The organism is Lichenifustis flavocetrariae, assembly GCF_026130545.1.
Taxonomy (GTDB): Bacteria; Pseudomonadota; Alphaproteobacteria; order Rhizobiales; family Beijerinckiaceae; genus Lichenihabitans; species Lichenihabitans flavocetrariae.
Genome location: NZ_JAMOIM010000002.1, coordinates 1 through 54801, shown reverse-complemented (window position 1 = coordinate 54801; position 54801 = coordinate 1). Strand labels below are relative to the sequence as shown.

Annotated in this window: 59 protein-coding genes, 2 tRNA genes and 1 pseudogene (1 of these 62 only partly in view); 36 read left to right on the top strand and 26 right to left on the bottom strand. The window is 64.0% G+C overall.

Annotation, left to right across the window (positions count from 1 at the left end; genetic code table 11):
* From M8523_RS03695 to M8523_RS03680, 4 genes are all read left to right on the top strand, one after another.
* On the top strand, positions 1 to 640 hold the 3' portion of the coding sequence (locus M8523_RS03695) for an ABC transporter permease (RefSeq protein ID WP_510182671.1). It extends 542 nt beyond the left edge of the window; only the last 640 of its 1182 coding nucleotides appear in the window; its start codon lies beyond the left edge, outside the window; it ends in the stop codon at positions 638 to 640.
* The gene (locus tag M8523_RS03690) at positions 637 to 1593 is read left to right on the top strand and encodes an ABC transporter ATP-binding protein (RefSeq protein ID WP_282583488.1); all 957 of its coding nucleotides are present in this window, start codon (positions 637 to 639) and stop codon (positions 1591 to 1593) included. Before M8523_RS03695 ends, M8523_RS03690 begins: the two co-directional genes overlap by 4 nt.
* A gap of 14 nt (positions 1594 to 1607) precedes the next feature.
* A complete protein-coding gene (locus tag M8523_RS03685) occupies positions 1608 to 2336 on the top strand; it encodes an ABC transporter permease (protein WP_282583487.1) in 729 nt (242 codons plus the stop codon).
* 250 nt (positions 2337 to 2586) lie between these two features.
* Positions 2587 to 3111, top strand: coding sequence for a flavin reductase family protein (locus tag M8523_RS03680; protein ID WP_282583486.1), 525 nt, complete (start codon positions 2587 to 2589; stop codon positions 3109 to 3111).
* Positions 3112 to 3189: 78 nt separating this feature from the next.
* On the opposite strand, the gene M8523_RS03675 is transcribed toward M8523_RS03680, so the two are convergent.
* The 3 genes from M8523_RS03675 to M8523_RS03665 are packed head-to-tail and all read right to left on the bottom strand — an operon-like array spanning position 3190 to position 6149.
* Positions 3190 to 4281 carry a lactonase family protein gene (locus M8523_RS03675; protein ID WP_282583485.1) on the bottom strand — a complete coding sequence of 364 codons (1092 nt, stop codon included), beginning with the start codon at positions 4279 to 4281 and terminating at the stop codon, positions 3190 to 3192.
* Positions 4281 to 5147 carry an amidohydrolase family protein gene (locus M8523_RS03670; RefSeq protein ID WP_282583809.1) on the bottom strand — a complete coding sequence of 289 codons (867 nt, stop codon included), beginning with the start codon at positions 5145 to 5147 and terminating at the stop codon, positions 4281 to 4283. The genes M8523_RS03675 and M8523_RS03670 overlap by 1 nt, the downstream gene beginning before the upstream one ends.
* A gap of 15 nt (positions 5148 to 5162) precedes the next feature.
* Positions 5163 to 6149: an aldo/keto reductase gene (locus tag M8523_RS03665; RefSeq protein WP_282583484.1), complete on the bottom strand. Its 987-nt coding sequence runs from the start codon at positions 6147 to 6149 to the stop codon at positions 5163 to 5165.
* A gap of 317 nt (positions 6150 to 6466) precedes the next feature.
* On the opposite strand from M8523_RS03665, the gene M8523_RS03660 reads away from it, so the two are divergent.
* The 3 genes from M8523_RS03660 to M8523_RS03650 all read left to right on the top strand — a co-directional run bounded on the left by M8523_RS03660 (position 6467) and on the right by M8523_RS03650 (position 9322).
* The gene (locus M8523_RS03660) at positions 6467 to 7786 is read left to right on the top strand and encodes a nickel-dependent lactate racemase family protein (protein WP_282583483.1); all 1320 of its coding nucleotides are present in this window, start codon (positions 6467 to 6469) and stop codon (positions 7784 to 7786) included.
* Between the two features lie 26 nt (positions 7787 to 7812).
* Positions 7813 to 8715 (top strand): NAD(P)-dependent oxidoreductase, encoded by a 903-nt coding sequence (locus tag M8523_RS03655; RefSeq protein WP_282583482.1) that lies wholly within the window; start codon positions 7813 to 7815, stop codon positions 8713 to 8715.
* A 76-nt stretch (positions 8716 to 8791) separates the two neighbouring features.
* Positions 8792 to 9322 carry a hypothetical protein gene (locus M8523_RS03650; protein ID WP_282583481.1) on the top strand — a complete coding sequence of 177 codons (531 nt, stop codon included), beginning with the start codon at positions 8792 to 8794 and terminating at the stop codon, positions 9320 to 9322.
* Positions 9323 to 9326: 4 nt separating this feature from the next.
* Here M8523_RS03650 and M8523_RS03645 read toward each other — a convergent pair whose 3' ends face one another.
* From M8523_RS03645 to M8523_RS03635, 3 genes are read right to left on the bottom strand one after another with little or no spacing between them, the layout of a single operon-like run.
* Positions 9327 to 10070 carry an SDR family oxidoreductase gene (locus M8523_RS03645; RefSeq protein WP_282583480.1) on the bottom strand — a complete coding sequence of 248 codons (744 nt, stop codon included), beginning with the start codon at positions 10068 to 10070 and terminating at the stop codon, positions 9327 to 9329.
* Positions 10067 to 10873, bottom strand: coding sequence for a FadR/GntR family transcriptional regulator (locus M8523_RS03640; protein WP_282583479.1), 807 nt, complete (start codon positions 10871 to 10873; stop codon positions 10067 to 10069). Before M8523_RS03640 ends, M8523_RS03645 begins: the two co-directional genes overlap by 4 nt.
* Complete coding sequence (locus tag M8523_RS03635) at positions 10864 to 12333, bottom strand: FAD-binding oxidoreductase (protein WP_282583478.1); 1470 nt, start codon at positions 12331 to 12333, stop codon at positions 10864 to 10866. Before M8523_RS03635 ends, M8523_RS03640 begins: the two co-directional genes overlap by 10 nt.
* A 124-nt stretch (positions 12334 to 12457) precedes the next feature.
* Between M8523_RS03635 and gloA the strand changes: the two genes are divergently transcribed.
* Positions 12458 to 12874 carry a lactoylglutathione lyase gene (gloA, locus tag M8523_RS03630; RefSeq protein WP_282583477.1) on the top strand — a complete coding sequence of 139 codons (417 nt, stop codon included), beginning with the start codon at positions 12458 to 12460 and terminating at the stop codon, positions 12872 to 12874.
* Positions 12875 to 12927: 53 nt separating this feature from the next.
* Here the strand turns inward: gloA and M8523_RS03625 are convergent, their stop codons facing one another.
* The 4 genes from M8523_RS03625 to M8523_RS03610 all read right to left on the bottom strand — a co-directional run bounded on the left by M8523_RS03625 (position 12928) and on the right by M8523_RS03610 (position 17646).
* Positions 12928 to 13893, bottom strand: a complete 966-nt coding sequence (locus M8523_RS03625) for an ABC transporter permease (RefSeq protein ID WP_428349873.1) — start codon at positions 13891 to 13893, stop codon at positions 12928 to 12930.
* Positions 13894 to 13954: 61 nt separating this feature from the next.
* Positions 13955 to 15457 (bottom strand): sugar ABC transporter ATP-binding protein, encoded by a 1503-nt coding sequence (locus M8523_RS03620; protein WP_282583475.1) that lies wholly within the window; start codon positions 15455 to 15457, stop codon positions 13955 to 13957.
* Between the two features lie 5 nt (positions 15458 to 15462).
* Positions 15463 to 16491, bottom strand: coding sequence for an ABC transporter permease (locus tag M8523_RS03615; protein ID WP_282583474.1), 1029 nt, complete (start codon positions 16489 to 16491; stop codon positions 15463 to 15465).
* Positions 16492 to 16560: 69 nt separating this feature from the next.
* Positions 16561 to 17646: a sugar ABC transporter substrate-binding protein gene (locus tag M8523_RS03610; RefSeq protein WP_282583473.1), complete on the bottom strand. Its 1086-nt coding sequence runs from the start codon at positions 17644 to 17646 to the stop codon at positions 16561 to 16563.
* Between the two features lie 280 nt (positions 17647 to 17926).
* Between M8523_RS03610 and M8523_RS03605 the strand changes: the two genes are divergently transcribed.
* A complete protein-coding gene (locus tag M8523_RS03605) occupies positions 17927 to 19543 on the top strand; it encodes a GMC family oxidoreductase (RefSeq protein ID WP_282583472.1) in 1617 nt (538 codons plus the stop codon).
* A gap of 72 nt (positions 19544 to 19615) precedes the next feature.
* Here M8523_RS03605 and M8523_RS03600 read toward each other — a convergent pair whose 3' ends face one another.
* Positions 19616 to 20380: a triose-phosphate isomerase gene (locus tag M8523_RS03600; RefSeq protein WP_282583471.1), complete on the bottom strand. Its 765-nt coding sequence runs from the start codon at positions 20378 to 20380 to the stop codon at positions 19616 to 19618.
* A 243-nt stretch (positions 20381 to 20623) separates the two neighbouring features.
* On the opposite strand from M8523_RS03600, the gene derI reads away from it, so the two are divergent.
* Together derI and M8523_RS03590 are read left to right on the top strand one after the other, a co-directional pair.
* The gene (gene derI, locus M8523_RS03595) at positions 20624 to 21094 is read left to right on the top strand and encodes a D-erythrulose-4-phosphate isomerase (protein ID WP_282583470.1); all 471 of its coding nucleotides are present in this window, start codon (positions 20624 to 20626) and stop codon (positions 21092 to 21094) included.
* A gap of 152 nt (positions 21095 to 21246) precedes the next feature.
* The gene (locus M8523_RS03590) at positions 21247 to 22629 is read left to right on the top strand and encodes a M20/M25/M40 family metallo-hydrolase (protein WP_282583469.1); all 1383 of its coding nucleotides are present in this window, start codon (positions 21247 to 21249) and stop codon (positions 22627 to 22629) included.
* A 9-nt stretch (positions 22630 to 22638) separates the two neighbouring features.
* Here M8523_RS03590 and M8523_RS03585 read toward each other — a convergent pair whose 3' ends face one another.
* From M8523_RS03585 to M8523_RS03575, 3 genes are all read right to left on the bottom strand, one after another.
* Positions 22639 to 22974 (bottom strand): DUF1491 family protein, encoded by a 336-nt coding sequence (locus M8523_RS03585; RefSeq protein WP_282583468.1) that lies wholly within the window; start codon positions 22972 to 22974, stop codon positions 22639 to 22641.
* A gap of 283 nt (positions 22975 to 23257) precedes the next feature.
* A complete protein-coding gene (glnA, locus tag M8523_RS03580) occupies positions 23258 to 24667 on the bottom strand; it encodes a type I glutamate--ammonia ligase (protein ID WP_282583467.1) in 1410 nt (469 codons plus the stop codon).
* 60 nt (positions 24668 to 24727) lie between these two features.
* Entirely contained in the window at positions 24728 to 25066 is a 339-nt protein-coding gene (locus M8523_RS03575; protein WP_282583466.1) for a P-II family nitrogen regulator, read from the bottom strand.
* 248 nt (positions 25067 to 25314) lie between these two features.
* Here M8523_RS03575 and M8523_RS03570 point away from each other — a divergent pair, with 248 nt between their 5' ends.
* Positions 25315 to 26880 (top strand): NAD(P)H-hydrate dehydratase, encoded by a 1566-nt coding sequence (locus tag M8523_RS03570; protein WP_282583465.1) that lies wholly within the window; start codon positions 25315 to 25317, stop codon positions 26878 to 26880.
* On the opposite strand, the gene M8523_RS03565 is transcribed toward M8523_RS03570, so the two are convergent.
* Positions 26867 to 28234, bottom strand: coding sequence for a multicopper oxidase family protein (locus tag M8523_RS03565; RefSeq protein ID WP_282583464.1), 1368 nt, complete (start codon positions 28232 to 28234; stop codon positions 26867 to 26869). The two genes, M8523_RS03570 and M8523_RS03565, sit on opposite strands and share 14 nt — an antisense overlap.
* A 169-nt stretch (positions 28235 to 28403) precedes the next feature.
* Between M8523_RS03565 and M8523_RS03560 the strand changes: the two genes are divergently transcribed.
* From M8523_RS03560 to M8523_RS03530, 7 genes are all read left to right on the top strand, one after another.
* Positions 28404 to 28488, top strand: a tRNA-Leu gene (locus M8523_RS03560).
* 104 nt (positions 28489 to 28592) lie between these two features.
* Complete coding sequence (gene tig / locus M8523_RS03555) at positions 28593 to 30005, top strand: trigger factor (RefSeq protein ID WP_282583463.1); 1413 nt, start codon at positions 28593 to 28595, stop codon at positions 30003 to 30005.
* Positions 30006 to 30128: 123 nt separating this feature from the next.
* Entirely contained in the window at positions 30129 to 30761 is a 633-nt protein-coding gene (locus M8523_RS03550) for an ATP-dependent Clp protease proteolytic subunit (RefSeq protein ID WP_282583462.1), read from the top strand.
* Positions 30762 to 31040: 279 nt separating this feature from the next.
* Positions 31041 to 32309: an ATP-dependent Clp protease ATP-binding subunit ClpX gene (clpX, locus tag M8523_RS03545; RefSeq protein WP_282583461.1), complete on the top strand. Its 1269-nt coding sequence runs from the start codon at positions 31041 to 31043 to the stop codon at positions 32307 to 32309.
* Positions 32310 to 32583: 274 nt separating this feature from the next.
* Complete coding sequence (gene lon, locus M8523_RS03540) at positions 32584 to 34998, top strand: endopeptidase La (RefSeq protein ID WP_282583460.1); 2415 nt, start codon at positions 32584 to 32586, stop codon at positions 34996 to 34998.
* 156 nt (positions 34999 to 35154) lie between these two features.
* Positions 35155 to 35230, top strand: a tRNA-Val gene (locus M8523_RS03535).
* Positions 35231 to 35351: 121 nt separating this feature from the next.
* Positions 35352 to 35885 carry a metallophosphoesterase gene (locus M8523_RS03530; protein ID WP_282583459.1) on the top strand — a complete coding sequence of 178 codons (534 nt, stop codon included), beginning with the start codon at positions 35352 to 35354 and terminating at the stop codon, positions 35883 to 35885.
* Here the strand turns inward: M8523_RS03530 and M8523_RS03525 are convergent.
* From M8523_RS03525 to M8523_RS03505, 5 genes are read right to left on the bottom strand one after another with little or no spacing between them, the layout of a single operon-like run.
* Positions 35873 to 36364, bottom strand: coding sequence for a hypothetical protein (locus tag M8523_RS03525; protein ID WP_282583458.1), 492 nt, complete (start codon positions 36362 to 36364; stop codon positions 35873 to 35875). The two genes, M8523_RS03530 and M8523_RS03525, sit on opposite strands and share 13 nt — an antisense overlap.
* Positions 36357 to 36572: a hypothetical protein gene (locus M8523_RS03520; protein ID WP_282583457.1), complete on the bottom strand. Its 216-nt coding sequence runs from the start codon at positions 36570 to 36572 to the stop codon at positions 36357 to 36359. Before M8523_RS03520 ends, M8523_RS03525 begins: the two co-directional genes overlap by 8 nt.
* Positions 36572 to 36796: a hypothetical protein gene (locus M8523_RS03515; protein ID WP_282583456.1), complete on the bottom strand. Its 225-nt coding sequence runs from the start codon at positions 36794 to 36796 to the stop codon at positions 36572 to 36574. Before M8523_RS03515 ends, M8523_RS03520 begins: the two co-directional genes overlap by 1 nt.
* On the bottom strand, positions 36793 to 37137 hold the full coding sequence (locus M8523_RS03510; RefSeq protein WP_282583455.1) for a hypothetical protein: 345 nt from the start codon (positions 37135 to 37137) through the stop codon (positions 36793 to 36795). Before M8523_RS03510 ends, M8523_RS03515 begins: the two co-directional genes overlap by 4 nt.
* The gene (locus M8523_RS03505; protein ID WP_282583454.1) at positions 37130 to 37546 is read right to left on the bottom strand and encodes a hypothetical protein; all 417 of its coding nucleotides are present in this window, start codon (positions 37544 to 37546) and stop codon (positions 37130 to 37132) included. The genes M8523_RS03510 and M8523_RS03505 overlap by 8 nt, the downstream gene beginning before the upstream one ends.
* 92 nt (positions 37547 to 37638) lie before the next feature.
* Here M8523_RS03505 and M8523_RS03500 point away from each other — a divergent pair, with 92 nt between their 5' ends.
* The 7 genes from M8523_RS03500 to M8523_RS03470 all read left to right on the top strand — a co-directional run bounded on the left by M8523_RS03500 (position 37639) and on the right by M8523_RS03470 (position 42383).
* Positions 37639 to 38406, top strand: coding sequence for a hypothetical protein (locus tag M8523_RS03500; RefSeq protein WP_282583453.1), 768 nt, complete (start codon positions 37639 to 37641; stop codon positions 38404 to 38406).
* Entirely contained in the window at positions 38403 to 38834 is a 432-nt protein-coding gene (locus M8523_RS03495) for a hypothetical protein (protein ID WP_282583452.1), read from the top strand. The genes M8523_RS03500 and M8523_RS03495 overlap by 4 nt, the downstream gene beginning before the upstream one ends.
* Before the next feature lie 62 nt (positions 38835 to 38896).
* The gene (locus M8523_RS03490) at positions 38897 to 39277 is read left to right on the top strand and encodes a hypothetical protein (RefSeq protein WP_282583451.1); all 381 of its coding nucleotides are present in this window, start codon (positions 38897 to 38899) and stop codon (positions 39275 to 39277) included.
* Entirely contained in the window at positions 39274 to 39558 is a 285-nt protein-coding gene (locus M8523_RS03485; RefSeq protein ID WP_282583450.1) for a hypothetical protein, read from the top strand. Before M8523_RS03490 ends, M8523_RS03485 begins: the two co-directional genes overlap by 4 nt.
* Complete coding sequence (locus M8523_RS03480; RefSeq protein ID WP_282583449.1) at positions 39555 to 41123, top strand: hypothetical protein; 1569 nt, start codon at positions 39555 to 39557, stop codon at positions 41121 to 41123. Before M8523_RS03485 ends, M8523_RS03480 begins: the two co-directional genes overlap by 4 nt.
* 291 nt (positions 41124 to 41414) lie before the next feature.
* The gene (locus tag M8523_RS03475) at positions 41415 to 41993 is read left to right on the top strand and encodes a hypothetical protein (RefSeq protein WP_282583448.1); all 579 of its coding nucleotides are present in this window, start codon (positions 41415 to 41417) and stop codon (positions 41991 to 41993) included.
* A 213-nt stretch (positions 41994 to 42206) separates the two neighbouring features.
* Complete coding sequence (locus M8523_RS03470) at positions 42207 to 42383, top strand: hypothetical protein (RefSeq protein ID WP_282583447.1); 177 nt, start codon at positions 42207 to 42209, stop codon at positions 42381 to 42383.
* Positions 42384 to 42423: 40 nt separating this feature from the next.
* Here M8523_RS03470 and M8523_RS03465 read toward each other — a convergent pair whose 3' ends face one another.
* Both M8523_RS03465 and M8523_RS03460 read right to left on the bottom strand, forming a co-directional pair.
* The gene (locus M8523_RS03465) at positions 42424 to 42654 is read right to left on the bottom strand and encodes a hypothetical protein (RefSeq protein WP_282583446.1); all 231 of its coding nucleotides are present in this window, start codon (positions 42652 to 42654) and stop codon (positions 42424 to 42426) included.
* 65 nt (positions 42655 to 42719) lie between these two features.
* On the bottom strand, positions 42720 to 42992 hold the full coding sequence (locus tag M8523_RS03460; protein ID WP_282583445.1) for a hypothetical protein: 273 nt from the start codon (positions 42990 to 42992) through the stop codon (positions 42720 to 42722).
* Positions 42993 to 43242: 250 nt separating this feature from the next.
* Here M8523_RS03460 and M8523_RS03455 point away from each other — a divergent pair, with 250 nt between their 5' ends.
* Genes M8523_RS03455 through M8523_RS03430 form a run of 6 tightly spaced genes read left to right on the top strand, consistent with a single transcriptional unit; the run spans position 43243 to position 45206 of the window.
* Entirely contained in the window at positions 43243 to 43614 is a 372-nt protein-coding gene (locus M8523_RS03455; protein ID WP_282583444.1) for a hypothetical protein, read from the top strand.
* A complete protein-coding gene (locus M8523_RS03450) occupies positions 43614 to 43850 on the top strand; it encodes a hypothetical protein (protein ID WP_282583443.1) in 237 nt (78 codons plus the stop codon). The genes M8523_RS03455 and M8523_RS03450 overlap by 1 nt, the downstream gene beginning before the upstream one ends.
* Positions 43847 to 44116, top strand: a complete 270-nt coding sequence (locus M8523_RS03445) for a hypothetical protein (RefSeq protein ID WP_282583442.1) — start codon at positions 43847 to 43849, stop codon at positions 44114 to 44116. The genes M8523_RS03450 and M8523_RS03445 overlap by 4 nt, the downstream gene beginning before the upstream one ends.
* Positions 44113 to 44571, top strand: coding sequence for a hypothetical protein (locus M8523_RS03440; RefSeq protein WP_282583441.1), 459 nt, complete (start codon positions 44113 to 44115; stop codon positions 44569 to 44571). Before M8523_RS03445 ends, M8523_RS03440 begins: the two co-directional genes overlap by 4 nt.
* Positions 44571 to 44768 carry a hypothetical protein gene (locus M8523_RS03435; RefSeq protein WP_282583440.1) on the top strand — a complete coding sequence of 66 codons (198 nt, stop codon included), beginning with the start codon at positions 44571 to 44573 and terminating at the stop codon, positions 44766 to 44768. The genes M8523_RS03440 and M8523_RS03435 overlap by 1 nt, the downstream gene beginning before the upstream one ends.
* Positions 44769 to 44828: 60 nt before the next feature.
* On the top strand, positions 44829 to 45206 hold the full coding sequence (locus M8523_RS03430) for a hypothetical protein (protein WP_282583439.1): 378 nt from the start codon (positions 44829 to 44831) through the stop codon (positions 45204 to 45206).
* Positions 45207 to 45661: 455 nt separating this feature from the next.
* Here the strand turns inward: M8523_RS03430 and M8523_RS03425 are convergent, their stop codons facing one another.
* Both M8523_RS03425 and M8523_RS03420 read right to left on the bottom strand, forming a co-directional pair.
* The gene (locus M8523_RS03425) at positions 45662 to 45946 is read right to left on the bottom strand and encodes a hypothetical protein (protein WP_282583438.1); all 285 of its coding nucleotides are present in this window, start codon (positions 45944 to 45946) and stop codon (positions 45662 to 45664) included.
* The gene (locus M8523_RS03420) at positions 45946 to 46740 is read right to left on the bottom strand and encodes a metallophosphoesterase family protein (RefSeq protein ID WP_282583437.1); all 795 of its coding nucleotides are present in this window, start codon (positions 46738 to 46740) and stop codon (positions 45946 to 45948) included. The genes M8523_RS03425 and M8523_RS03420 overlap by 1 nt, the downstream gene beginning before the upstream one ends.
* A gap of 149 nt (positions 46741 to 46889) precedes the next feature.
* Between M8523_RS03420 and M8523_RS03415 the strand changes: the two genes are divergently transcribed.
* Positions 46890 to 48971, top strand: coding sequence for an AAA family ATPase (locus tag M8523_RS03415; protein ID WP_282583436.1), 2082 nt, complete (start codon positions 46890 to 46892; stop codon positions 48969 to 48971).
* Positions 48972 to 49141: 170 nt separating this feature from the next.
* On the opposite strand, the gene M8523_RS03410 is transcribed toward M8523_RS03415, so the two are convergent.
* Both M8523_RS03410 and M8523_RS03405 read right to left on the bottom strand, forming a co-directional pair.
* The gene (locus M8523_RS03410) at positions 49142 to 49738 is read right to left on the bottom strand and encodes a hypothetical protein (protein WP_282583435.1); all 597 of its coding nucleotides are present in this window, start codon (positions 49736 to 49738) and stop codon (positions 49142 to 49144) included.
* Between the two features lie 117 nt (positions 49739 to 49855).
* Positions 49856 to 50038 (bottom strand): annotated as a pseudogene (locus M8523_RS03405) (response regulator); the annotation flags it as partial.
* 260 nt (positions 50039 to 50298) lie between these two features.
* On the opposite strand from M8523_RS03405, the gene M8523_RS03400 reads away from it, so the two are divergent.
* The 3 genes from M8523_RS03400 to M8523_RS03390 all read left to right on the top strand — a co-directional run.
* Positions 50299 to 51600, top strand: coding sequence for an HlyD family secretion protein (locus tag M8523_RS03400; protein ID WP_282583434.1), 1302 nt, complete (start codon positions 50299 to 50301; stop codon positions 51598 to 51600).
* A gap of 71 nt (positions 51601 to 51671) precedes the next feature.
* Positions 51672 to 53306 carry a DHA2 family efflux MFS transporter permease subunit gene (locus tag M8523_RS03395; RefSeq protein WP_282583433.1) on the top strand — a complete coding sequence of 545 codons (1635 nt, stop codon included), beginning with the start codon at positions 51672 to 51674 and terminating at the stop codon, positions 53304 to 53306.
* Positions 53307 to 53500: 194 nt separating this feature from the next.
* Positions 53501 to 54801: amylo-alpha-1,6-glucosidase (locus M8523_RS03390; RefSeq protein WP_282583432.1), on the top strand; the 1301-nt coding region annotated here is incomplete at its 3' end.

The window sequence follows — 54801 nt, the reverse complement described above, 5'->3', positions numbered from 1 at the left end:
GTTTTGGACGGAGGCGACGAAACATGTCGAATTGGCCGTTGGTTCGCTCGCGGGCGCCGTCATTGTCGGTGTGCCGCTCGGGATTGCCTGTGCGCGGTTGCCCCACCTGCGCGCCATCACCCTACCGGTGCTCAACGTCATTCAGACCATTCCGAGCATTGCGATGTACGGCCTGATGATGGTGCCGCTCGGGTTACTTGCGGCCCGATTGCCTTTGTTGTCCGAGCTCGGCATTCGCGGCATTGGCACAGCGCCGGCCGCGATCGCATTGTTCCTCTATTCCCTGCTGCCCGTCGTGGCCAATACGGTGATCGGGCTTGACCAGGTTTCGCCGCAGACCTCCGAGGCTGCTCGGGGCATGGGCATGAGTGGAGGTCAGCGTCTTCTCAAGGTCGAACTGCCACTCGCCACCCCCATCATTCTGACAGGCATCCGGATCGTGCTGGTGCAGAATATCGGACTGGTCACGGTTGCGGCACTGATCGGAGGCGGAGGACTGGGAAGCTTCGTGTTCCAGGGCATCGGACAATCCGCGACCGACCTCGTGCTGCTCGGGACGGTTCCGATCATCGCACTCGCGTTTGTGGCGGCTGTGCTGCTCGACGCCGCCGTCGACCTGACTCGGGGAGCCGCTCCGTGATCGAGATCGAGCATGTCTCGCGCCGATTCGGGACCACCCTCGCGGTCGACGATGTCAGTCTCACGCTTGAGCGAGGCACGATCACGGCCGTCGTCGGCACTTCGGGCAGTGGGAAATCAACCCTGCTGCGCATGATCAATCGCCTGATCGAGCCGAGCTCCGGTGCGATCCGCATTGCCGGGCAGGACACCGCATCGCTCAGCGGCGAGGAGCTGCGCCGGGGCATCGGCTATGTGATCCAGGGCCATGGACTCTTCCCGCACTGGACCGTGGCCCGCAATATCGCGACGGTCCCGGTGCTGCTGAAATGGGAGAAGGCCCGCATCGACCGCCGCGTCTCGGAGCTGCTTGAGCTGCTTCAGTTGGACGCGACCGTCTACGCGAACAAATATCCGCATCAGCTCTCGGGGGGGCAGCAGCAACGCGTGGGCGTCGCGAGGGCCCTGGCGGCGGAGCCTGCCGTCCTGCTCATGGACGAGCCTTTCGGGGCGCTCGACCCGATCATCCGTAGTCAGGCGCAGGCCGATCTCCTCGCGTTGCAAAGGCGCCTGGGTGTCACGGTCGTTCTCGTGACCCACGATATGGAGGAAGCGCTCCATCTGGCTGGGCACATTGCCGTGATGGACGGCGGCAAGCTCCTGCAATTCGCGAGCCCCGCCGAGCTTCTGGCGCGGCCGAAACACGGCTTCGTCGAGCGATTGATCGGTACGAGTGACAGGCCCTTTCGCCTGCTGTCTCTCCGCTCGGTGGCCGATGCGGTCGAGCCCGGGGATGCCGAGGGTCGGCCGGTGCCGGACACCACCACGCTGCACGACGCGCTCGCCGATCTTCTCTGGCGGCAGGCAACAAGCTTGCCGGTGATGTCGGCAGATGGCGCCATCAGGGGGAGGATCACGATGGCCGCGATCCTCGCCCGAGCGGGAGCGCCCGCGGTCTCCAGCCCACCCGAATGAGGATTCTGGGTTACATGGCGCGGGCTGGGGGATTGCTGCTGCTGGCTGCCCTGGTCTTCATGCCCCGATGGTTCGAGCCGCTGCTCCGGCCACTGACCGAGAATGGGGCTCCTGCGATCTACAACCAGGGCAGCCTGCTCGACCTGACGCTCGCGCATCTCGGCCTCGTCGCGGTCGCGAGCATCGCCAGCGCCATCCTGGCCCTGACGCTGGGCATCTTCGTCACGCGGCCATCCGGCGCCGAGTTCCTGCCGCTTTCTCGCACGATCGTGAACATCGGGCAGGTTTTTCCGCCGGTTGCCGTCCTGGCCATTGCAGTGCCGCTCGTCGGTTTCGGGACCACGCCGACCCTGATCGCCCTGATCCTCTACGGCCTCCTGCCGATTTTCGAGAACACCATCACAGGGCTGCGCGAGGTGAACCCGACCGTCATCGAGGCGGCGCGCGGCATGGGCCTCAGCGCTCGTCAACGTTTCATGGATGTCGAATTGCCGCTCGCCCTGCCGGTGATCCTGGCCGGACTTCGCCTGTCGATCGTCATCAACATGGGGACCGCCACGATCGGCTCCACGGTGGCGGCCAAAGGATTGGGCGAGGTCATCATCGCGGGCCTGCAGTCCTCCAACACTGCCTTCATCCTCCAGGGGGGGCTGATCGTCGCGTTACTGGCAGTGCTGATCTACGACGCCTTTGGCCTGTTGGAGCGCGCTGTCGCGCGGCGTGCCGGAACGGTCGATGCTTGAGCACGTTTTGAAGACTGTCTCTTGAAGAGCGGTGAAAAGGGTTTCAGGCTCCAACCATCCGCAGGACAAGCGGCTCGGTGACCGCCTGATTAGTTGACAAATTTTATAGACGTATGAGATGGTCGTTCGGAGATGCTCCTGCGACCGAGAGCGCTTGGAGTTAAGACGCCTTGGCTTGGACCATTGAAGCCTCTTCGGGCGTTGCCGCGGCAAGGATACAGACCGCCCCATTCGAATGACCGGACCCGAAATGAACTTTCCTCTCCAAACCTTCGAACGCCCTCATGTGGACGCGCTCTCGCTAAAGGAAGCCATGCGGCGTCTTGTTGGTGGCGTTGCGGTGATTACGGCCGGCATCGGTGAAGAGCGCACTGGCTTGACCGCGACCTCCGCGGTGTCACTTTCGATGGATCCGCCGACGATGTTGATCTGCATCAACCGGACATCGTCGAGCTATCCGATCATCCTCAAGCGGCGGCACTTCTGCGTCAACATCGTGCATGCCGATCAGGCGGAGCTGGCGGGCCGCTTCGCCGGCATCAACGGAATCAAGGGCGCGGCGCGGTATGACGGAGCGGATTGGATTACCATGGGCACTGGGGCGTCCGGTCTCGTCGGCGCCCTGGCGGTGATCGACTGTGAGGTCGAGGAGATCATCGAGCGGCACAGTCACGGGATCGTTCTCGGTGCGGTGCGCGACGTGCGTGGTGAACTCGGCGACGGCAATGCGCTCGTCTACGGTCATGGCCGCTTCGGTAACCTCAATCTCCTTTGACCAGATGTCGGCTGCGCGTCTTCGCGAGCGAAGCCTGGAGGCTCATTTCCCCGTACCTGGGGTCCTCCATGGTCCCCGTCAGGCGAACCGAACGCACATCGGGGAACCGCACGGGACGAGCCGAGTGAACGTCAGGCGCGACGTCTGGTCGTCGAGCGCATAGACCGCGAGGACGTCGCTGGCCTGATAGGCTGCGATGAGCCAGCGGCCGGACGGGTCGATTTGCAGGTGACGCGGCGTTTGGCCCTGACCTGAGATGTGGTGCGACGTGACGAGAGGACCGCCCGCTTCGCACCGGAAAACCGTGAGACCGTCATGGCCTCGATTGGCCACGATCAGGGTCTGACCGCTCGGTGTGATTTGGAGGTCGGACACGTCGCTTGGCGATGACCAGCCCTCCGGCAAGGTCGAGACGGTCTCGACAAGTGTAAAGCGCCCTCTGCCCGTATCGAAAGCGAGCCGGCTGACGCTATTCGCCATCTCGTGGCTGACGAAGGCCGTTGCTCCATCCGGATGCCAGACGAGGTGTCGTGGCCCGCTTCCTGCCGGCAGCACACAGACGCGAACGTCTGCCTCATCGACGGTGCCTGCCACCGCACCGAAGGGATAAGTTAAGATCCGATCGGTGCCGAGATCGACCCCGATCAAAAAGCGATTGTCCGGGCTGAAACCGATCCAGTGGCCGTGCGGCTGCTCCTGGCGTTCGGTATCCGGGCCGGTGCCGTGCAGTTGGATGGTGCAGGAAGCTGGGTGCAGCCCGCCATCTTCGCGGAGGGGAAAGACCGCGAAAGCGCGGCGCGGCTCCTCGGTTGGGTCGCCGAGCGAGTAATTCGCCACCACAGCAAAACGGCCCGATCTGTCGAGTCCGCAGAAGCAGGCGAGATTGCCGTGCGTCGGCTGTTTGTTAAGATAGATCAGGCGTCCAGTCGCCCGGTCGAGCCGGTAGGCCGTGAGAGTGCCCTCGTTCCAGCCGAAGACTTCCGAGACGGCATAGACAAGCGGGCGCTCGGGATGCGGCGCCACGAAGCAAGGGTTGTCGATGCCGTCGCGCACATGCATGCGGTCGAACGTTCCGGTTTCCGCGTCGAAGGCATAGACGCTGATGCCTTCGCCGCGTGCGGGCGCCATATGCGGCACACCCCGGGTCAACGATCCGACGAGCGCCAGCATCAGAGCGGTCCTTCGTAGAGGCTTGGCAACCGGTAGGCCTCGACGGCAGAACGGCCAAAGATCTGTTCTTTTGACGTAGTGTCGTGATGCTCCAGGCATTTGCGCAGGGCATCAATCACCTGGGCATAGCGGCCGGCGACGAGGCAGACCGGCCAGTCGGACCCGTACATGCAGCGGTCGGGGCCGAAGATCTGCAGGACCTCGTCCACATATGGTTTGAGGATCTGGGGGGTCCAGTTCTGCCAATCGGCTTCGGTGATCATCCCCGACAGCTTGCACCAGACGTGGTCGCGATGCGGCTCGAACTGTCGGACGAGTTCCGCCCAAGGCGCGAAAGCGCCGGCCTTGATGTCGGGCTTGGCGATATGATCGAGCACGAAGCGGAGATGCGGGAAATCCGCCACCGTCCGCAATGCGGCCGGGAGTTGCGGCGGTTTGATCACGAGATCGTAGACGAGACCGGCCTCGGCGACGGTCGCGAGACCACGGCGCACGTCCTCGCGGAGGAGCCAGTTCGGGTCGGCTTCGTCCTGTACGAGGTGGCGGATGCCGACCAGCCAGCGTCCGTTCGGGCTGGCTTTCAATGCCGTGAGCGTGGGCTTGATCGAAGGATCGGTGAGGTCGACCCAGCCGACAACGCCCGCAACGAACGGGGTTGCGGCCGCAACGCCGATATAGTCCCAGGTCTCGCCGAGGTTGTTCCAGGTCTGGACCAGGACAGTGCCGTCGATCCCCTCTCGGACCAATTCGGGCGCGAGGTCTGCGGGGCCGAACGGGCGGGCAATCGGGTCGAAGGAGCCTTTGAGCCACGGATAGTGGCCCGTGGCCGGATCCCAGAAATGCTGATGGGCGTCGATCACGGGCATAGCCACGGGTCCGCCTCACCAGCGGCCGTGGACGGCGGGACGAATGTCCGCGTCGTAGATCTTCTTCAGCTCCGCCATGGTCTCGGCGCTCAACGCCGGCAGGTCGGCCGCGGCCGCGTTGGCGCGGGCCTGATCAGGGTTCTTGGCACCCGGGATGGCCACCGTCACGGCATCGAACATCAGGATCCAACGCAGCGCGAACTGCGCCATGCTGGCGTTGCCGCCGACGAGAGGGCGGATCTTCTCGACCGCCGCGAGGCCCTTCGCATAGTCAACGCCAGAAAAGGTTTCTCCGACATCGAAGGCTTCGCCGTTGCGGTTGTATTGCCGGTGATCGGACGTGTCGAACTTGGTGTCGGTCTTGAACTTGCCCGACAGGAGCCCGGAAGCCAGCGGCACACGGGCGATGATCGCCACCTTCTTTTCAAGCGCCTGCTTGAAGAACACCTCGATCGGGCGCTGCCGGAAGATGTTGAAAATGATCTGGACGCTGGTGACGCCCGGATAGTCCATCGCCTTGAGAGCCTCCTCAATACGCTCGACGCTGACGCCGTAATTACGGATCTTGCCTGCTTCGACCAGCCGGTCGAGACGCTCGAAGACCTCGGGGTGATAATAGAGTTCGGTCGGCGGGCAATGCAATTGCACGAGGTCCAGCGTGTCGACCTGCAGGTTTTTCAGACTGCGATCCGTCCAGGCCGACAGGTTTTCAGCCGAAAAGCCTTCCACGGTCTGCTTGGGCAAACGTCGGCCAGCCTTGGTGGCCACGTAAGGTCGGGCGCCGCCACGGCTTTTCAGGACGTTGCCGATCAACTGCTCGGACCTGCCGTCGCCGTAGACGTCCGCGGTGTCGATAAAGGTCATGCCGGCGTCGAGGGCGGTGTTCAAGGCGGCTTCGGCATCGCTCGAATCGACATGGCCCCAGTCGGCCCCGATAGCCCAAGCCCCGAAGCCGATCTCGCTGACCTGTCGCCCGGTGCGGCCAAATTCTCTCGTTTGCATGGCGTCTCTCCCGCGTGCAGCCTTTAAGCCAGGCTCGAATTCATTGGGTTATCATACAAGCGCTCGCGCATTGGCAAGCCTGAACTCCACGCTCCGGTACGCTTTGTCTGTGACAGACATTGACCCGTGCTGCCGATATGCGAAACTTGTCCAACAACCCGATGATCGGCCGGTTTTGTGCTGTATGATGATCTGGACAGCAGAGATGGGGAACGCTCCTGTGGCGCGGCTGGTGTGCGGCATAGGGTGCATAGGTCTGCCGATCTCAGCGACCCTTCACGGTCGCCCGGCCGGCGAAGTGCTATTAGGAGCGTGACGTGAGCGGAACGATCGATCGAGAACAGGCGGTGGCGATCGCCTATGGCCGTGGCCACCTCCCGCTTCGCTTGCCTGCGGGGGCCCGCATCACGACGATCCGCAAGCGTGCGCTCCCGAAACTGCCCGACGCCGCTGCGGCGCTCGATGCGGCACTTAGGACTAAGCCGTTCGGTTCGCCGCCACTCAGCCAGCTCGCGGCGGGCAAGCGCAGCGCATGCATTCTTATCTGCGACATCACCCGGCCGGTGCCGAACCGGCTGTTCCTCCGGCCGATGATCGAGACCATGGTCACGGCCGGCATCCCGATCGACCGCATCACGGTTCTGGTGGCGACCGGTCTGCATCGTCCGAACCTCGGCGAGGAATTGGCTGAATTGGTGGGCGACCCTTGGGTGCTGGCCGAAGTGCGGGTCGAGAACCATGATGCTCGCAACGAGGACGATCATGTCGACTTGGGGAGAACCCCGACCCGCGGTACGCCGGTGAAACTCGACCGCCGTTTCGTCGAGGCGGATCTTCGGATCGCCACTGGTCTCGTCGAGCCGCATTTCATGGCCGGCTGGTCGGGTGGTCGCAAGGTGATCGCGCCGGGCGTCGCGGGACACGAGACGATCCGCACCTTCCATTCGGCGCGTTTCATGGAAGACCCGCTCGCGGTTCAGTGCAATCTCATCGGCAATCCCCTGCACGAGGAGCAACTGGAAATCGTTCGGATGCTCGGGTATTGCTATGCCCTCAACACGGTGATCGACGAGGATCGCGATCTCGTTTTCGTCAGCTTCGGCGAGATCATCGCCAGTCATCAGGCCGCCGTCGACTTCGTGAGCGGCGCCACCCATGTGCCGGTCGGACGCAAGTTCAGCACGGTGGTGACGTCCTCGGCCGGCTACCCGCTCGACAAGACCTATTATCAGACCATCAAGGGCATGGTGACGCCGCTCGATATTCTGGCGCCGGGCGGCACGTTGATCATGGCGTCGGAATGCTCGGAAGGGTTCGGTTCGGCCGAGTTCCGCGAAGCGCAACAGCGATTGGTGGACCTCGGCCCGGAGCGCTTCCTGGCGACCCTGACGGCCAAGTCGCTGGCCGAGGTCGACGAGTGGCAGACCGAGATGCAGGTGAAGTCGCTTCGGGTTGGCCGGGTTGAGCTTTATACCACCGGGCTCGCACAAGCCGACCGCGATGTGACGGGCGTGCATCTCGTCACCAACATCGACGAGGCCGTCGCGGCCGCGATCACCCGTTCCGGGGACTCCGCAGTCGCGGTGATCCCGGAGGGGCCCTATGTGATCCCTTACCACCAGCCAGCAGCGGCCTGACTAACAAAAACGATTGGGAGAAGACCATGAAGGAACGCATCGGATTCATTGGGCTGGGCCTCATGGGCTTCGGCATGGCCACCAATATCGTGCGGAAAGGCTGGCCGCTCACCGTGATGGCTCACCGCAAGCGTGAGGCCATCGAAACCCTTCTGAAGGCCGGCGCCCAGGAAGCCAGGACTCCCAAGGCGATTGCGGAGGCCAGCGATATCGTGATCCTGTGCGTCACCGGCTCGCCGCAAGTCGAAGAGGTGATCAACGGGCCCGACGGGCTGGTTGCCGCCGGCAAGCCACTCATGATCATCGACTGCTCGACCTCGAACCCGTCCGTGACGGTGAAGTTGGCCGAGGAGCTTGCGGCCAAGAACATCATTCTCGTCGACGCTCCCATGTCGCGCACGCCGAAGGACGCGATGGAGGGGACGCTCGACATCATGGCGGGCGGCAGCGACGCCGATTTCGCGCGCGCCAAGACCGTGATCGACGCCTTCGCGGGACGCGTGATCCACACCGGGCCGGTGGGCAGCGGCCATACGATGAAGCTCCTCAACAACTTCATCTCGATGGGCTATGCCGCGCTTTATTCCGAGGCCTTGATGCTTGGCGTCAAAGCCGGCCTGACGCCGAAAGTCTTCGACAGCGTGATCCGCAACGGTCGCATGGATTGCGGCTTCTACCAGACCTTCTTCAAATATGTGATCGAGCGGGACAAGAACGCCCACCAGTTCACGTTGAGCAATGCGCACAAGGATATGAGCTACCTAGCCTCGGCCGCCGTCGCCATGGGGGCCGCGAACCCGATGGGGTCGGCCGTGCGCAACGCCTTCGCGACCGCCGTCGGCACGGGGCAGGGCGAGAAATACGTTCCCATGCTGTCCGACATCGTGGCGGAACTGAATGGGGTTTCGTTGGTCGAGCCGGCCAGATAACTTGAGAACCTCGACGAGGCAGCGCGAAATTCAAGTGTCAAAGCGAACCTTATGGGGACCGACCGGTTTCCCGTGGATGCAGCTTCGATGTTCCGCACTCGCGTTTCTTGTCATTCTTCTGCCCTGGGCCGCGCAGGCCCAGGGCACTTCATCAACCGAAATCATACGAGGTCTCTGTCAGAAGGACGGTTGTGCCGAGTTCGCGATCCTGGAGAAGACTCCTGTCGCCCCGGGGCCGGACGGCCAGCTCTTTAAGACGAAAGTCGAGACGTTCCACGCCAGTTCCCAAGGGCGCGCCAGCCAGGGTGAGGAAAGCGGGTTCGTTTATTGCTCGGCGACGAGGCCGGCGGTGATCAGCGTGCAGCCGGATCGACCCGCGACCGCCTTCATGCTCGCGCCCGACGAGCAAAGCCCAGCCTGGGCGCAACGATCTTCAGTGAACTTCTTTGCGATCTATTTCGCAGTTTGCCACGGGCCGGAAGCGGGTCGCGCCGCAGCAAAAGGCAGGGCAGGCGTGGCCCACTCCTTCGCTTACCACGTGCCACTCACGGCGTCCCGGCAGATCTCTCTCGAACATGCCGAAGATATTTTGAAACCCCCGCCGTAGGCGGTCAGGTATTCGTCCACCCACCGTCGATTGCGATCGCCGTCCCGGTGATCAGCGAGGATTCGTCGCTCACCAGGAATACGACGAGGTTTGCGACCTCGTCTGGTGTGCCGAGCCGGCCCATGGGCTGCCTGGCCAGGAAGCTCGCCCGGGCCGTGTCGTAATCGCCCAGTGCCCGCATGCGGTCCTGCAGGGACGGGCTTTCGATCGTACCGGGGCAGATCGCATTCGCCCGGATGCCCTTCGTCACGAAATCGGCCGCGACGGATTTCGTCATGCCGGTGACCGCCGCCTTTGTGGCGCCGTAGACGAAACGGTTCGGCGCCGCGATGATGGTCGAGGCGACGCTTGCCATGTTGACGATCGAGCCGCCACCCTTGGCGATCATGCCGGGCAAAAAGGCCCGCATCATGCGGTACATGGCCCTCACGTTGAGATCGACCGAAAACGAGAAGGCGTCTTCGTCGCACTCAAGGATCGAACCGTTGTGCACGAAGCCGGCGCAGTTGAACAAGGCGTCCGGGGAGGGGTATCGCTCCGCGAAGGCCTTGATGGCGGCGGGATCGAGAACGTCCAGACGCTCGGTAATGATGCCCTCGGCGGTTGCGTTGGACGCGAGTTTCCCAGCGTCTATGTCGGTGGCGATGACCTGGGCGCCCTCGCGGGCGCAGGCGAGGGCCGAGGCGAGGCCGATGCCTTGCGCCGCCGCCGTGATGATCACCGTCTTGCCTTTGAGCCGACCCGTCATTTCAAAACACCTGCATCTGCCGTTTGTCGTGGTTGCCGTTTGGACGGCACCCGGTCGATCCTGTTCTTTTCATCATCCATAGCCGTCTTCGACGGCTTTCCGGTCACCCCGACACGCTGGGCCGCACCGACGAGATGGGCCCGCATCGCGGCTTGGGCTTCCTCGGCATTCCCGTCGCCAATGGCGGCCAGAATGCGTTCGTGTTCGCCGAGCGTGATCTGCGCCACGTCCTCGGAACTGTGCTTGTTGCCCGAGGCCAGGATACTATCGCGAACGCGCTCGGACACAAAACTCAGGAATTGCAGCATATAGCCGTTGCCGGTCGCCGCCGCGATGGTGCGATGCACGTCGAGATCGGCGTTCAACCAGGCGATGCTGCCGTAGATGGCGGCAGCCATCGCTTCGTGCGCCGCGCGCATTTTGTCGAGATCGTCCGTGGAGCGTCGTTCGGCCGCGAGCGCGGCGGCCTGCACCTCGAGAATGCCGCGCAATTCGAACAGGCTGCGGAAATTGTCGGCGTCGTGCAGGCCCTCATGATCAATGGTCAGCACGGCGGGGGGCGGTGCATCCGACACGAAGGCGCCACGCCCCTGTTGCGACCAGACCCGGCCTTCCGACCGGAGCCGCGCGATCGCCTCCCGGATGACGTTGCGGCTGACCCCGAAGGTCTGGGCCAGCGCCTGCTCGGTCGGCAATTGCGCGCCGGGCGCGAGCCGGCCTTGCGCGATTTCGCGCGAGAGGGAACTGGCCACCAAGGTCGGCAAGTGAGGGCCTCGGCTGACTTTGTCGAGCTTCAGTGCCATGGATCGCTGACCGTCCCTCCGGAGCCGTCGTCGTCTGTCGTTGTCGGATTGAGAATGCGGCCGCGACTCAGGATCCGCAGGGGATCGAGCGCTTGTTTCACGCTTTCCGCGATGGCCAGCGACACAGGATCAATGCGGTCCAGGAACGCATGTCGTTTCAACCGGCCGATCCCGTGTTCCGCGCTGATGCTGCCATCCATCCGGTCGAGAATGGTAAAGATCACATCCTCGGCTCGTTGGAACAGCACCGAGACGGCCTCCGGCGACAATCCGGGCGGCGGGACCACGTTCAGGTGAATGTTGCCATCCCCCACATGACCGTAGGCCACGGGCTTGGCTTCGGGCAGGGCCATTTCGAGTCCTGCGAGCGCTTCGGTCAGAAACGAGGCGATGCGGGAGATCGGGACCGAGACATCGGTGCGGTAATAGCGTCCGCCGTGCCCCTGATGTTCGACCATCATCTCGCGGTAGAGCCAAAGCCGCTCAGCCTGTGCGTGGCTGGCCGCGATCGTGCCATCGGCGACGAGATCGGAGCCGGCGAGGCAATCCTCAAGCATGCCGCGAAGATCGACAGGCCCGCTGGAGGCCAATTCCATCAGCACATAGGCCGGGTAGGGGGCGCCCAACGGATCCGGCAGGGACGCCGGTGGATCTAGTGCAACTTTCAGCCCCGGCCGGAGGATCAACTCGAAGGCCGAGAGGAGATCGCCGCAGGCCCGCCGCGCATGCGCGAAAAAAGACATGACATCGGCGACGGAGTTTAAGCCCACGAGGGCCACTTCCACCTTTGTCGGCTTGGGGAACAGTTTCAGGGCCGCGGCCGTGACGATCCCGAGCGTACCCTCGGCGCCAATAAAGAGTTGCTTTAGATCGTAGCCCCGATTGTCCTTCCGCAAAGTCCGCAATCCATTCCAAACTCGGCCGTCGGCGAGCACCACTTCAAGGCCGAGCACGAGGTCGCGCGTCATGCCATAACGCAGCACGTTGAAGCCGCCAGCATTGGTGGCGACATTGCCGCCGATGCGGCATGACCCCTGCGCCCCGAAGGTGATCGGCAGGAGGCAATCGGCATCTGCGGCGGCCCGTTTGGCCACTTCGAGCACGCACCCTGCTTCGACCACCATCGCGAAGCCGACCGGGTCGACCGAACGGACCGCCGCCATCCGTTCCAGGCTGATCACCAATTCCCGCCCCGGCTCGGCGACCGCTGCCCCGACCAGACCCGTGAGTCCGCCCTGTGGCACGACCGGAAGGCGCAGTGCCGAACATCGGGCCATGAGCGTGGCGAGTTCCGCTGGCGAGCGGGGACGTGCCACCGCGAGCGGCGTCCCGTAGTGGTCGCCCGACCAGTCGCGGCTGTAGGGCTCCAGCCCCGGAGGGTCCGTGATCAGCAGGTCGGCCGGGAGACCCTCGGTTACGGCGGCCAGCACGGCTTGATCGAAACGCGGGGCGACGGTCATGGGCTGCTGCCAGGGTCCCGGAGCGGTTGCGGCTGTTCCTTACTTATCATACAACCGGACGACCAGACAATGATCTGGCGGGATCGTGTTCGATCCCTTTTTCTCTGGAGAGGACACCCTGAGCATGAGCAGCCCTAACAGCGGTTTCCGCATGATGCACACGATGATCCGGGTCAAAGACCTTGATGTGTCGATCAAGTTCTACACCGAGCTCCTCGGTATGGAGCTTCTGCGGCGCGATGACTATCCGGGTGGCAAGTTCACCAATGCCTTCGTGGGCTATGGGCCCGAGAGCACCGATACCGTGGTCGAGCTCACCTACAACTGGGACCAGACCGCCGCTTATGAACTCGGCACCGGGTTCGGCCACCTCGCCCTCGGGGTGCGCGACATATACAAAGTCTGCGAAACCCTGGAAGGGCAGGGTGCCAAGATCCCGCGCAAGCCCGGTCCGATGCTGCATGGCACGACGCACATTGCCTTTATCGAGGACCCGGACGGCTACAAGATCGAGTTGGTCGATCTCGACACGATGGGCTGAAGCGGAAAGTCGTTCCGACGCCGCTGAAGAGAGGCTGTCCCGGGCGGCAGCCCTCATTTGATGATGGCGATCTTGCTGCGGTCGATCGTCACCGCGACCGCGGCGATCAGCATGGCGCCGAAGACCACGTTCTCGGCGAAAATGTTGACGCCGATGAACGTCATGCCGACACGCACGATCGAGATGATGAGGGCGCCGACGGCCGTCCGCCCCACATTTCCCAATCCACCCGTAATGGCCGTGCCGCCGACGATCACGGCCGCGATCGCCGGAAGCATCAGCTGATTGGCGAGGCTCGGTGATCCGCTCGACAGGCGTGCGGCCAGCACCACGCCGGCGAGCGCCGCCAGGGTGCCTGAGACCGCGAAGGCTGTGATCTTGGTGCGGTTGACGTTGACGCCCGCGGCCCACGCGGCCGGCTCCCCGGCTCCGACCGCGACGCTGTAGCGGCCGAACCGTGTGTAGCGCAGCACCCAGAAACCGGCGAGTCCCACGGCAAGCGAGAGCAGAACAACGCTCGGCAGTCCGAACAGGGTGGCGTTGACGAAAGCCGTGTAGGCTCGCCCGCCCTCCTCGATCGTGATGGCCCGCCCGCGCGCGGCCAGAAGCGCCAACCCCGCCACGACGCCGCCCGTGGCCAGGGTCGCAACGAACGAGGGGACGCGCAGGCGGACATGGACGATGCCGCTGAGGATGCCGAAGACGAGGCCGGCCAGGATCGCAACCGGGTAGGCGAAACCGCCAAGGATGGGCAGCAATTGGGCGAGCAGGACGCTCGCGAGCGAGGCAATGGACTGGATGGACAGGTCGATCCCGCCAAGCAGGATCACGAAGGTTTCCGCGGTCGCCAGGAGGAACAGCACGGCCGTATCGCCCAAGACCATCAGGAGCGTGTCGCGCGTCACGAATCCGGGTGCGAAGATCTCGACGATCACGACAAGCAGCACCAGCAACCCCGGTGGCGCGAGATCGCGGAACGGAAGCGATGAGGCGCCCTTCCATCCGACGGCGGCGGTCAGCGCTTTCACGGGCCTGCTCCTGGTCGCATCGGAAGGTGGGGGCGGGGTGTGGATCGCATCATCACACCATGGCTCGGACAAGATCGACCTGATTGGGCTTTTGACCCGGGGTGGCGTCGAAATGTGCCGTGATCTCGCCGTCGCGCATCACCAGGACGCGATGGCAAAGGCCGATGGTTTCTTCCAGCGTGTCCGACAGGAGCAGGATGCCGACCCCCTGGGCCGAAAGATCGCGGACGAGATCATAGACTTCCTCCTTGGCGCCGACATCGAGCCCACGGGTGGGATGGTCCAGGACCAGGATGCGAGATCCGGCCGTCATCCAGCGGGCCAGAACCACCTTCTGCTGATTGCCGCCGCTGAGCTTGCGGCAGGCCACATCGACGTTGGGCGCCTTGATGCGCAGGCGCTTCAACCAATCCTGTGCGACCTGCCGCTCGCGGCTGTGGTCGATCATGCCCAAGCGCATCACGGCGCCGAGATCGGCGAGCGTGATGTTCTGGGCGATAGAAAGGAACATCACCAGTCCCTCGATGCGTCGTTCGCGGGGGACGGTCCCGATGCCGAGTGCCACGGCCTGCTCGGGACCGCTGAGATGCACGGTCCGGCCGTTTACCTTCAGTTGACCGGATGTCTGCGACAGGAACCCCCCAATGGCTCGCGTGACCTCCTCCCGGCCCGAGCCGACGACGCCGGCGATGCCGAGCACTTCGCCGGCGTGAAGCGTGAGGTCGATATCACGGCAGGACTGGCCTACCCCGAAGCCAGCCAGCTCGAGCAGCACGTCGTCTCGGGGCGGGAGTTGCCGCGCCTCCTTGTAGTAGCCGGTGTGAAAGCTCCGACCGACCATGATCTCGTGCAACTGCGGGGCGGTCACGTCGGCCGCATCATGCTCGGCCACGACCTTGCCGTCCTTCATGACGTAGACCCGGTCGCTCAGCTGCAGCACCTCGTCGAGACGGTGTGATACGAAGACGAAGCTCGCGCGCTGCTTCAGGGCTCGTACCCGGTTGAACAGCACGTCGATGTCGGCGCGGGACAGCACTGAGGTTGGTTCGTCGAGCAGGATCGTGAGAGGTCGCGCGACACTATCCTCAAGCGTGAGGGCTTTCGCGAGCTCCACCATCTGGCGCGCCGCGAAGCTGAGCTCCCCGGTCCGGGCCGCGACATCGATGTCGACGCCGATCTTGGCGAGCTGCCGCTTGGCCGCGGCCCGCATGGCGCGCCAGTTCATCAGGCCGAGGCGGGTGAATTGCTGCTCTTCGCCGAGATAGATGTTTTCCGCAACCGTCAGGTTGAGTAGCAGCGATTGCTCTTGAAACACCATGCCGATGCCATGCGCGGCCGCGTCGCGAGTCGAGCGCAGCTTCAGCGGCTTACCGTCGAGCGTCAGGGTCCCGCTGTCGGGTTTGACGGTGCCGGACAGCGTCCGCATGAGGGTGGACTTGCCGGCGCCGTTTTCGCCGATGAGGCCGACGACCTCATTCTGGCGCACCACGATGCTGACGTCCTTCAGCGCCTGCACACCCAAGAAGCCCTTGCAGATGGATTGTGCGGCAAGCATGGCGGCTACTTCACGATGGTTTGGCGAACGCGGTCGAGGGAGAGCGCCACGGCCGCGATGATCATCAAGCCCTGCACGGTCTGTTGCACGTAGGGCGAGACTCCGAGCAGCACCATGCCGTTGGAGAGCACCGTCACGATCAGGACGCCGACCAGCGTGTTGAAAACGCCACCCTCGCCGCCGGTCAGCGCGGTGCCGCCGACCACAACGGCCGTCACCGCGGCGAACAGGCGGCCGTCGCCGATCACGGCATTGGATTGGCCGAGTTGGCTTGCCGCCAGCACGCCCGCGACGCCGTAGAAAAGTCCGGCCAGCGTGAAGGCCAGAAGCCTCACTCGGGCGGGGCTGATGCCGGAATATTCGGCCAGATCCTCGCCGCCGCCGAGCGCCAGGATATGCCGCCCGAGCCGCGTTTGCGTCTGGATCACGGCCGCGACCGCGAAGGCTCCGAGAGCGACCCAGACGGCGACCGGCAGACCGGCAAACCGGTTGAGCGCGAGGCCACGCAGTGCCGGGTCCATCAGGCGCACGGCCGAGCCGCCCAGCATATAGGTCGCGAGGCCGAGACCGATGAACCACGTGCCGAGCGTGGCCATGAAGGAGGGGATCCGCAGGCCGGTCTGTACCAGTCCGCTGACAAGCCCCATGATTCCCCCGGCCGCGACAGCGGCCAGAACCGCGAGCCAGCCGAAATCATGTGTATTGGCATCGTTTCTGGCCAGCAGCACCAGCACCATGGCGCCAACGGCGACGGCCCCTTCCGCCGAAAGGTCGATCGAGCCGAGCAGGATGACGAAGGTTGTGCCCATCGCGATCGTGAGCGGCACCGCGGCCGCATTGGCGACTCGGACCAAATTGCGGAGCTCGATGAAATTCGGGTTGGCGAGGGCGATCAAGATGCCGAGGACGAGCAAAACCGCCACTGGCGCATAAGCGCGAAGTGCGGCGCGGGTGATGCGCTTGCGACCAAGCCGACGCACCGCACGATCAGTAAGCGGCTGCGGCAAAGAGGATGAGTTGGTTTGCGTGGCCATCAAATCTGCTTCTGGCTTTCCGGGTAGACCCCCTTCTCCCGCCGACGAGGGGAGAAGGGGAGCATCACGTCAGCTCGCGCGGATCTGGCCCTCGCAGCGGCCCCAGAGATCGTTCCAGTCGTAGGCCGGTTTCGCGTCGATATTGGTCTTGATGTATTCGGCCACGTTATCCTTGGTGATCGTCATGGTGCGCCCGTAGAACTCACGGTGTTCCTTGGGCTCGGCCGTCGGATCGAAGGTCTTCATCGCGGCGTGATAGCCGAGCGAGAGACCCATGCCGCCCTGCCAGAAGGGGTCGGACGTGATGGTGGCGGCATATTCGCCGTTCTTCACCGCGTCGATCGCGGCCTTGATCCCGTCGATGCCGACGACCGGGACCTTGCCGGCCAGTCCTTCCGCCCGCAGCGCTTCGAGCGCACCTGTCCCCATATCGTCGTTGGCGGCCCAGATCCCCGTGATCTTGTCGCCGAAACGCGTGAGCAGGCTCGATGTCAGGTCATAGGCTTCGGTGGCCTTCCAGTTGGCGACCTGGAAGTCGAGAAGCTGGATGTCCGGGTGGTTCTTGAGGCTCTGGTCGAGACCTCTTTTGCGCTCGATGGCCGCCGTGTTGGAGATCTGTCCGCCAAGCGCCACGATGCCGCCCTTACCGCCCATGGCCTTGATCAGCGCCTCGGTGATGGCCGAGCCACTTTTCACGCCGTCGAATTCGATATGGCTGACGTAGTAGGGATTGAAGTCCCAGGGATGCAGGTCCGCCGGCTTGTTCCATTGCGTGCAGACATAGGCGCCGGCCTTGACGCAATATTCGACGATGGGGCGGGCGTCCGGCGTGTCGTTCGGGTCGGAGTTCAGCACCATCTTGCCGCCGGTCTTGGCCAGCATGGCCCGGATATCGGCGATGCCCTTCTCGCTATTGCCTTCCGACACCAGCGTGACGTGTTCGGCCCCGACCGATTGAGCGAAAGCCTCGGCGCCCGTTTTCCAGATCGCGTGATAAGGGTTCGAGAGGGACCGGATCGATGTCACGAGCACCGGTTTGTCGCCGGCTGCCCGCGCGATATGCGGCATAGCGAGCGCGGCCGCACCGCCGGCCAGGCCGCCAAGAACGCCACGGCGACTGAGCGGCGCGGCGAAGAAAGACGCTTCGAGTGTCATGAGGGAACCCCTGCCTGAGAGATCGTTTCCATCCAAACGGCGCGGTTTCCGCGCTTCTTCTTCAACGTTAGGGGTAGAATTCATCCTACAACCTGTCAACAGGAGAACCCCGGATTCTTCATTGACGCTCCCCGGATGACCTGAGACTCTCGCCTTTGAGAGGTGCAGGCTCTGCCCCGCGCCCTGCAACCAACAGCCCGTTCCGGCCTTGGTCCTTCGGCTCCGTGCCGTCATGGATCTGGCGTCGCGAAAAAGCCCGGGCGACAAGGGAGATTTCGACGTGCCGGATTACATCATCGTCGGCGGAGGTTCGGCCGGATGCGTGCTGGCGGCCCGCCTGAGCGAAGACCCGGATGCCTCCGTGCTGCTTCTCGAAGCCGGCCCGCGCGACACCGACCCCTACATCCACATGCCGGTCGGCTTCTTCAAAATGACATCGGGCAAGCTCGTCTGGCGCTACGACACGGTGCCGGGGCGGCACATCAACGACCGCTCAATGGTCTATGCCCAGGGACGGGTGCTCGGCGGCGGCAGCTCGGTGAATGCCCAGGTCTTCACGCGCGGCTGCCCCGAGGATTACGACGATTGGGCCAGCCAGGAGGGGTGCACCGGTTGGTCCTTTCGCGATGTGCTGCCCTACTTCCGACGCGCCGAGGACAACGACCTTCTCGCGGGAGACTATCACGGCAACGGGGGACCGCTAGGGATCACCACGCCTCACCCGCATCGCCTGACCCGCATCTTCGTGCAGGCCGCCCAACAGGCCGGGCTGCCCTACAACCCGGACTTTAACGGACGCTCGCAGGCCGGCTGCGGCATCTATCAGACGACAACGCGGCATGGCCGCCGCTGCAGTGCCGTCACGGGCTATCTGAAGCCGGCGGCCGGCCGGCCGAACTTGACGGTCCGAACCGATGTCGTGACGACCCGCGTGGTGATCGAAAACGGTCGGGCTGTCGGGGTCGAGATCATCGAAGAGGGGCGCCCGAAGCTGCTGCGGGCCGACCGGGAGGTGATCGTCACGGCCGGCGCGATCGGCTCACCGAAACTCCTGATGCTGTCTGGCATCGGTCCGGCCGCGGAGTTGCGCCAGCATGGAATCGCGGTCACGCAGGACCTCGCAGGGGTCGGGGCGAACCTGCAGGACCATATGGATGTGGACACGGTCTACGAACTGAAAGGCCCGCATTCTTATGACCGTTACAAGAAACTCGGCTGGAAGCTGGCGGCCGGCCTTGAATACAAGCTCCTCGGCACCGGCCCTGTGACCTCGAACATCGTCGAGGGCGGCGCATTTTGGTGGGCGGACCGCAGTGAGGCGACGCCCGATCTCCAGTTCCATTTTCTGCCTGGGGCGGGTGTCGAGAAAGGGATCGGCGATGTTCCGAGCGGCAATGGATGCACGCTGAACACTTATTTCGTCCGACCCCGCTCGCGCGGCTCCGTCACCCTCAAATCATCCGACCCGCGCGATCCTCCGATCGTCGACATCAATGCCTTTGCGGAGCCGATCGATCTCGCCCGGACCGTGGAAGGCATCAAGCTTTGCCGGGAGATCATGGCCCAGAAGGCTTTCGAGCCTTTCGTGGCCCGCGAGCACATTCCGGGCGCCGCGACGCAATCCCGGGCCGAGATCGAACAATTCGCCCGAGATGCCGCACGCTCGGCCTATCACCCGGTCGGCACCTGCCGCATGGGCGGGGGGCCGGAGGCTGTGCTCGATCCGCAGTTGCGAGTGCGTGGTATCGATGGCCTGCGGGTGTGCGACAGTTCGGTCATGCCGCGATTGATATCGTCCAACACCAACGCAGCGGCCATCATGATCGGGGAAAAAGCCGCGGATCTCATACGAGGCAATCGGATCGGGCAGCAGGCCGAGACATTACAGATGGCGTAGGTCTCGTCCAACCCCGCAGCTCAAGACCACAGATTGCCTCGGCCATTCAATGACGCAGACTCTCTTTGCGCGTCATGCAAGCGCACGGATCACGCTGTCGACGATGCCGATATAGCCTTCCGGCTTCCAGGCCGAACGGCCGATGAACAGGCCGTCGATCATCGGGCGGGTCGCCAGAGCCACGCAGTTCTGGGAGTTCACGCTGCCGCCGTAGACGATGTCGAGCGGATCGCCCATCAGGTCGGCCGTGAGGGTCTTCAGAAGTTCGTGCTGCGCGTCCACGAAGTCGGGCTCGGCCGGCGTGCCCTTTTCACCAATCGACCACACCGGCTCATAGGCGATCACGATGCTGTCCCGCGCACTCCGGTCGACTTTCGAAAGAGCGGCCGACACCTGGCGGTGCAAGGCTGCGCTGGTTTGTTTGGCTGCAAACTCGGCGTGCGTGTCGCCAACGCAGACGAGAGCCAGCAGGCCGTGCCTCACGGCTTGACTAACCTTCAGCGCCACCGTCTCGTCTGTTTCTCCAAAGAACTCGCGCCGCTCGCTGTGGCCGATCTCGACCAGCCTCGCCCCACAATCCTTGATCATCCGGGCCGAGACCTCGCCGGTCCAAGCGCCATCTTCCGCCCAGTGCATGTTCTGGGCCCCGACCCTGACCCGGGTGCCGTCGAGCAATCCCGCGGCTTCGGCGATGTAGGGGTAGGGAGGAATGACGAACAGCCGTGCCGCATGGCCTTGCGCCACCGGCGATGCCGCCAGCGTCTCACAAAAGGCACGTGCTTCCGCCCGTACCTTGTTCATCTTCCAGCTCGTTCCGATCCATGGCGTCTTGGTCATGTGTGCACCGCTTGGCTACGTTCAAATCCGTATTGCTCAGAACTCCACCGATTCCCGCCAGGCGGCAACAGTGGCCTGCCGGCGACGGATCAACATCGACCGCCCTCCTGAGTCGCGTACCGGGCTTGATCGATGCCAGCTGCCGCCGCGAAAACTTTTCGAATCTGAAAAGCGTTTCCTACTGGTATTTGGGGCGCGAACCTCGTTTTTGGGCGGTATTGAAGACCGCATAGGAGTCAGGACATGAAGGTTGTTATCGCCGGGGACAGTGCAGGTGCCCCCTTGTGCCACGTCATCGGCAAGCATCTTGAAGGCAAGGCGGGAATCGAGGTCACGGACCTCTCCGCACCCAAGGAGAGCGAACCGGAATTCTACGCTCACACGTCAGAGCGTGCCGCGAAGGCCGTGGTAGATGGCACTTACGACCGTGGCATCCTGTTCTGCGGCACCGGGATCGGCGTTTGCATCGCGGCCAACAAGATCCCCGGCATCCGGGCCGCACAGGCGCATGACACCTATTCGGCCGAGCGGGCTGCGAAGAGCAACAACGCGCAGATCATCACACTCGGGGCCCGCGTGGTCGGTCCGGAACTCGCAAAGGCGATCGTCGATATGTTCCTGGCCTCCGAATTCGACCCCAAAGGTTCCTCGGCCAGCAACGTCAAGGCGCTTGACGGCCTCGACGCCAAATACAGCAATGTCGCAGGGCGGTGATCACTTCACCACTTCAGTGCGCGTCAAGACTACCAGGGCGCCCGCTGGCGCTCTGATCGCCGCGGGATAGCCTGGCCGCACGTCTTACCGGGCGGAACCATCCTTGCTAGAACGAGGGCCAGACACAGATGCCTGCGTAAAGGAGAGTTCCGATGGCCGCCATGGACGCCGTATTGGCCAAGATCGACGAGAATCGCGATGCGGCGCTCGGGCGCTTGTTCGAGTTGCTTCGCATTCCGTCGATCTCGACTGATCCCGCTTATGCGGACGCATGCGAGTCGGCGGCGCGCTTTCTGGCCGACGAATTGTCCGGGCTCGGCTTCAAATCCTCGGTTCGTGCGACAAAGGGCCGTCCGATGGTGCTGGCTCACGCGAAGGCGACGCGGCGCGACGTCCCGCACGTCCTGTTCTACGGACATTACGACGTTCAGCCCGTTGATCCCCGAAGCCTCTGGAACACCGATCCGTTCGCGCCGCATGTGACAGAGGTCGATGGCGTGAAGGCCATCGTGGCGCGCGGAGCCTCTGACGACAAGGGGCAGCTGATGACCTTCGTCGAAGCCTGCCGGGCTTTCATGGAAACCGGCGGATTGCCGTGCGATGTCAGCATTTTGTTCGAGGGAGAAGAGGAGACGGGTTCACCCTCCCTGCCTGCGTTCCTGGCCGAGAACAAAGCGGAGTTGAAGGCCGATCTCGCGCTCGTCTGCGACACGGGCATGTGGGATCGCGAAACACCTTCGATCACAACCATGCTGCGGGGGCTCGTTCTCGAAGAGATCGTCGTGACGGCCGCGAACCGCGACCTCCATTCCGGGATGTATGGGGGTGCCGCGACCAATCCGATCCACCTCGTGGCACGCATCATTGCCGATCTTCACGACGCGGAGGGCCGCATCACGCTGCCGGGCTTCTACGACGGCGTCGAAGAATTGCCGCGCGACGTGGCCGACCAATGGAAGGCGCTGCCCTTCGATGACAGCGACTTCCTTGGGCAAGTCGGCCTCTCGGTCCCGGCAGGGGAACAGGATCGCAGCGTGCTGGAGAAGATCTGGGCCCGGCCGACCTGCGACGTGAACGGCATCTGGGGCGGTTATACAGGGAGCGGATCGAAGACCGTGCTGCCGTCGAAGGCCAGCGCGAAAGTGTCGTTCCGGCTCGTCGGCAAGCAGAACCCCGCCAAGATCGCAGAGGCCTTCCGGGGCTTCGTCCGCGAACGCCTTCCGTCCGATTGTCAGGTCGAGTTCATCAGCCACGGTGGGAGCCCGGCCCTCGCGCTTCCCTTTTCATCGGAAGCCCTGAACCGGGCGAAACGTGCCCTGCAGGCTGAGTGGGACAAGGAACCGGTGATGGCGGGGAGCGGCGGCTCGATCCCGATCGTCGGGTCGTTCAAACAGGATCTGAAGATGGATACGCTGATGATCGGCTTCGCCCTCGACGATGACCGGATCCATTCACCCAACGAAAAATACGATCTTGCCTCGTTTCAGAAGGGCGCGCGGAGCTGGGCCCGTGTGCTCAACGCGCTGGCGCTGTAACGACCGGTCTCAATCGAGCAGGGTTCTCCCCGCGCGGTCCTCGACTTCGACGATCCATAGATCGGGGTCGTAACTGATCTCTCGGGCCAGTCGCGCCTCCGCGTCGACAGTGCTGATTCGCTCATCCTTGTGCATCCGGGTGAAGCTGCGCGCCGTATCCCGGTCCTCGACCTCGGTCTGCGGCGTTGGGCCGAATAGAGCCGCGGTCCCGTCGAGGCAATCGAGCTTGATCAGGATTGCCCCGGCCTCGGCGGAGCCGCGACGGCGCAGCATAGCCGGGATCGCCTGTCCGCCGCAGCGGCGCAGGTAGGCCGAGACCCAAAAGTCCGATCGCAATCGCCCCATCCCAGCATGTCCTCCTACGTGGTTCTCGGCCGGTAGGCTGCGCCGGGGCAGATCCCCCGCTTGTGACTACCGCATTCAAGCATCCGAAGCCGTATTCCCGGTTCCAGGCGATAAGGCGCCAGCTATCGGGTTATCCTCCGACCTTGCGCACAGAGGCTTCCCGGTCCGGATTTCCGCGACGCTTCATTCGAATGAGGCGCAAATCCGCACTGCCTTCGAGCACCGCCCAAACAACAAGAGCGGCCCGAGGGCCGCTCTTGCCTAAGTCATGTCAGGTTGGTGATCAGGCCGAATAATACATGTCGAACTCGACCGGGTGCGGCGTCATTTCGTAGCGCATGACCTCGGTCATCTTCAGTTCGATGAACGATTCGATGAAATCCTCCGTGAACACGCCGCCGGTCGTCAGGAAGGCATGATCCTTCTTCAGATTTTCAAGGGCCTCCCGCAGTGAACCGCACACGGTGGGGATCTGCTTCAACTCTTGCGGCGGCAGATCGTAGAGATCCTTATCCATGGCGTCGCCCGGGTGGATCTTGTTCTGGATGCCATCGAGACCGGCCATCAGCATCGCCGAGAACGCCAAATAGGGGTTGGCGGTCGGATCGGGGAACCGGATCTCGACGCGCTTGGCCTTCGGGTTCGCCGTATAGGGGATGCGGCAAGACGCCGAGCGATTACGAGCCGAATAGGCGAGCAGCACCGGCGCCTCATAGCCCGGAACCAACCGCTTGTAGGAGTTTGTCGACGGGTTCGTGAACGCGTTGAGGGCCTTGGCGTGCTTGATGATACCACCGATGTAGAACAGGCAGGTCTCGCTGAGGTCGGCGTATTTGTCCCCCGCGAAAACCGGCTTGCCATCTTTCCAGATCGACATATGCACATGCATGCCGGAGCCATTGTCGCCGAAAACGGGCTTCGGCATGAACGTCGCAGACTTGCCGTAGCTGTTGGCGACCTGATGGATGCAGTATTTGTAGATCTGCATGCCGTCGGCCATCAGCGTCATCTTATCGAACTTCATGCCGAGTTCGTGCTGGGCGGAGGCCACTTCGTGGTGGTGCTTCTCCACCTTGACGCCCATCGAGGCCATCGCGGCCAGCATCTCGCCCCGCATGTCCTGCGCCGAATCCATTGGGGGCACCGGGAAATAACCGCCCTTGGTGCGGATGCGGTGGCCGAGGTTGCCCCCCTCGTAAGCCGTATCCATGTTCGACGGCAGCTCGATGGAATCGAGAATGAAGCCGGTGTTGTAGGGATCGGCCTTGAAGCGGACGTCGTCGAACACGAAGAATTCGGCTTCGGGGCCCACGAAGATCGTATCGCCGATCCCCGTCGATTTGAGGTAGGCCTCCGCCTTCTTTGCTACGCCGCGTGGGTCGCGACCGTAAGGCTCACCCGTGGCGGGCTCCAGGATGTCGCATACGATCGACATGGTGGAGGCTGAGAAAAACGGGTCCATGCAAGCGGTTTCTGGGTCCGGCATGAGCGTCATGTCGGATTCGTTGATGGCCTTCCAACCGGCAATCGACGAGCCGTCGAACATGACGCCGTCCGAGAAGGCATCTTCATCGACGATCGAGATGTCGAAGGTCACATGCTGCCACTTGCCGCGCGGATCGGTGAAGCGAAAGTCGACGTATTTGACGTCGTTGTCCTTGATCGCCTTGAGAACATCCTGGGCGGTCTTCATTGGTTTCCTCTCGAGATTGCCCTTCGGCCCGTGCTTCGCCGCACGAACCTCGCGACGCGCTTATATCGCGTCGGCGCCGGTTTCGCCCGTGCGAATCCGAATGGCATCCTCGATATTCGACACAAAGATTTTGCCGTCACCGATGCGGCCGGTCTGGGCGGACTTGCGGATGGCTTCGACCGCCAGTTCGACCATCTCGTTGCTCAAGACGACCTCGATCTTCACCTTCGGCAGGAAGTCCACGACATATTCGGCGCCCCGATAAAGCTCCGTATGGCCCTTCTGCCGACCGAAGCCCTTCGCTTCGGTGACCGTGATGCCCTGCAGACCGACGTCCTGAAGCGCTTCCTTCACCTCGTCCAGCTTGAAGGGCTTGATGATCGCTTCGATCTTTTTCATCGGTCGGTGGAACTCACGCTGGGGGCCGGATCGTTCCCGCAGTGGGAATGCGCCGGGATCATGCATCCGGGCACACAACAGTACCATTTCAAGCCCGAGGCCGCTATGCGCAATGCGAACCGGATAGCCTTTCTTCACATCCATATCGCGGATGTAAGGCTTGGCCCTGCGGCAAAGCGCCTAAGGAATAAGCACATGAAATGTGCGACCCGCCCCAAGCCGCGCAATGAACGCGGACCAGTGAGGCCGTGACGGCGACACCGCCGACAAACCTTCTGACGCCTGTGCAGATGGCCGAGGCGGACCGAAGAACCATTGCGGCGGGAACGGACGGCTATACACTGATGCAACGTGCCGGTCGGGCTGTTGCCGATGCCTGCGAGGTCATGCTGCCAGGGGCATCACGCTTTGCTGCGGTGTTGTGCGGGCCGGGCAACAACGGCGGGGATGGTTTCGTGGCGGCCCGTCTGCTCAAAGAGCGCGGGTGGTCGGTTTCGGTCCATGTCCTGGAGCCGCGTGATCCTTCAACGGGTGACGCTGCCCGGGCAAAGGCGGATTGGCCAGGCGACATACATGGCCCGGACGATTTTGACCCCTCGGCAGCCGATCTGGTGATCGATGCCCTGTTTGGAGCGGGGCTCAAGCGGGGCCTTTCGGGGCAGGCGGAACGCTTGGTTCAACGGCTCAAAGACGCGGACACACCCGTCGTCGCAGTCGATATTCCGTCCGGCGTCGATGGTTCTAGCGGCATGGTCACCGGCGTCGCTGTCGATGCAACACTGACAGTGACATTCGGATGCGCCAAGCCTGGACATTACCTCTACCCTGGCCGGCGGCATCGCGGTCGTTTGGTCGTATCCGACATCGGGCTCGGCCCCCTGGAGCCGCATCCAGCCACGATGCTGAATGATACGACCGTCTGGCTGCAGGCCTTTCCGTGGCCAGACCAGGACGGACACAAATATAAGCGCGGCCACACCATCGTGGTGTCGGGGTCGCTGGCCCATACGGGCGCGGCTCGCCTCGCGGCGCGTGGTGCCTTGCGGATCGGTGCCGGCCTGGTCACATTGGCGTCCCCGAAGGATGCCCTCTCGGTCAATGCGGCCCATCTCACGGCAGTGATGCTGCGCGAGGTGAATGGTCCGGACGATTTGGCGGAGCTCCTCTCAGATAGCCGGCTGAATTGCGTCGTCATGGGGCCGGGCCTGGGTGTTGGAGCTGTCACGCGGAGCCTCGTGGCCGTCGCTCTGGCGCCGCGATCCGATCTGCGCGATGGGCAATCGCCACGCGCCTGCCTCCTCGACGCGGATGCGCTCACAAGCTTTTCGGGCGACGCCGGACGCCTTCGGGATCTCATCCGCTCAACATCGGGTGCGGTGGTGATCACGCCGCATGATGGTGAATTCGCGCGCTTGTTTTCCAACGAGCCGGCGATCTTGGCGGGCTCCAAGCTCGATCGTTCCCGCAAGGCGGCGCAATTTCTCGGCTGTGTCGTCTTGCTCAAAGGTCCTGATACCGTTGTGGCCGACCCCAAGGGCCGGGCGACGATCTCGGACGGCGGCTCTCCCTGGCTCGCCACAGCGGGCTCGGGTGACGTCCTGTCGGGCTTTATCGGGGGATTGCTGACGCAGGGAATGCCGGCATTCGAGGCCGCTGCGGCCGGCGATCACCTGCATACCATCGCGGCGAAGATTTTCGGCCCTGGCCTGATCGCGGAAGACATTCCGGAACAACTCCCTGCGGCGTTGCGGATGCTGCAGGCGGAAGGTGGCGCGGCCGAGCGCGGCGGCACGCAACCTCTCACGCTGGCTTGACCTCGATCCAACAACGAAGACCCGCAAGCGTCAGGTCATCGAAGCCGCTCGTCATCGGCCATCTCCCGGGACGATCCGCCAAGAAAGCCGCGTGGTTGCTGCTGTTTGGGGGGAGCAGCAGCGTGTCCCGCCAATAGGGCTCCCAGCCGTCATCCTTGGCGTGTAAAAGGCGCAAGACGAGCCCGTGGAACCGGAGCGGGATCGTCATCGCGCTCTTGTTCACAAAGCCAAGCGTGACCGCGTCACCGCGCCTGACGCTGAGCACCGGCTTCGACGCAGTCCTGCCGTCGATGCCGTTGATGGTCCAGATCACCGAAGGATCCTCTGAGGATCTCGCTGCGCCCTCGATCACGAGGTCGACCCGTTTCGCCGCTTCGAGCGGGATCTCCCGCGGCAAGGCAGGGTTCGGATCCAGCGGAGCGATGGGGGGCTTTGGCGCCTTCGCGGGGCCTGCGGTTCGGATCACAAGAAGTGGCCTTTCGGGCTCGACCCTCCCTTGGATTGCTTCGGTTCCCTTCAGCACGAACCGCACCGCAGCGTCGGTCGTGGCCGGCATATCGAGCATCACGTCGAACCGCGCCCCGGGGGCGATCGGCACCACGCCGCGAACCGGCGCGAAGAGGTCGGAGGGTTGGCCGTCGATCGCCACGATCACCGGTCGCGCGCCCTCGCAGGCCACGACCATCACGCGTTGTGTCGAACCATTGACCAAACGCACGCGGAGGCGGGCCCCTAGCGCGGAGGTGACCGTCTCGGGGCTCGGCCACCCGTTGGTTGTGACGATGGTCGCAACGGTGTTGGACAATCCTCGCGATCCGAACTCCAACGAATGACCCGCCGAGAGATTGTGGTCGCCGAACAGTGCCACCAGGTCCTGGTCGACGGCCGGCGGTTCGCTTTCTTCGACGATCAGCAGACCGCGAAGTCCTCGCGCGGTCTGATTCGATGCCGATGGATCTGGATGGAACCAAGCCGTTCCCGGGTCGAGCGGCAGGACCCGCGCCGTCCGGTCTTCGCCCGGAGCGATGCTGTCGGATGGGATGTCCGTAGGCTCGTCCAGCGCGCCGATGCCACGCAGGCCATGCCATTGCAGGGACGTGGGCTCGGTGAGATCGTTCCGGATCCGGAACGCCGCCGCCGCACCTTTACGGATCCGGATCACCGGAAGAGCGCCGGCCCCGGAATAGCGGAGGAGCGCCGTACTGGGACCTTGCTCGGATAGCTGCAAATCGACCTGTTCGGCCCGCAGTGTGAAGTCTGCTCCCTCCTCTTGGGCGGCTTTGCCGCCCTTCGAAAGCAACGGCACGACGGTGGCCGCGGCAGCTCCGGCCACAAAGCGTCGCTTGCTGATCACAGTGGCGGCTCCCTTCCTATCAAGGCTATCCAGACCCATCGGTAGCAGCGTTGGGCTGTGTCCACCCGTGCCTGTCAATGTCGAGACGTTGCCCCAAGTGAAAATTCTTGCTGCATCCCCGCTCCACCGTTGATAAGAAGCGTCGCCCTATGAGTAGGGTTGCGACCGCGCGGGCGTGGCGGAACTGGTAGACGCGCTGGATTTAGGTTCCAGTGATTCACATCGTGGGGGTTCGAGTCCCTCCGCCCGCACCAGCGTTGGACCGCGACACTCTCGGGCTCCCGTTGAGGCCCTTGGAATCTGTTGAGCCGCCCGCAAGGGTAGCTGTTTTGTTTGAGAAGGTTGGAAGGCGATACCGATGCAAGTGACCGAAATCAGCGCGCAGGGCCTCAAGCGCGAATATAAAGTGGTGCTGCCGGCCGCCGACCTTGCGTCCAAGCTCGATTCGGAGCTCGCGGACATGCGCTCGAAGGCCAACATCAAGGGCTTCCGGCCCGGCAAGGTGCCGACCGCGCATCTGCGTCGACTCTACGGCAAATCCCTGATGGGCGAGGTCGTGCAGAATGCCGTCAACGAAGCGAACCGCAAGATCGTCGAGGACCACAAGCTCCGCCTGGCGTTGGAGCCCAAGATCGACCTGTCGAGCGACCAGGCTGAACTTGAAAAGGCCCTGGAAGCCAAGGGCGACCTCGCATTCACGGTGGCGGTCGAGACTCTTCCGCAATTCGAGGTCGGCTCCTTCGACGACATCGAACTCGAAAAGCAGGTCGTCGACATCGACGAGGCGGATATCGAGAAGTCGGTCGCCCGAATGGCCGACCAGAATCGTGCCTACGAGCCAAAGACGGCCGAGGATGCCGTTGCCGAGAAAGGCGACAAGCTCACGATCGATTTCGAAGGCCGTATGGGAGATGAACTGTTCGACGGGGGCGCCGGCACGGACGTTGACCTTGTCCTCGGCTCTGACAGTTTCATCCCGGGCTTCGAGGACCAGTTGCTGGGCGCCAAGATCGGGGAACACCGCAAGGTCGAGGTCAAGTTCCCGGACCAGTATCTGTCGCCGAAGCTCGCCGGACAGGAGGCCACCTTCGATGTCACCGTCAAAGCGATTGCGGCTCCCGGTGAGGTCGCCACCGACGACGAATTCGCCAAGAGCTTCGGGTTCGACGATCTGGATGCCTTGAAGGGTGCGATCCGCGACAGACTGAAGGACGACCTGTCAAAAGCCTCCCGCGACAAGCTGAAGCGGTCGCTGCTCGACGTTCTCGACAAGCGTTATTCCTTTGATCTCCCCGAAGGATTGGTGAACCAGGAATTCGAGCAGATCTGGCGCCAGGTCGAGCAGGAGCAGACCCAGTCGGGCCGGACGTTCGCGGATGAGAAGACGACCGAAGACGAGCAAAAGGCCGAATATCGAAAGATTGCCGAGCGCCGCGTACGGCTCGGCCTCGTGCTGGCGGACGTGGGTGAGAAAGCGGCCGTGAAGGTCGAAGATGCTGAACTCGGCAAGGCCTTGAGCGAGATGGTTCGCCAATATCCCGGCCAGGAGAAGGAAGTGTGGGAGTTCTACCGCAAGAACCCCCAGGCCCTGGCGCAGGTTCGGGCGCCCCTTTTCGAAGAGAAGGTTGTCGATCTGATCATCGCCCAGACGAAAGTGCACGAGCGCACCGTGTCGCGGGATGAGTTGATGAAGGTCGAAGATGACGCCTCTGCGACGAAATCGTCCGACGGCGCGACCGGCGACAAGGAAATGGAAAGCGCCACCGAGTGATGATGGCATTTCGCCGGGCGGATGGATTTCCACCTGCCCGGCGAAATGAACGGGCTTTGCTTCGCCACTTTCCGTTCCTACATTGAGCGAAGCACTGCCCCACCCTGATCAGGAAACCCTGCGATGCGAGATCCCGTCGACACCTACGCCCAATATCTCATTCCGCAGGTCATCGAGAATACGAGCCGCGGCGAACGTGGCTTTGACATTTATTCGCGCATGTTGCGCGAGCGCATCATTTTCCTGACCGGCCCTGTGGAAGACCACATGGCTTCGGTTGTGATCGCGCAGCTTCTGTTTCTCGAAGCCGAGAACCCCAAGAAGGAAATCTTCCTCTACATCAACTCGCCGGGTGGCGTGGTCACGGCTGGTCTCGCGATCTACGATACGATGCAATTCATCCGTCCCAAGGTGTCGACGCTCTGCATCGGGCAGGCGGCATCGATGGGTTCGCTTCTGCTCTGCGCCGGTGAGGCAGGTATGCGTTTCGCCCTGCCGAATGCCCGTGTCATGGTGCATCAGCCGTCCGGCGGTTTTCAGGGCCAAGCGTCTGATATCCTTCGCCATGCCGAGGACATCATGAAGATCAAACGGCGCCTCAACGAGATCTATGTCAGGCACACCGGCAAAGATTACGAGACGATTGAAAACACGTTGGATCGCGACCATTTCATGACAGCCGAAGAGGCGCGCGATTTCGGTATCGTCGATCGCGTGGAAACCAAGCGCGTGGAAGACCCCTCGGAAGCGAAATAACCTGTTTGGGGGCGCCACGCCTCGTGCAACGTTGTTGCCGTGCTGTGACAACGGAGCAGGAGGCGCCGCATGCCTCGGTTCGTCCCCCTTGCCTGGACGGAGCGACCGTGATTGCATGGCCTATCATGCGATCGGGGCCAGCATGACACGTCGTCGGGAGGGGATCTTGAGAAGCTGACGGGAGTGCGGGCACGAACTGCACGCTTTCTTTAGGCTTCTTGTTTCAGATTTGTGAAGGGGCCGTTCGTCTTCGACGATCCCGGTCCGAAGGAGACTTGAATGAGTAAGGCTGGCGGAAGCGACTCCAAAAACACGCTTTACTGCTCGTTCTGCGGCAAAAGCCAGCACGAGGTGCGTAAGCTCATCGCCGGCCCCACGGTGTTCATCTGCGACGAGTGCGTTGAACTCTGCATGGACATCATCCGGGAAGAGAGCAAATCCTCGCTTGTCAATCGCCGCGACGGCATCCCGACCCCGAAGGAAATCTGCAAGGTGCTGGACGATTATGTGATCGGTCAGCCGCAAGCCAAGCGTGTCCTGTCGGTGGCGGTCCACAACCACTACAAGCGTCTCAACCATGCGACGAAACACACTGACGTCGAACTGGCGAAATCCAATATCCTGTTGATCGGTCCGACAGGATCGGGGAAGACCCTGCTGGCGCAGACGCTTGCCCGCATCCTCGATGTGCCCTTCACGATGGCGGACGCCACGACGCTGACCGAGGCCGGCTATGTTGGCGAGGATGTCGAGAACATCATCCTGAAGCTGCTGCAGGCGTCCGACTATAATGTCGAGCGGGCGCAGCGCGGGATCGTCTACATCGACGAAATCGACAAGATCTCACGCAAGTCCGACAATCCTTCGATCACCCGAGACGTGTCGGGTGAAGGTGTGCAGCAGGCCCTTCTGAAGATCATGGAGGGCACGGTGGCTTCCGTGCCGCCGCAGGGAGGGCGCAAGCATCCGCAGCAGGAATTCCTGCAGGTGGATACGACCAACATCCTCTTCATTTGCGGCGGCGCCTTCGCGGGGCTGGAGAAGATCATCTCCTCGCGCGGCAAGGGCACGTCGATCGGCTTCGCGGCCAAGGTGCAGTCTCCGGACGATCGGCGCACCGGAGAGGTGTTCCGCAAAGTCGAGCCCGAGGATCTGCTTAAATTTGGTTTGATCCCCGAGTTCGTGGGCCGGCTGCCGGTTATCGCGACGCTGGAGGATCTCGACGAAGAGGCGCTGAAGAAGATTCTGACCGAGCCGAAGAACGCTCTGGTCAAGCAATATCAGCGGTTGTTCGAGATGGAGAACACCGAGCTGACCTTCAACGACGAAGCCTTGAACGTCGTGGCCAAGAAGGCGATCGAGCGCCGGACTGGCGCGCGGGGCCTGCGCTCCATCATGGAGAGCATCCTGCTCGATACGATGTTCGACTTGCCGGGACTCGATGGAGTGGAGCAAGTTGTGATCGGCCCCGAGGTGGTGGATGGCAAGGCGCGGCCGCTCTACATCTACTCGGAGCGGGGGTCTGAAAAGGCCGGTGCAAGCGCCTAAATCCTATAAGGCGGCGCGGCTTGGCCGCGCCGCAGGTTCGATGAAAAGCGAACCTTGTAATCTGTGTTAAGCTCGCCATTTCCAGGAAGGCGCCGGACCGAAGGTCCAAACCGTTCTGGACCGGCGCCATCGGCCCATTGCCGGAGGCGCGTTTAACGGCCTTGCGGCAGGGAGTTTCGCAGCCGTTGAACACACGTCTCGGTTGCGAACTTCCGCATTGCAGGCGGCTTCTTGAAAAGCGTCTGTAAAGCGTTCCTGTGAAGGATTTTCAAAAATGAGCAGCCAGAAGCGAGTTCCTGCGGCTCCGGGGAGCATTGAAAGCTATCCCGTTTTGCCCCTTCGGGACATCGTGGTGTTCCCCCACATGATTGTGCCGCTCTTCGTCGGCCGTGAGAAGTCCATCCGGGCACTCGAAGAGGTGATGAAGTCCGACAAATTCATCCTGTTGGCGACCCAGATCAACGCCGGCGACGATGATCCTGCGACCGATGCCATCTACACGACCGGCACGCTCGCCTCGGTTCTGCAGCTTCTCAAGCTGCCCGACGGCACTGTCAAGGTGCTGGTCGAGGGATCGTCGCGCGTTCAGGTCAAGGGCTACACCAGGACAGACGAATATTACGAGGCCGATGCCGAGGTCATCGCCGACGACGAGATCGATAAGATCGAAGTCGAAGCCTTGGCACGTTCCGTCGCGACCGAATTCGAGAGCTACGTCAAGCTCAACAAGAAGATCTCGCCGGAAGTGGTGGCGGCCGTCGGTCAGACGACCGACTATGCCAAGCTGGCCGATACGGTCGCGTCGCATCTCGCGGTCAAGATCGCAGAGAAACAGGCGATCCTCGAAATGTCCTCCGTGGCGAAGCGCCTGGAGAAGTGCCTTGGTCTCATGGAGAGCGAGATCTCGGTCCTGCAGGTCGAGAAGCGGATCCGAACGCGCGTCAAGCGCCAGATGGAGAAGACCCAGCGCGAGTACTACCTGAATGAGCAGATGAAGGCCATTCAGAAGGAGCTTGGCGACGAGGATGGCAAGGACGATCTCGCCGAACTCGAACAGCGGATCAAGGACACGAAGCTCACCAAGGAGGCGCGCGACAAGGCGACGGCCGAATTGAAGAAGCTGCGCCAAATGTCGCCCATGTCGGCGGAAGCCACGGTGGTGCGTAACTACCTCGATTGGATCCTGTCGATCCCGTGGAGCAAGCGTTCCAAGGTGAAACGTGATCTGCCGCAGGCGGAAGCTCTCCTCAATGAGGAGCACTACGGCCTCGACAAGGTCAAGGATCGCATCATCGAGTATCTCGCGGTGCAGAGCAGGGCCAACAAGCTGACCGGCCCGATCCTGTGCCTTGTGGGACCGCCCGGTGTCGGTAAGACCTCGCTCGGCAAGTCGATCGCGAAGGCGACGGGTCGGGAGTTCGTGCGCATGTCGCTCGGCGGAGTTCGTGACGAAGCGGAGATCCGCGGACATCGGCGAACCTACATCGGTTCGATGCCCGGCAAGATCATCCAGTCGATGCGGAAGGCCAAGACGTCGAACCCGCTCTTCTTGCTCGATGAGATCGACAAGATGGGCATGGACTTCCGTGGCGATCCGTCATCGGCGCTTTTGGAGGTGCTCGACCCTGAGCAGAACCAGAGCTTCAACGACCATTACCTTGAGGTCGACTACGACCTTTCGAGCGTCATGTTCGTGACGACAGCGAACACGTTGAACATCCCCGGTCCGCTGATGGACCGTATGGAGATCATCCGCATCGCCGGCTATACCGAGGATGAGAAGGTCGAGATCGCACGTGCCCATCTCATTCCCGCGGCCGTGAAGAAGCATGGGCTGCAGGAAAACGAATGGTCGATCGATCAGGCTGCCTTGCTGGAACTGGTCCGTCGTTACACACGGGAGGCGGGGGTCCGTAACCTCGAACGCGAGATTTCCAACCTGGCCCGCAAGGCCGTGAAGGAGATCCTGCTGTCGGGCAACACGTCGGTCGCCGTGACGGCCACCAATCTTTCGGACTATCTCGGTGTGCCGAGGTTCCGTTATGGCGAGGCTGAGACTGAGGATCAGGTGGGCGTCGCGACTGGGCTGGCCTGGACCGAGGTGGGTGGCGAGTTGCTGACCATCGAGGGTGTCATGATGCCCGGCAAGGGCAAGATGACGGTGACCGGCAACCTCAAGGATGTGATGAAGGAATCGATCTCCGCCGCGGCTTCCTATGTCCGCTCTCGGTCGGTCGATTTCGGCATCGAACCGCCGCTCTTCGACAAGCGGGACATCCATGTCCACGTGCCCGAAGGTGCGACGCCGAAGGACGGACCGTCAGCCGGTATCGCGATGGCAACGGTGATCACTTCGGTGTTCACCGGGATCCCGATCCGGCGCGACATCGCCATGACGGGCGAAGTCACATTGCGGGGCAGGGTGCTTCCGATCGGTGGCCTTAAGGAGAAGCTGCTTGCGGCTCTGCGTGGTGGCCTGAAGAAGGTGCTGATTCCGGAGGAGAACGCCAAGGACTTGGCGGACATCCCGAACAGTGTGAAGAACGCGCTCGAGATCGTGCCCGTGTCCCGCATGGACGAGGTGCTCAGCCACGCTCTTGTGCGCGCCCCGATCGCGATCCAATGGGACGAGGTGTTGCCGCAGAAACCCGCTGTGCAGGACGATCAGTCGGGTCTCGTCGCTCACTGATCTTAGGGAGACATCAAAGAAAGGGCCGCGCCTGTGCGCGGCCCTTTCTCGTTGAAGATCGTGATGGGCGGGCAGGTGCCTGATGCCGCACATCGCTTTTCGCTTGATGCGCGCGGGCCGGATCTCTTATGGTCCGCCGGCGGCCGAGAGGTGGCCGGGCGGTTAGCTCAGTTGGTAGAGCATCTCGTTTACACCGAGAGGGTCGGCGGTTCGAGCCCGTCACCGCCCACCAAGTTTCCCCCTGAAACAGCGATCCTGACCCCGGCGACGCCGAAAAGGTGCCACCGATAGGGCCACCGTTACCTGTGGAAAAGGCCGGAAATCCTGGTGGCGCAAGCCTCCGGATACATCCCATGACCGTCTTCTTCACGGCCGACCCGCATTTCGGCCACGCCCCCATCATTGGCCATTGCGACCGCCCTTTCGGCGACGCCACCGAGATGGACCGCACCATCATCCGCAACTGGAACTCGGTCGTCGGCCCCCGCGACGAGGTCTGGGTCGTCGGGGATTTCTGGTGCGGCAAGCCCAAGGACAAGGGGCAGGCCGACGCGGTCTTCCGGCGCTTGAACGGCAGCAAGCACTTGATCGCGGGCAACCATGACTCGAACCACGTCCGGGCCTTGCCCTGGGCGTCGGTGAGGGACGGGTGCGCGGTGGTCACGACCGAGGACACCACCGTCGTGGCGTTCCACTACCCGATGCGGTCGTGGCCCCACGCGGCGCATGGGGCGATCCACGTCTACGGGCACGTCCACGGCCGCATCCCGCCCGACAGCAGGTCCTGCGACGTGGGCGTCGACGTTTGGGATTTCACGCCCGTCACGGTCGCGCGGATCAAGGAACGCTTGGCCGCATCGCCGCCGAGCGTGGGTTACGCCGGATGAAATGTCAGCGATCGCATACATTCGGCACCGAGCCCCCGGAATGTACGCGATCGTTGACATTCCTGTCCTCGCGCTGCGGCCAGGACTTGCTCAAGGTTCTGCATAGTGGGATCGAAGTCGTGATCGGCGACGGAGTCGATGGCGAAAGCGAGGGCGGTCAGAGCGTCGGTCACGCGAAGTCCTCTTCGAAATCGTCCTGTTCCGGCTGCCGCTCGATCCCGTGGATGGCGGCATAATCGTCGGGCATCGTCCCTTGCACGCTCGCCGGCAACCCCTTCCTTCAGGTGATCCACCACCGCCCAGGCCGCCACGTGCACGATGGCGAGGATCTCGGCCGCCTCGACGCCGGGCACGCACGCCAGCGCGCCCGCCATCTCCCCGATGGTGCGGGCCATCGCTTTCGGGTCGCTGTCGTCCAGGACGGCGTCGAGGATGGCGCGGTTCACGCGGGCGCGGTTCTCGATGGGGTGCTCAGTCATCGAGGGCGCTCCCGTCGATGACTGCGCAGGCCGTCCGGTGGACGACGGAAAGGAAGGAGACGGGCTTGTCGGAGGCTCGGGAGAACGTGCCGACCAGCGCACCGATGGCCAGCGCGATGACGCCGACGTCGTGTTCGTCCCCGACAGCGGCGAGGAGGCGCTCCGCCATCGCCTTCAGGCGGTCGTTGGTTTCTTCGTCGGTCGGCATCAGATCCTGCCCTCCTTCAGCATGGGTCCGGCCTGGCGCATGATGCCGAGGATGCCTTTGGTAATCCTGGCGTGGCTCGGATCGGCCTCGATCTTGGAGGCCTCGCGCCGGAACCAATGCGCGGTGCCGTGGTTGCCCTTGCGCTCATGGAAGGCCGCCTTGTCCCTCAGGATCGCGGCGTAGGCGACGGGGTCGTCCTCGGGACGGGGCATCGGCGCCGTCATCGCTTGGCCTCCGGCACCACGTCGAAGCCCCTCTCCACCAGGTGCCCGAGCGCCTGCCGCAGGACGTCGTCGCCGACCGTCGTGACGGCGCAGTCGGCGATCATGCCGGTGAGCACCTCCTCGATGATCGCCTTGGCTTCGTCGGTCAGACGGAGCGCATGCTGGAGCCGTTCGCTCAAGGAGTCGCGCATCGGCACGAAGACGGTGTCGCCGGTGACGCAGGCGGCAAAGGCCTGGTCGACCGAAACCTCGCGGACCCCGCGCGACACTGGGTCGACGACGTGGACCGTGGATGGCCGGCCCTGCGCGAGGCGGGCCATGATCGTGTCGACGTCAGCCACGGGCGGACTCCATCTCCGGCAGGGTGATGAGCTCGTGCCCGGCCGGCGCGTCCGGGTCGTTCCAGGCGTCGAACATCGCGGACTCCACCCAGAACGGCACCGTCAGCCCGTCGATGATCTGCAACACCCGCATGTCGATGCGCAGCCCATAGGTGTGCGATCCGGGATTGCCGTCGAACGCGTAGGTCGGCTGGCGCAGGCCGATGACGACGTGGGGATCGCCCTGGCCCTTGATGTTGGCGCCGGTCGTCGGCGTGACGAGGTCGCCGACCTTGAACGGGTTCACTCGCGCGTACCGCTTGGCGGCCTCGCGCAACTCCATGACCACCGCCTCGGGCAGCGGCTTGGCCCTCTTGGCTTCCTTGGCGGCCTGCTCGGCCATCCCCTTGAAAATCGCTTCCATGTCCATCGCGACACTCCTTCCACCCGACGCGACCGCGGACCCGAGAAAGCTCCAAGCTCTTTCTGCTACGCTATCGATATTGCGGCGGGAGCGAATCGATGGGGTTGTTCGGGCGTAAGGTGCAGCAGCCGGACCCGGCCCTTGCGCGACTCGCGCGCAACCTGGACGAGGCCGAGATCAGGCACCTGGAGGTCCTCCGGCGCGAGGTAGCCAACCTGATCGTCGAGACCGATCCCGACCTTATGGTGCGGTGCTACGAACGGGCGTGGGCCTGGGAACGGGAGACGGCGAAGAACCCGGACCGGCTGCGGGCCGACGAGTTGGCGCTCGTCGCCAAGATCCCGATGTTCCAGGACTTCGACATCTTCGGCACCCGGCATTTCATTCCCTACGCCGAGGGCCGTTGGGCCGCGTCCGACGACGACCTGGTGGAGCGTTACCTGGAGATCGGCCGGATGCTGGTCCTCATGAAGAACCGCTCCGAGATCGACGTCGTGCGCCGGCGGCCGTCGCACGACGAGAAGGAGCACAAGGTGTTGCTCGACACCGTGCGGAAGGTGAAGGACCGCCGCTTCCGGGCCCGGATCGAGGACGCCATGCGGCGCTGCTGGGCCTACCGCCAGGGCTTCGGTGCCGGCAAGGGCGAGCCCTACGCCGGACTGCACGAAACGTTCTCTGACGCGGAGGTCGAGGTCTTCCAGATCCCCTACGGCCTGTCGCCCGACAACGAGACCGGCATCGCATTCAAGAAGACCGACGAGTACGGGGTCTACTCGACATTCCACGACGACCAGCACGACAAGACCTACGAAAGCTATTATCGCACGGACGCAGCCTTCAAAGCGCGGCAGTCGTTGGCACGATGATCGCCGGCATCATCCATCGCTGGCGGATCGGTCGTCTCCAACGGCAGGCCGAAGCGGTCCGGCGCCACTACCTCAAGGCGCTCAAGGTCGAGACCGACCATGAGGAAAGGGATCGCCTGTCGTCCGAGGCCATGGACGAAGAGGGCGTGATCACGGACGAGATCGACTGGCTCCTCGGCCGTCGCCTGAAGGATCAAGCACGGCGGTACCACGTCCCGGTGCCTGATTTCGATACCAAGGAGGGCGGCCCCTACGAACGGTCGCAACACGACGGGCGTTGGCGCCTGACGCGGCCGGAACTGCACAGGCTTCGGTCGGCGATCCGGGCCGAGCGCAAGGAGTCGTTCGAGGCCTGGAGCAGGTGGGTGGCCCTCGTCCTGCCTGTCGTCAGCCTTGTCATCTCCATCATCGCGCTCCTCAGAAAATAGTCCTTGGAGCTTTCAGCACTCCGCGGTCGCGTCGATCCCCAGGAGTGTCGCGGAGGCGGACGATGGCGGACGAGGACAAGGGAACCTGGGAAGAGGACGTCGGCGGCCATTTCGATGCCGACCTGGACGTCAGGTCGATCGGCGGCCATGCCTACAGGGTGGTGACCATCGTCGACTACTGGTGCGACGTCCGGACGGACACCGTGGTCTTCGGAGGCGAGGACATCCGCAACTTCCGCGCCGACAACGATCATCCGGACCTTGTCGTCCGCGATGGCGACGAGGTCGCCTGGGATGACGTGCCCGAGCAGGATCGGACCGAGATCGAGGCCGCCCTGGAAAAGCGCGCCCTGGAAAAGGCGATGGATTTCTTTCGGGACAGTTGGATCGAGGGCAACCACCCGTTCCCTAGGAACGACGATGACGACGAGGTGGCGGCATGACGGTCACCAAGCCGCCCGTCCAAGCCGTCCCGGAGGATGAATTCCAAAAGATGTGGGATGCCGATGACCGGGAACGCCTGCTGACCGCATACGGGCTGCTGTGGCTGGTCCACGGCGATTTCCACGCCGACACGAACGCCAAGCTCGCGTCGGAGGCCCGGCGGCGGCTCATGACGCTGTTCCCGTACGACGATCGCGAGCGGGCCATCGCGCTCGGCAAGGCCCGGGCGATCCGCATGGGGATCGACGTCCAGGCCTGGATGGGGAAGGCGGGACAATGAGCCACCGCTTCATCCCCTACGATTTGCCGATGTTCACCAGCATCGCGGTGTTCCTTGCAGGCGAGTGCGAGGGCACTCTGATGCGCGATTGGGTGATGCGCGTGTACCCCGACGTGCTGGTGGAGCGCGCCAGGGCTATGGTCGGAGTCGAGAGCTTTCAGCAAGTGTTGCCGCCCCTCGTTGCAGCGAAGCTCCCCTGGGGAAAATTCAGCCCCAAGATGTCATGGGATGAGCTGGCCATCGCGAAAGCGATCCGCGTGCGCGACGCCGCAGCCGAAGGCAGTTTCACGATGCCGATGCTCGCCAAAGGCAACGTGGGTGATTGGAGTGATTTCCATCGCCGCCTTCGCGAGTACCTGATCTCGACGAACGATTGCTACCTCGTCGACTGGCTCAATGGGCTCTACATGTCCGACCCGCCCCTGTGCACGCGCCTCCACCGGATGACCTGGGCCCAGGCCGAGGAACGCTCCCGCAAGTGGCACGCCGCCATGGCCAAACGGAAGGCCGTCGCCGCCGGCAGCGACGGCACGGCCGACCGCGTCGAGAGCCACGACGGCCACCACTGGGTGTGTCTCGTCTCCGAGGACGCCCTGGACCGCGAGAGCGACGCCATGGGCCATTGCGTCGGCCGGGGCGGCTACGACCGTCACGCCAAGCTGCCGGTGGAACGGGGAGGCATCTGGTCACTCAGGGATGCCAAGGGGAGGAGCGTGCTCACGGCGTTCTTCGCGCCGGACGTCCGGCCCCGCTTGCACAACGACGTCCAAGGCTACACCCACATGGTGCTCCCGGACCCGTCGGCCTCGAAAGAGAATCACACGATACAGGTCGTCGGCGCCCGGAACCGGCCAATGGAGCCGGACGAGTTGCGCCACATGGCGCCGCTCCGGGCGGCCTACCGGGCGCGCGGTGTCACGATGCTGCCGGAGATGTTCGAGACGCCGAAGAGGGGCTCGGCCCCCGTGTCGATGCACGACGGCCATGTCGTCACGACGTCTTGGATCGACACCTGGTGGGACGAGACCGGACGCAAGAGCGAGAGGAAGGTCGAGCGCCACGGTCCCGAACTGGTGGCGACCTATGGGCCGCCGGAAGACCGCGTCCGGGCGAACGGCAGCGTGAACCTGCGGTTCGGGTTCGACACGAACATCTGGTCGCCCGAGGGACAGGTCTACCTGTGGCGCGACGAAAGGTGGCGACCTCTGACGGTCAAGACCCGCACGGAGATCCGCGTCGCCGGTCGGACGCTCGTCGTGGTGCCGGCCGGGAGCGGCAGGGTCACCGTCGAGAGCGGCGTCGACCCCATGAGCGTCATGGAGGACGCCATGCTGATCCACGTGGGGAACGGCCGTTGGAACCGACGGGAGAAGCGGTCACTCTCGGAGACGCCCGAGCCGACGGTCATCACCCCCTACGACGAGGCCGAGCAGAAGGCGGCCGGCATGAACCGTCAGGAGCGCCGTGCCTTCAAGGCAGGTCGGATGGGCCGCGAGGACGTGCGCGACTTCCAACGTGCTGTCTATCAGGCCCTGAGCGCCCGGCACGCGAGGATGGCGCGATGACCGGCATCAAAGGCGATGCCGTCATCTGACGCGAATCACTCCAGCGTGATTTCCTCCCGTCAAGTGGGCAACGCCCACGAAGCATGTATGTTTTTAGGTGCGGATAGATTCCACCTACCGATTTGCCAATCAAAGAAATATGAGTATTTACAGGGTTTTACCAGACAAGAATTACATGGCGTCAATGTATGTGAGGTCCCGGGAGCGTATGCGCGTCTGCATTGCACAGACGCCGGCTTGCCGAAAATCGCAGACGGCCGTATACATGTGGGATAACAGGGGTATTGGCCCATGGACGACTTCATCGCGATCGCGGAGGCAGAGGAGCAGCGGCTCACGGAAGAACTGAGCCGCAACCCGACCTTCCTCAAGCTCCAGGCCGTTCGCGCCGTTCTGGAAGCGTATCGCGCCGCGTCGAAGCCGTCCGTCCTCGATACGATGATCAAGACCTTCGGGCCATCCGGTCCGCGTCCCGGCAGCAAGGCCGCGCAGATCCGCCCCATCGTGATCGAGTACCTGACCAAAAAGAACGCCCGTGCCCAGACGTCCGAACTGCTGGAAGTGGTGACCAGGGCCGGCGTCGAGATCGGCGGCCAGAAACCGTCCGGCACCATGTCGTCGTACCTCAGCAACATGGACGAGTTGGACCACAAGCAGGGCGAGGGCTACGGCCTCAAGCGTCCCGCTCCCGAAACCCCACCACCTGCGCCGCCGGCCGCGACCTCGACAGAGGACGGCGGGCCCGCGCCCCAACGGTACACGGGCGGCGTCTTCGGACAGCCCGGGCACGACCAGGGGAGCGACGGCGAGCGCGCCACCGAACCCGATCCGCAGGCCTACGAGGCGGCGGAAGCGGAAATCTTCAGATGAGGGAGAGGGGCTTGATCCGAACCGCTGCATAGCGGGTCAGGGAAACCGGAAACCAAGGTGCTTCCAACACCGAGGTCCCGGTCCCTGAACCCAACGTCACCGCTCCCGTTTTGGGAGCGCTTCCGTGCGGGCCCTACGGATCGAAAGATCGCACGCCCGGGGGCGTTTATCAAGGCGGGAGCATCCTTCATCGTTAGCGAGGGATGCCTCGTCGTGTCCAAATACTACTACCCTTGTACCTATGAAAAGGCGTGCCACGTGCTGTGGCTCGTCCATGTCTGCGGTTATTCGCAGACCCACGCCGCGATCGTCGTCGGGCTGAACGTCGGTACCGTCTGCCATGTAGTCCATGGCCGTCGTTTCCCCCACGCCAGTCCTAGGCCGATCTGATCCGACAACCGGCCCGGCACACGAAGTGCCGGGCCTTTTTTCATCCCGCAGGCCCCAACCCAACGCCCGTCGCCAACCACCCATGCGACACCCGGAATGCCTCGGCATAGCGCCTCAGTTCTGCGGGCTTGACGGCGTGGCGGCCGATTTCATGGTTGCGGTACGCTTCGTTTGCCATCGCCAACTTTATGGCGGCCTCGTCGGGTGTCTTGAACCCGGCGGCGATGCGGGCTTGATGGATGCGGGAGGCTAGGGCGGTCGGTGTAGTCATACGCGACACATTGACTCGGTTCGCGTGATAGAACAAGACGTGAACGGATGCGGCAGCGCGTCGCTTCAGCCGTTGATCAGGTGGTGTCGCTCCACGGCCTGGAAACATCGCGCCAGGTAGCCGGCGTCGTCGTCCCGGTCGGTCGCGGCCTCGCGCCCTTGCGAGACGATCCAAGCCGCGACCCGGTCGAGGCTTTCGATCTGTACCTTGACGTCGATGATCCGCTTCTGGGCCTCTTCGAACGACGTGTCGCCGGTCGCGAAATAGCGCATCAGGTGAAGGTAGGCGCGGTCGTACGGTGAGGTCGGGAGGGACGGCAACTTCTCGATGGCCTGCATCGCGACGCCCAACGCGAAAAGGCAAAAACGTCGCGCGGAGGATCGTAGAGGACCTGCCTGATGGCGAGCTGGGTCGCGCCCTCCCGCGCGAGGAGGCTTGATCGGAAGGAGTCTCGCGGCCGACCGAATCAATCCGATTTCACGGATGTCGGGAAAACAGAAACAGCGCTTGCAACCCTCCAAAGAGCGACCTAATATTAGGTCAGTGGCGGCGGCATAGGCCACGCCCATGGGCAGGAGGCCCAGCACCATGCTCTTAGCGACACTCAACATCATCGCGCGCAACGCGCCGATCGAGCCTGCCAAGCTCGAAGCGCTGTTCCGCGACGATGCCCAGCACGGCATCCGCATCCTGAAGTTCTACGTCGAACGGTCGGGCAACGAGGCTTTCGCCCAGGAAGCCGAGGACCTCGAACGCGTAGAGGGCTTCCTCAAGGACCCGGACGAGGCGCTGGACGCCAACACGCTGGTCCAGCTCGCTGCCGTCTGCGGACGCCTCCAGGGCAAGTGCGCCATCCTGCCGACCCAGGTCAGGGGCGCAAAGGAGCGCGACATGCTGCGCCGCTTCGGCGAGGAGGCCAGCGATTTGGCCACCCTCGCGTTGGCCTACGCGTCGGCCTGATGATCGACAACTCGATCCTCAAGGAGGTCGGCACCGCGCTCTACGGCAAGCAGTGGCAGACCGATCTCGCCAAATCACTGAAGGTCAGCGACCGCCGCCTGCGGCGTTGGCACGCCAACGAGTTCGAAATCCCGCCCGGGGTCATCAAGGACCTCCTCACTGTCGCACAGGACCGCCGCGCCGAATGCAGCGCCGCCGTGGCCCTCGTCCGCAAACACATCGAGGACAACAAATGAAACCCAAGCACATCGAAGACCGCTTCCCCGGCATCTCCCTGACGATGCTGCCCAAGGAGACCGGTCGCGACCAGTCGTGGATCGTCCGCGTCGCCTCGGAGCGGCAGATCTACCAGTGCGGCATCGACGTCATCCGGGGTCGCGCGAAGGTCTACGAATACTACGGCCGCATGGTGCCAGAGGAGGCGCAGCGCGCTGTCCTCGACGCGGCCGGCGTCGAGGCTATCAGCGAGATCGTGCTGAACGGGGAGGACGCGTTCGCATGACGATGCAATCCATCATCGCGGAGATGGCCGCCATCTCGCGCGCCCGCCGTCAGGAGGACATGACACCCGAGGAGATCGCGAAGGAAAAGGCCAAGCGCACCGCCGATCAGGTGGCCTGGAAGGCGGGGGAGCCGGAGAGGGAGGCTCGGCACGCCGCCGAGGTCAACGAAGAGCGTCGGCAATCGTGGCTCCGCACGCCGCGCTACGACGTCCCCGGCGGCACGGGCCGACCCCACCGCTTGCTGGGTCGCCTCGCCAACGGGTTCGAAGCCGACGGCGGCCGGGTGATCCACGTCCTGCCCAGCGACGACGCCGGAGACTACGTGTGGGGTCGCTCCGCCTGCGGCAAGCGCCCCGGCGGCCGCTCCCAAGGCTGGGTGTCCGTCGAGCGCGCCGCGACGTGCCCGCGCTGCCTCAGCAAGGCAACCCTCACCGCACCCTCGGGAGAACCGTGATGATCACCGTCGTCGAAGACCCCCGCATTGGCGGCTATTGCGCCATGCGCGGCGACCTTGCCTATTTCGTCACCGTCGACCGCTCGGGCGTCATCGTCCCGGCAGGCGGCCCGCCCGACGCCATCCCGGCCGACATCGCCCGGGCCGTGGCGGCGTTCGTCCTGGAGCAGTGCCTGGAAGGGGCGACGAAGCACTGATGCGCAGGTCCGATCCTCGCCAGCGACGGTGAAACGGGCCCGAGTGGCCAAGGAGGCAGCATGACCGAGGACTATCAGCAGGTCGACGAGGAGTCCGAATACCCCGTTCCGGACGACGATATCGTGCGTCGTGCTCGTTACGTGCCAGTCGACCCGACTTCACGGACCAGCGGTCTGTACATCGAGGCCATCGCCGCATTCGACATCGTGTGGTCGGCCGTGGACGCGTCCGCGTTCAATCTCGACACTCCGTTGACCACGTTCATCGTCTACGGGGACGAGCGATACCGGATCAACACCGAACAAGGTGGCGAACTCTCGGGCTGGCAGTCCGAGACGATGCCGGTATCGGCGGTGCTCGCAAGCGCGAAGTGGGCGATCGCCAACCCGGTGCCGGTGGCCCTGAGCCTGCTGCGGGCCGGACAGCCTTCTGACTGAGACGAGGTCGTCGCGTGGGAATGGTTGGGAATGGTGTCGTTTGTTCCCAGAGGGGAGCCGTAGTACGATTTCGCGAGCGTTCCCCTCGACTCACAGAGGGGAAACGTTTCGACGAGCCTCGTTCGGGACGAGGGCGTCGTAGGTTCGAATCCTATTACTCCGACCAAAAACACCAACGATATCAACGACCGACAAGCCGCCTCCGGGCGGCTTTTCCGCGTTGGGAACGGTAATGGGAATGGTGCGGGTCCAAAGTGCCGGAATCCGCGTGCCCGAAACGCCCTGTAAAAAGTGCGTTTCCCGCAGTCCGGGCCCGAACGCCCTGTTTACAGGGCGTCCCCGCGTGCGGGTCGGCGAGGGTCACGACGATCCGGCCCGATCCAGGTGGATCACCGTCGCCGGAACGCGAGTCATGGCAGCCGGTTGGGCGATCCGTTCACGTGGACCGCCGAGCCTCATGCGTTCCAGCCTTTCACGTCGTGAATCCATTGCAGCAGCCGGACGGTGACGTCCTCCGGCACCTCGATGCCCTTGGCCCGGGCAAATTCAATCGTCGCCTCGACGGCCCGGCGGCGGGCGTCGTTCTCCGCCCACGTGGCCGCCGGCGCGGGCAGCACGGGCGGGGGCGGGTCGGCCCCCTGTCCGCCGGCCGCCAGGAGGGCATCGAAGGTCCAGCCGTCCTCGTCGATACCCTCCGCGTCACACGCCCGCAGGTAGGCATAGGCCAGCGTGGAGGCCATCAGACCTCCACCGTGACGTGGTCCCAGCGCCTGTTGCAGACTTCGCCGGGATAGCCGCGCGGGTTGCACACGATCCGCGTGTTGCCGACGTCATAGTCGCTCGGCACGTGCGTGTGCCCGTGCACCCACAGCGGCGGGCTGTGCTTCCGGATCAGCCACTCCAGGTCGCTGGCGTAGCAGCCGTTGAGCGGGTCGAACTGGACCATCAGCGACCGGCGATGCGGCGCGTGGTGGGTGACCACCACGGTCGGCCCGTCGAACGGCAGCGCCAGCTCCGCATCGAGGAACTCGACCGACGCCCGATGCCGCGCCAGCAGGTCGGCGGCCCGGATCGGCTTGGTCGGCTTCGTGCTGCTCGGCCGCCGGATGTTCTTGTAGTCGTTCATGCCCTTCTCGGCCGCACGCATCGCCGCCTGGATCGGCGTCCCCTCGACGCGATAGTCCGTCCAGAGCGTGGTCCCGAGGAACCGCACGCCCGCGATGGTGACCGCGTCGTCCGACAGCAGGTGGATGCCGTAGCGCTCCGCCGCGTCGCGGCCGACCGTCAGGATCTCGTCCATCGTCATGCGGCCATCGCCGCCGTCGCGGTGGTGCTGGTAGAAATCGTGGTTGCCGGGGACATAGACGATGGGCCGGTCGCCGAACGTCGTCCGCAACCACGCCAGGGCGTCGGACAGCGGGGCCGTCGCGTCGCCGGCCACGACGATGACGTCCACGTCCCGGGGGACCTGTGGCAGCGCATGGTTGCCGGGGAACTCCTGGTGGAAATCGGACGCGATCCACAGCTTGGTCACGGTGGCCTCCTGATGTCGGGGATGGCCTGACCATGGCACAAAGGATCCAACGAACCCCTGGGCGATACCCCCGTGTCCAGGTGATCGATTCAACGAAATAGCAGCTGTTCTCGGTTAGATGGATCGGCTCCCCCGTTCGGAGCCATCGCATGACCACGTTCGCCGCAGCCCTCCTTGCCGCCTGGGAAAGGCGCACCCCCGGGGCCAAGCCCTACGCCTCCGAGGCCGTCGCGGCCGTCCTGCTCGATCGGGCCGGCGTCACGGTCGAGGACGTCGAGATGGGCCGGGTGATCGTCGGTGTCGGCGATGACGGCGATTTGCATGATGCCGTGGCGTGGATCGGGCAACGGATCTGGCCCGACCACTACATCGACGCGACCGACGTGCCCAATACGCCGCAGCGCGACCGTGAGCGCGCCGTCGTCCACGCGGACATCGGCGACGTCGTCGGTCCCCAAGCCTGGCAGCAGGCAGTGGGTGAGGCGGGCTATGGGCTCATCGTCGTCGTGACGCATCCCGACGCCGTCCACGCGGCCATCGGATCGTGGACCACGAAATCCGTGACGCTCGACCGGGTCGACGCCGAGGGCGTGATCGCCAGCGTCGTCCAACTCGTCACCGGAACAAGGCCGACCCTGACGTCCTCGCTCAAGGACGTCACAGTCGCCGACATCCGCACCGCGCTCGGCCCGCGCGACCACTGCAATTCGGCCGTGGCGAAGATGACGATCCTCCGCGACCTCCGCGCCAGCGCATATGAAAAGTTAATGGCCAAGCGCAGGCAGGAGATCGCCGACGCCAAGGGCCGGGACACCACCAAGGAATTCCTTGATGGGCTGCTCGACGGTGAGCCCAAGCACGAACGCGACACCCCGTTGTCGAAGCTGTCCGGCTTCGGGCCGGCCAAAGCCTGGGGGCTTGAGGTCGCGGCGGACCTGATCGCCTACCGACAGGGCGAGTTGGCGTGGGCCGACTGCGACCGGGGCGTGCTGCTGTCGGGGCCGCCCGGCGTCGGGAAGACGAGATTCGCCCGCGCCTTGGCGGCCGAGGCCGGGGTCAAGTTCTTCCCGAGCAGCTTCAGCAGCCTCTGCGGGGCCAGCAGCAGCGGCTACCAGGTGGAGAAGGGCCTCAAGAAGCTGTTCGACGAGGCGCGGAAGCATGCGCCCTGCATCGTGTTCTTGGACGAGATGGACAGCGTGCCCGGGCGGGATTTCAAGCCCGACCACAACTCCAGCTACTTCAACGCGGTCAACAATGCCTTCCTGGAGTGCCTCGACGGTGCGGAGCCGCGCGACGGAATCGTCGTCATCGCCGCCACGAATTTCCCGGAGCGGGTCGACGCCGCGCTGCGCCGTCCGGGCCGCCTCGACCGCGAGATCGCGATCCCGCTGCCGGGCATCGACGACCTGGCGGGGATCATCCGCCACCACATCGGCTGGCAGGTGCCTCCGGAGTTGGACGGCCAGGTCATGCTGGCTGCCCGGGCCTGCCGGGGGATGAGCCCGGCCGACGTCGAGCAGGTCTGCCGCGATGCCAGGCGGCGCGCCCGGAGGGACTTCGGCCGGGCCGCCGCGCTGCCGGGGGACATCGTCTGGGTCGTCCGCGAACGAAGTGGCGAGCGGGACGCAGCCGGCGAACGCCTGGTCACGGTCCACGAGGCCGGGCACGCCATCGTCGCGTTGGCCGTCGGCATGCACCTCGACTATGTCGACGCCGACCGCCAGCACACCGCGCTGCGGAAGGCCGCGAATCCGACGGCGGCGGTGATGGAGCGCGAGATGGTCATGACCCTCGCCGGCCGGGCCGCCGAGCAGGTCATCATCGGGGAGGTCACGACCGGCAGCGTGAGCGACTTGAAAGCGGCGACCGCGAGCGCGGTCGCTTACCACGCCGTCTACGGATTCGGGCGGGAGACCGGGCTGCTCTCCCTTGACGTGCAGGCTCTTGATGGATGGGGGCCGCTGCACCAGGGCGTGCGGGCCCTCGTCGACCGCTGCTACGCCAGGGCCCTGGCGCTGGTCCACCACCACCGGGACAACGTCGAGCGGGTCGCCGCCGCCCTGGTGCAGGACCGCTACCTGGACGGCGCGGAGGTCAGGGCGCTCGTCCGGCACCCCCTGCTGAAGCTGGTGCGGCCCCAGGTGGACGAGCCCGAGGCCTATCCGGATTGGGCGACGAGCGATCCGAGGGTCGGGAGTCGGTGGGGGAAAACCCAAGCGAATACGGCCTAGCTTGATTTTCGACCCACGGGAAAAACGAAGCCCGGGGCGGTGAGACCCCGGGCTTTGGGTGAGGGCCGATGCGGACACGTCGTCCCCGTCCTCCGGTCCTTGCAGGGCAAGGTCAGACCCCGCTTCCCCGGCTGCTGGTGTTTTTGGCCACCGCCGGCTGGGCCGTCCCGTCAGCCCGGGTCGACCATGTAGGTGTCGATGATGCCGTATTCCGCGTGGGGCCGGTGGACGAGACGATGGATCGAGAAGTCCTCGACCTTGGCGGCGCTGCATCGCTGGCGGAGGAAATGCCGCAGGTTCTCGCGGGCTTCCTCCTCGCTGGGCGCCACGATGTGTAGCTTGCCCAAGTAGCGGCGGGTCCGGTCGGCCGGAGGCGCTTTGCGCGTCACCGAGAACAGGTTCGTGGCGAGCGCAGCCTTCTCCTTGAGGTCCACGATACCCTCGACCAAGTCGCGTACCTTCGACTTCAGGTCGGCGCTGGGGAACTCCTCGTTGGGCCTGAGCTGCATCGGCTCGGAAGTCGTCCAACCGCCGGTGGCGCGAACGGCGGCTGGTCTGCGACAAGCATGCCGACGGGACGCGTCGCCACCGCATGTGCCATGGCCTTCAACTGCTCGGCCGACACGAATTCGACGTCCGCTTTCGGGAGGTCGAGGTTGAGGACGATCTTCTTGCGACCAAACATCAGAGTTGCCCAGCAATCTGGAGAGGACGAGGAAGCAGATGAGGATGGTCGCCGTGCCGCAGACCCAGGCGACCAGCTTCATGGCGCGAAAACCGCGATGGCCATGATGCCCAGGCAAAGGATCAGGCCGATGCCCGCGAGGATGTGCTCGCCCATGGTCACTTCGCGAAGACGCTGCCTTTCGGCAGGTCGTCGACCGCGGAGGCCATCGAACTCGAACGGCCTGGGCGAGCTTGAGGCCGTCCATCGACCCCGGCATGTCGACGTCGGTGAACACGATGTGAATGTCCGTCCGTGCCTCAAGGATGCGTATCGCCTCGTCGGCGTTGGACGCCTCGATGGTTTCGAAGCCCGCATCCTCGACCAGGTCGACGGCTGTCATGCGCAGTATGGCCTCGTCTTCGACGACGAGTACGATCGCCTTCTTTCCTTGCGATCGCGAGGAAATCGCAAGCGGTTTCGCCTCAGGCCGAAATCAATCAGCGAGAGGCGTGCGATTTTCAATAGCGGGGTCCCATAATTGGTCTTTGCTTTCTGCGACGGGCTAAGCGCTAGCTGATTGCTAGGCACGGTTACGGCTAAGTAGTTGCTTGCCATTCGGCAGCGTCGGGTCCGCGTGAATCTCTAGAGCGGACTCCGGACATGGTCTTGAAGACAGATCCCGAAGGCTCAGAGCTTTTGGACGCGGGCAACGCGGCGATCGTTTCGCGCAATGCCGAGGATGCCGGTCGCCGCCAGCCTGCCGCCGGCCCCGGGACCGCGAATGTGGCGGTCCATGTCGCCGATGCGCAACCGATGAAGAAGCGCGAGCCGGACAAGCCTCGGCCGAACGGGGATCATCCTGCCGAGGGCAGCGAGGAGGTCCCCGGGGGCAACACCAAGGACAAAGAGGACGCCGATGGCGACGAAAAGGGCCCAGGCGTCTGGGCCACCCTTCGCAAACACCCCGTTGCGGTCGGTGTCGCGGCCGTGGTCCTCGTCGCCGGCATCGTCTTGGGCGTCCTCTGGTACCTCTATTCCCGACATTTCGAGAACACGGACGACGCGTTCATCGATGGTAGGCCCGTGTCGGTCAGCCCGCAGGTCACCGGCAACATCGTGAGCGTTCCCGTCACCGACAATCAGGTCGTCCATGCGGGCGACCTCCTGGCCGTCATCGACGAACGCGACTATCAGGCGACCCTCCATCAGGCGGTCGCGCAGATCGCGCAGGCCCGGGCGACGGTCGCGAACTACAAGGCCCAGATCAGGTCCCAACAGGCGATCGTTGCACAGAACGAGAAGCAGGGGCTTCAGGCGAAGGCGGCGCTGGAATTTTCTCAGAACCAGAACACGCGCGCGCAGCAGCTCGTCAAGACGGGCTTCGGTACGGTCCAGACGGCCCAGCAAGGCGCCTCCGATCTCCTGTCGAAGCAGGCCGGGCTCGATGCGGCCGCATCCACCACCATCTCGGCCGAGCGGCAGGTCGATGTCCTCACTGCGCAGGTGCAGGCTGCCGAGGCGCAGGTCGACCAGGGAGAGGCCCAGAAGGAGTCGGCGGAAGCCAACCTGTCGCGGACGCGCCTGCACGCGACGCTCGATGGCCGCGTGACGAGGCTGACCGCCGCCGTGGGGGTCACCGCCACGCAGGGGCAGTCCCTCATGGTGCTGGTGCCGACCAGTCTCTGGGTCACAGCCAATTTCAAGGAGACGCAGCTCGCCGACATGAAGGTCGGACAACCCGTGAGCATCGCGATCGACGCCTTCGGCAAGACCTTCCAGGGACACGTCGACAGCCTTCAGGCCGGCAGCGGAACGGCCTTCAGCCTGCTTCCGGCCGAGAACGCGACCGGCAACTACGTTAAGGTGGTGCAGCGAGTTCCCGTGAAGATCACCTTCGACTCGCAGCCCGACGTCGAGATCGGACCGGGCATGTCGGTGGTGCCAAGCGTCACCGTTCGCTGAGCCCGTACGCCGCCGGGCGGCATCCCGTCCAGCGAGCCTAGGCCGTACGACCTGCTCCGGGTGAAAGCACCATGACAGCGCAAGGCAGAGGATCACAACCCGGGAACGGAGCGAAGGCGCCCGCCAACGTGTCGGGCGGTTCCGAATATGCGGGAACCAACCCGTGGCTCATCGCGATCATCGTTTCGGCCGCGACCTTCATGGAGGTCCTCGATACGACGATCGCCAACGTCGTCCTGCGATACATCTCGGGGAGCCTCGGCGTCGGACCGAGCGAAGCGGCCTGGGTCGTGACGAGCTACCTCGTCGCGAACTCCATCGTGCTCTGCGCATCGAGTTGGCTCGTCCAGGTCTTCGGCAGGAAGAACTTCTTCCTCGCCTGCATCGCGCTCTTCACGGTCAGCTCGTTCCTCTGTGGGATAGCGTGGAGCCTGCCGGCCTTATTGGTCTTTCGCGTGATGCAAGGTCTCGCGGGCGGCGGCATGACGCCTGTCGCCCAGTCGATCCTGGCGGCGGCGTTCCCGCCCGCGAAGCGGAGCCAAGGCTTTGCCATCTACGGCGTCGCCGTCGTGGTGGCGCCCGCGATCGGGCCGGTGCTGGGAGGCTGGCTGGCCGACGCATATTCCTGGCACTGGTGCTTCTTCATCAACGTACCGATCGGCATCGCATCCCTCGTCTCGATCGTGATGCTGCTCCCCGCGTCGAAGAATGAGGCGACCGAACGGCGCAAGCTCTGGAAGAACGGGCTGAAGTTCGATGCGGTCGGTTTCATCCTCGTCGCGACGTTCCTCGGTGCCCTCGAAGTCGTGCTCGACAAGGGACAGGAGGACGACTGGTTCGGTTCGGGCTTCATCATCGCTTTCGCCGCGACGTCGGCCACCGCCCTCGTTCTGTTCATCCCGTGGGAACTGATGGTCAGGAAGCCGTTGATCGACCTGCGCATGTTGGTCGGCCGCCAGTTCGGCGCCTGCTTCCTCGTCATGCTGGGCACGGGTGCCATCCTGATCGCCACCACGCAGTTCCTGCCGCAGTTGCTACAGACGAACTACGGCTACACCGCCACGCTATCGGGTCTTGCGCTATCGCCCGGCGGCGTGGTGACGATGCTGGGGATGTTCGTGGTTGGCAGGCTCGGCTTCATCCAACCCAAATATCTCATTGCTGCTGGTGGCCTCGTCATCGCGGCCGCGATGTACGACTTGACCCGGATCGACGCGGACGTCGATTTCGGTTTCTTCGCCTGGTCGCGCATCTACGTCGCGATCGGATTGCCGCTCCTCTTCATCCCGGTCACGACAGCGTCCTACGACGGACTTCCCACGGGCAAGACGGATCAAGCCTCTGCCCTCATCAACGTCGCGCGGAATTTCGGCGGATCGATCGGCGTCTCGTTGGCGCAGACGGTGCTGGCCCGGCGCGAACAATTCCACCAGGCCCGGCTCTCCGAGCACGTTGGCACCTGGAATCCAGCCTACCAGCAGTCGCTCCAGCAGTTTCAGAACTATTTCGCAACGAAGCCGGTGCCTGGAACGAGCACCTCGCAGACGGCGGTCGCGTCGATCGGACAAATGGTCGAGTTGCAATCCAGCTTTTTGGCCTACATCGACGTCTTCTTCGTTCTGATGCTGGTCGCAGGTGTGGTCGCAGCCTTGGCCCTGACATTGCGGAGCGTCAAGCCGGGCGGGGCCGTCCAAGGCGCGGCTTGAGGAGCCGGCATCCCGTCAGCGTCGGACACACTCGAACCCAACGGACATCGCATGGCGAAGGGCCACCTTGCGAGGCCCTCGTTCAATGGAACCTGCCATGGAAATTCCGCCAGGCGTGATGCACGCCACGATCCTCGTTGAACTTGCACCCTAATGATGAGTGTTTGAGTAATATCTGTTGAAAGTCTGACTTCATGGCACTTGAGATCACAGTCGGCCCGCCCCTCCTGACCATCAACCAGGGTCGGACCGTCCTGGCCAGCGAGCCGGATGGCCAGATCTATCCCGACACGGACAAGGGACTCTACTTCTTCGACACGAGAATAATCAGCACCTATCGCATCTTCGCGAATGGCCACTCGTTCGATCTCCTGAATGCGGGCGCGGTGTTCTATTTTGCGTCCCGGTCCTTCCTGATCTGCCCGACGTTTGAGACCGAGGGCGGCATGATCGCCGCGCGGTCGCTCGGGCTCACGCTCAGCCGCGTGATCGGCGACGGCCTCCACGAGGATTTCGAACTCACGAACTACGGACCGAAGCCGGTGCGCTTCAACTTCGAGATCCTGATCCGCTGCGACTTTGCCGACCTGTTCGACGTGAAGGCCAATCACCTCGTCCGCCGAGGCCGCATCGTCAACTCCTGGGATGCGGACGGCATGACATTCACGTCGGCCTACACCAACGCGGATTTTCGCCGTGCGCTCCGTATCCACATCTGCAACAGCGACAGCCCCGGTCATGTCACCAACGGTCGCTTGACGTTCGAGGTCGTGATCGAGCCCGGACAAACCTGGCACACTTGTCTCTGTCATGACCTGATCGACGGCGACCGGGTCTACGAGGCGCCCCCCGAGTGCTTCGCTCATGCGCCGCCTGCCCGCCTGGCATCCCCCGTGGAGGAGTGGCGAAAGACGGTCCTCAAGCTGGAGACCGGCAACGAGGAGTTCTACAGGCTGTTCAGGCAGTCGGTCGAGGACATGGCCGCGCTGCGCCTGCCCATGGAGGGAACCGATCACCTGCGGTTCGTCGCGGCCGGTGGCGTGCCTTGGTTCGTAACATTGTTTGGGCGGGACAGCCTGATCGCGGCGTTGCAGACGGTGTTCGTCTACCCCGATTTCGCCCGCGGGGCGCTGGAGGTGCTCGGCGAGTTGCAGGCCACCGAGGTCGACGATTACCGGGACGCCCAACCCGGCCGAATCCTGCATGAGTTGCGGCACGGCGAACTCGCCAGCCTCCACAAAGTGCCGCACACGCCCTATTACGGCACGGCGGACGCCACTCCCCTGTACATCATCACCCTGAACGTCGCGTGGCGCTGCACCGGCGACAGGACGCTCCTTGAGCAGCACCTGGGAACGGCCGAGCGGTGCCTCGACTGGATCGACGATTGCGGCGACCGCGATGGCGACGGGTTTCAGGAATATGCGACCCGCTCGCCCGTCGGCATCGAGAACCAGGGCTGGAAGGATTCGGGCGATTCCGTCATGCGCGCTGA

Excerpts from the sequence above, each read along its gene's own strand:
- M8523_RS03685 (WP_282583487.1), top strand. The coding sequence starts at position 1,608 with ATGGCGCGGGCTGGGGGATTGCTGCTGCTGGCTGCCCTGGTCTTCATG.
- M8523_RS03680 (WP_282583486.1), top strand. The coding sequence starts at position 2,587 with ATGAACTTTCCTCTCCAAACCTTCGAACGCCCTCATGTGGACGCGCTC.
- M8523_RS03675 (WP_282583485.1), bottom strand. The coding sequence starts at position 4,281 with ATGCTGGCGCTCGTCGGATCGTTGACCCGGGGTGTGCCGCATATGGCG.
- M8523_RS03670 (WP_282583809.1), bottom strand. The coding sequence starts at position 5,147 with ATGCCCGTGATCGACGCCCATCAGCATTTCTGGGATCCGGCCACGGGC.
- M8523_RS03665 (WP_282583484.1), bottom strand. The coding sequence starts at position 6,149 with ATGCAAACGAGAGAATTTGGCCGCACCGGGCGACAGGTCAGCGAGATC.
- M8523_RS03655 (WP_282583482.1), top strand. The coding sequence starts at position 7,813 with ATGAAGGAACGCATCGGATTCATTGGGCTGGGCCTCATGGGCTTCGGC.
- M8523_RS03650 (WP_282583481.1), top strand. The coding sequence starts at position 8,792 with ATGCAGCTTCGATGTTCCGCACTCGCGTTTCTTGTCATTCTTCTGCCC.
- M8523_RS03645 (WP_282583480.1), bottom strand. The coding sequence starts at position 10,070 with ATGACGGGTCGGCTCAAAGGCAAGACGGTGATCATCACGGCGGCGGCG.
- M8523_RS03640 (WP_282583479.1), bottom strand. The coding sequence starts at position 10,873 with ATGGCACTGAAGCTCGACAAAGTCAGCCGAGGCCCTCACTTGCCGACC.
- M8523_RS03635 (WP_282583478.1), bottom strand. The coding sequence starts at position 12,333 with ATGACCGTCGCCCCGCGTTTCGATCAAGCCGTGCTGGCCGCCGTAACC.
- gloA (WP_282583477.1), top strand. The coding sequence starts at position 12,458 with ATGAGCAGCCCTAACAGCGGTTTCCGCATGATGCACACGATGATCCGG.
- M8523_RS03620 (WP_282583475.1), bottom strand. The coding sequence starts at position 15,457 with ATGCTTGCCGCACAATCCATCTGCAAGGGCTTCTTGGGTGTGCAGGCG.
- M8523_RS03615 (WP_282583474.1), bottom strand. The coding sequence starts at position 16,491 with ATGGCCACGCAAACCAACTCATCCTCTTTGCCGCAGCCGCTTACTGAT.
- M8523_RS03610 (WP_282583473.1), bottom strand. The coding sequence starts at position 17,646 with ATGACACTCGAAGCGTCTTTCTTCGCCGCGCCGCTCAGTCGCCGTGGC.
- M8523_RS03600 (WP_282583471.1), bottom strand. The coding sequence starts at position 20,380 with ATGACCAAGACGCCATGGATCGGAACGAGCTGGAAGATGAACAAGGTA.
- derI (WP_282583470.1), top strand. The coding sequence starts at position 20,624 with ATGAAGGTTGTTATCGCCGGGGACAGTGCAGGTGCCCCCTTGTGCCAC.
- M8523_RS03590 (WP_282583469.1), top strand. The coding sequence starts at position 21,247 with ATGGCCGCCATGGACGCCGTATTGGCCAAGATCGACGAGAATCGCGAT.
- M8523_RS03585 (WP_282583468.1), bottom strand. The coding sequence starts at position 22,974 with ATGGGGCGATTGCGATCGGACTTTTGGGTCTCGGCCTACCTGCGCCGC.
- glnA (WP_282583467.1), bottom strand. The coding sequence starts at position 24,667 with ATGAAGACCGCCCAGGATGTTCTCAAGGCGATCAAGGACAACGACGTC.
- M8523_RS03575 (WP_282583466.1), bottom strand. The coding sequence starts at position 25,066 with ATGAAAAAGATCGAAGCGATCATCAAGCCCTTCAAGCTGGACGAGGTG.
- tig (WP_282583463.1), top strand. The coding sequence starts at position 28,593 with ATGCAAGTGACCGAAATCAGCGCGCAGGGCCTCAAGCGCGAATATAAA.
- M8523_RS03550 (WP_282583462.1), top strand. The coding sequence starts at position 30,129 with ATGCGAGATCCCGTCGACACCTACGCCCAATATCTCATTCCGCAGGTC.
- clpX (WP_282583461.1), top strand. The coding sequence starts at position 31,041 with ATGAGTAAGGCTGGCGGAAGCGACTCCAAAAACACGCTTTACTGCTCG.
- lon (WP_282583460.1), top strand. The coding sequence starts at position 32,584 with ATGAGCAGCCAGAAGCGAGTTCCTGCGGCTCCGGGGAGCATTGAAAGC.
- M8523_RS03530 (WP_282583459.1), top strand. The coding sequence starts at position 35,352 with ATGACCGTCTTCTTCACGGCCGACCCGCATTTCGGCCACGCCCCCATC.
- M8523_RS03525 (WP_282583458.1), bottom strand. The coding sequence starts at position 36,364 with ATGACTGAGCACCCCATCGAGAACCGCGCCCGCGTGAACCGCGCCATC.
- M8523_RS03520 (WP_282583457.1), bottom strand. The coding sequence starts at position 36,572 with ATGCCGACCGACGAAGAAACCAACGACCGCCTGAAGGCGATGGCGGAG.
- M8523_RS03515 (WP_282583456.1), bottom strand. The coding sequence starts at position 36,796 with ATGACGGCGCCGATGCCCCGTCCCGAGGACGACCCCGTCGCCTACGCC.
- M8523_RS03505 (WP_282583454.1), bottom strand. The coding sequence starts at position 37,546 with ATGGACATGGAAGCGATTTTCAAGGGGATGGCCGAGCAGGCCGCCAAG.
- M8523_RS03500 (WP_282583453.1), top strand. The coding sequence starts at position 37,639 with ATGGGGTTGTTCGGGCGTAAGGTGCAGCAGCCGGACCCGGCCCTTGCG.
- M8523_RS03495 (WP_282583452.1), top strand. The coding sequence starts at position 38,403 with ATGATCGCCGGCATCATCCATCGCTGGCGGATCGGTCGTCTCCAACGG.
- M8523_RS03490 (WP_282583451.1), top strand. The coding sequence starts at position 38,897 with ATGGCGGACGAGGACAAGGGAACCTGGGAAGAGGACGTCGGCGGCCAT.
- M8523_RS03485 (WP_282583450.1), top strand. The coding sequence starts at position 39,274 with ATGACGGTCACCAAGCCGCCCGTCCAAGCCGTCCCGGAGGATGAATTC.
- M8523_RS03480 (WP_282583449.1), top strand. The coding sequence starts at position 39,555 with ATGAGCCACCGCTTCATCCCCTACGATTTGCCGATGTTCACCAGCATC.
- M8523_RS03475 (WP_282583448.1), top strand. The coding sequence starts at position 41,415 with ATGGACGACTTCATCGCGATCGCGGAGGCAGAGGAGCAGCGGCTCACG.
- M8523_RS03465 (WP_282583446.1), bottom strand. The coding sequence starts at position 42,654 with ATGACTACACCGACCGCCCTAGCCTCCCGCATCCATCAAGCCCGCATC.
- M8523_RS03460 (WP_282583445.1), bottom strand. The coding sequence starts at position 42,992 with ATGCAGGCCATCGAGAAGTTGCCGTCCCTCCCGACCTCACCGTACGAC.
- M8523_RS03455 (WP_282583444.1), top strand. The coding sequence starts at position 43,243 with ATGCTCTTAGCGACACTCAACATCATCGCGCGCAACGCGCCGATCGAG.
- M8523_RS03450 (WP_282583443.1), top strand. The coding sequence starts at position 43,614 with ATGATCGACAACTCGATCCTCAAGGAGGTCGGCACCGCGCTCTACGGC.
- M8523_RS03445 (WP_282583442.1), top strand. The coding sequence starts at position 43,847 with ATGAAACCCAAGCACATCGAAGACCGCTTCCCCGGCATCTCCCTGACG.
- M8523_RS03440 (WP_282583441.1), top strand. The coding sequence starts at position 44,113 with ATGACGATGCAATCCATCATCGCGGAGATGGCCGCCATCTCGCGCGCC.
- M8523_RS03435 (WP_282583440.1), top strand. The coding sequence starts at position 44,571 with ATGATCACCGTCGTCGAAGACCCCCGCATTGGCGGCTATTGCGCCATG.
- M8523_RS03430 (WP_282583439.1), top strand. The coding sequence starts at position 44,829 with ATGACCGAGGACTATCAGCAGGTCGACGAGGAGTCCGAATACCCCGTT.
- M8523_RS03425 (WP_282583438.1), bottom strand. The coding sequence starts at position 45,946 with ATGGCCTCCACGCTGGCCTATGCCTACCTGCGGGCGTGTGACGCGGAG.
- M8523_RS03415 (WP_282583436.1), top strand. The coding sequence starts at position 46,890 with ATGACCACGTTCGCCGCAGCCCTCCTTGCCGCCTGGGAAAGGCGCACC.
- M8523_RS03410 (WP_282583435.1), bottom strand. The coding sequence starts at position 49,738 with ATGAAGCTGGTCGCCTGGGTCTGCGGCACGGCGACCATCCTCATCTGC.
- M8523_RS03400 (WP_282583434.1), top strand. The coding sequence starts at position 50,299 with ATGGTCTTGAAGACAGATCCCGAAGGCTCAGAGCTTTTGGACGCGGGC.
- M8523_RS03395 (WP_282583433.1), top strand. The coding sequence starts at position 51,672 with ATGACAGCGCAAGGCAGAGGATCACAACCCGGGAACGGAGCGAAGGCG.